This window comes from Longitalea luteola, assembly GCF_017356035.1.
Classification (GTDB): Bacteria; Bacteroidota; Bacteroidia; order Chitinophagales; family Chitinophagaceae; genus Niastella; species Niastella luteola.
The window spans coordinates 1-57671 of the sequence record NZ_JAFIQX010000002.1 but is presented as its reverse complement, the minus strand read 5'-3'; the positions used below and the strand labels follow the sequence as shown (position 1 = coordinate 57671).

The 57671-nt window shown below is 41.3% G+C and carries 58 protein-coding genes and 2 tRNA genes (1 of these 60 running past the window's edge); 33 read left to right on the top strand and 27 right to left on the bottom strand.

Annotated features, from left to right (window positions below; genetic code table 11):
• The 4 genes from JUB15_RS04360 to JUB15_RS04345 all read left to right on the top strand — a co-directional run.
• Nucleotides 1-864 carry the final stretch of a SusC/RagA family TonB-linked outer membrane protein gene (locus tag JUB15_RS04360; RefSeq protein ID WP_207511113.1) on the top strand. 2271 nt of this gene lie to the left of the window's left edge, so 864 of the gene's 3135 nt are visible here — the last part of the coding sequence; the start codon falls outside the window, past its left edge; its stop codon occupies nt 862-864.
• A 25-nt stretch (nt 865-889) separates the two neighbouring features.
• On the top strand, nt 890-2401 hold the full coding sequence (locus JUB15_RS04355) for a RagB/SusD family nutrient uptake outer membrane protein (RefSeq protein WP_207511112.1): 1512 nt from the start codon (nt 890-892) through the stop codon (nt 2399-2401).
• 150 nt (nt 2402-2551) lie between these two features.
• Nucleotides 2552-4018 (top strand): glycoside hydrolase family 30 protein, encoded by a 1467-nt coding sequence (locus tag JUB15_RS04350; protein WP_207511111.1) that lies wholly within the window; start codon nt 2552-2554, stop codon nt 4016-4018.
• 13 nt (nt 4019-4031) lie between these two features.
• Entirely contained in the window at nt 4032-5489 is a 1458-nt protein-coding gene (locus JUB15_RS04345) for a glycoside hydrolase family 30 protein (RefSeq protein ID WP_242696201.1), read from the top strand.
• 88 nt (nt 5490-5577) lie between these two features.
• Here JUB15_RS04345 and JUB15_RS04340 read toward each other — a convergent pair whose 3' ends face one another.
• Nucleotides 5578-6072 (bottom strand): DUF5025 domain-containing protein, encoded by a 495-nt coding sequence (locus tag JUB15_RS04340; protein ID WP_207511110.1) that lies wholly within the window; start codon nt 6070-6072, stop codon nt 5578-5580.
• A 566-nt stretch (nt 6073-6638) separates the two neighbouring features.
• On the opposite strand from JUB15_RS04340, the gene JUB15_RS04335 reads away from it, so the two are divergent.
• The 3 genes from JUB15_RS04335 (at nt 6639) to JUB15_RS04325 (ending at nt 11231) form a co-directional block, all read left to right on the top strand.
• Complete coding sequence (locus JUB15_RS04335; RefSeq protein ID WP_207511109.1) at nt 6639-9362, top strand: alpha-L-rhamnosidase; 2724 nt, start codon at nt 6639-6641, stop codon at nt 9360-9362.
• A 117-nt stretch (nt 9363-9479) separates the two neighbouring features.
• The gene (locus JUB15_RS04330; RefSeq protein ID WP_207511108.1) at nt 9480-9719 is read left to right on the top strand and encodes an ABC transporter permease; all 240 of its coding nucleotides are present in this window, start codon (nt 9480-9482) and stop codon (nt 9717-9719) included.
• Between the two features lie 261 nt (nt 9720-9980).
• The gene (locus tag JUB15_RS04325; RefSeq protein ID WP_207511107.1) at nt 9981-11231 is read left to right on the top strand and encodes an erythromycin esterase family protein; all 1251 of its coding nucleotides are present in this window, start codon (nt 9981-9983) and stop codon (nt 11229-11231) included.
• A 2-nt stretch (nt 11232-11233) separates the two neighbouring features.
• Here the strand turns inward: JUB15_RS04325 and JUB15_RS04320 are convergent, their stop codons facing one another.
• The gene (locus JUB15_RS04320; protein WP_207511106.1) at nt 11234-12109 is read right to left on the bottom strand and encodes an XRE family transcriptional regulator; all 876 of its coding nucleotides are present in this window, start codon (nt 12107-12109) and stop codon (nt 11234-11236) included.
• A 382-nt stretch (nt 12110-12491) separates the two neighbouring features.
• On the opposite strand from JUB15_RS04320, the gene JUB15_RS04315 reads away from it, so the two are divergent.
• Nucleotides 12492-12986 (top strand): hypothetical protein, encoded by a 495-nt coding sequence (locus JUB15_RS04315; protein ID WP_207511105.1) that lies wholly within the window; start codon nt 12492-12494, stop codon nt 12984-12986.
• Between the two features lie 63 nt (nt 12987-13049).
• Nucleotides 13050-13571 (top strand): host-nuclease inhibitor Gam family protein, encoded by a 522-nt coding sequence (locus JUB15_RS04310; protein WP_207511104.1) that lies wholly within the window; start codon nt 13050-13052, stop codon nt 13569-13571.
• A gap of 86 nt (nt 13572-13657) precedes the next feature.
• On the opposite strand, the gene JUB15_RS04305 is transcribed toward JUB15_RS04310, so the two are convergent.
• The gene (locus JUB15_RS04305; protein ID WP_242696199.1) at nt 13658-14278 is read right to left on the bottom strand and encodes a DUF2306 domain-containing protein; all 621 of its coding nucleotides are present in this window, start codon (nt 14276-14278) and stop codon (nt 13658-13660) included.
• 166 nt (nt 14279-14444) lie between these two features.
• Between JUB15_RS04305 and JUB15_RS04300 the strand changes: the two genes are divergently transcribed.
• On the top strand, nt 14445-14828 hold the full coding sequence (locus JUB15_RS04300; RefSeq protein ID WP_207511102.1) for a winged helix-turn-helix transcriptional regulator: 384 nt from the start codon (nt 14445-14447) through the stop codon (nt 14826-14828).
• A gap of 12 nt (nt 14829-14840) precedes the next feature.
• Here JUB15_RS04300 and JUB15_RS04295 read toward each other — a convergent pair whose 3' ends face one another.
• The gene (locus JUB15_RS04295) at nt 14841-15920 is read right to left on the bottom strand and encodes a class 1 isoprenoid biosynthesis enzyme (protein ID WP_207511101.1); all 1080 of its coding nucleotides are present in this window, start codon (nt 15918-15920) and stop codon (nt 14841-14843) included.
• Nucleotides 15921-15999: 79 nt separating this feature from the next.
• Nucleotides 16000-16839: an NAD(P)-dependent oxidoreductase gene (locus tag JUB15_RS04290; RefSeq protein ID WP_207511100.1), complete on the bottom strand. Its 840-nt coding sequence runs from the start codon at nt 16837-16839 to the stop codon at nt 16000-16002.
• 260 nt (nt 16840-17099) lie between these two features.
• Between JUB15_RS04290 and JUB15_RS04285 the strand changes: the two genes are divergently transcribed.
• The 3 genes from JUB15_RS04285 (at nt 17100) to JUB15_RS04275 (ending at nt 19480) form a co-directional block, all read left to right on the top strand.
• Complete coding sequence (locus JUB15_RS04285) at nt 17100-17381, top strand: hypothetical protein (RefSeq protein WP_207511099.1); 282 nt, start codon at nt 17100-17102, stop codon at nt 17379-17381.
• Nucleotides 17382-17492: 111 nt separating this feature from the next.
• Complete coding sequence (locus tag JUB15_RS04280) at nt 17493-18476, top strand: aldo/keto reductase (protein ID WP_207511098.1); 984 nt, start codon at nt 17493-17495, stop codon at nt 18474-18476.
• Between the two features lie 65 nt (nt 18477-18541).
• Entirely contained in the window at nt 18542-19480 is a 939-nt protein-coding gene (locus JUB15_RS04275; protein ID WP_207511097.1) for a sulfotransferase family protein, read from the top strand.
• On the opposite strand, the gene cysC is transcribed toward JUB15_RS04275, so the two are convergent.
• A complete protein-coding gene (gene cysC / locus JUB15_RS04270; protein WP_207511096.1) occupies nt 19438-19971 on the bottom strand; it encodes an adenylyl-sulfate kinase in 534 nt (177 codons plus the stop codon). The genes JUB15_RS04275 and cysC overlap by 43 nt on opposite strands.
• Nucleotides 19972-20019: 48 nt before the next feature.
• Between cysC and JUB15_RS04265 the strand changes: the two genes are divergently transcribed.
• Nucleotides 20020-20730, top strand: coding sequence for an aspartyl/asparaginyl beta-hydroxylase domain-containing protein (locus JUB15_RS04265; RefSeq protein WP_207511095.1), 711 nt, complete (start codon nt 20020-20022; stop codon nt 20728-20730).
• Between the two features lie 18 nt (nt 20731-20748).
• Here JUB15_RS04265 and JUB15_RS04260 read toward each other — a convergent pair whose 3' ends face one another.
• The gene (locus JUB15_RS04260; RefSeq protein ID WP_207511094.1) at nt 20749-21777 is read right to left on the bottom strand and encodes a hypothetical protein; all 1029 of its coding nucleotides are present in this window, start codon (nt 21775-21777) and stop codon (nt 20749-20751) included.
• A 4-nt stretch (nt 21778-21781) separates the two neighbouring features.
• On the bottom strand, nt 21782-23197 hold the full coding sequence (locus JUB15_RS04255; protein WP_207511093.1) for an MBOAT family O-acyltransferase: 1416 nt from the start codon (nt 23195-23197) through the stop codon (nt 21782-21784).
• Between the two features lie 226 nt (nt 23198-23423).
• Between JUB15_RS04255 and JUB15_RS04250 the strand changes: the two genes are divergently transcribed.
• Nucleotides 23424-23726: a hypothetical protein gene (locus JUB15_RS04250; RefSeq protein ID WP_207511092.1), complete on the top strand. Its 303-nt coding sequence runs from the start codon at nt 23424-23426 to the stop codon at nt 23724-23726.
• Between the two features lie 125 nt (nt 23727-23851).
• Here JUB15_RS04250 and JUB15_RS04245 read toward each other — a convergent pair whose 3' ends face one another.
• The 4 genes from JUB15_RS04245 to JUB15_RS04230 all read right to left on the bottom strand — a co-directional run bounded on the left by JUB15_RS04245 (nt 23852) and on the right by JUB15_RS04230 (nt 28882).
• Entirely contained in the window at nt 23852-25327 is a 1476-nt protein-coding gene (locus JUB15_RS04245) for a hypothetical protein (protein WP_207511091.1), read from the bottom strand.
• Nucleotides 25324-26031 (bottom strand): glycosyltransferase family 2 protein, encoded by a 708-nt coding sequence (locus JUB15_RS04240; RefSeq protein ID WP_207511090.1) that lies wholly within the window; start codon nt 26029-26031, stop codon nt 25324-25326. Before JUB15_RS04240 ends, JUB15_RS04245 begins: the two co-directional genes overlap by 4 nt.
• Nucleotides 26031-27176, bottom strand: coding sequence for a UDP-galactopyranose mutase (gene glf / locus JUB15_RS04235; RefSeq protein WP_207511089.1), 1146 nt, complete (start codon nt 27174-27176; stop codon nt 26031-26033). The genes JUB15_RS04240 and glf overlap by 1 nt, the downstream gene beginning before the upstream one ends.
• Before the next feature lie 284 nt (nt 27177-27460).
• Complete coding sequence (locus JUB15_RS04230; RefSeq protein WP_207511088.1) at nt 27461-28882, bottom strand: TlpA family protein disulfide reductase; 1422 nt, start codon at nt 28880-28882, stop codon at nt 27461-27463.
• A gap of 279 nt (nt 28883-29161) precedes the next feature.
• On the opposite strand from JUB15_RS04230, the gene JUB15_RS04225 reads away from it, so the two are divergent.
• A complete protein-coding gene (locus JUB15_RS04225; RefSeq protein WP_207511087.1) occupies nt 29162-29941 on the top strand; it encodes a phytanoyl-CoA dioxygenase family protein in 780 nt (259 codons plus the stop codon).
• A gap of 704 nt (nt 29942-30645) precedes the next feature.
• The gene (locus JUB15_RS04220) at nt 30646-32097 is read left to right on the top strand and encodes a hypothetical protein (protein ID WP_207511086.1); all 1452 of its coding nucleotides are present in this window, start codon (nt 30646-30648) and stop codon (nt 32095-32097) included.
• 63 nt (nt 32098-32160) lie between these two features.
• On the opposite strand, the gene JUB15_RS04215 is transcribed toward JUB15_RS04220, so the two are convergent.
• The gene (locus JUB15_RS04215) at nt 32161-32988 is read right to left on the bottom strand and encodes a DUF4249 family protein (protein WP_207511085.1); all 828 of its coding nucleotides are present in this window, start codon (nt 32986-32988) and stop codon (nt 32161-32163) included.
• Nucleotides 32985-34934, bottom strand: coding sequence for a TonB-dependent receptor plug domain-containing protein (locus JUB15_RS04210; RefSeq protein WP_207511084.1), 1950 nt, complete (start codon nt 34932-34934; stop codon nt 32985-32987). The genes JUB15_RS04215 and JUB15_RS04210 overlap by 4 nt, the downstream gene beginning before the upstream one ends.
• Before the next feature lie 579 nt (nt 34935-35513).
• Here JUB15_RS04210 and JUB15_RS04205 point away from each other — a divergent pair.
• The 3 genes from JUB15_RS04205 to JUB15_RS04195 all read left to right on the top strand — a co-directional run bounded on the left by JUB15_RS04205 (nt 35514) and on the right by JUB15_RS04195 (nt 38747).
• Nucleotides 35514-36239: a phage integrase SAM-like domain-containing protein gene (locus JUB15_RS04205; protein ID WP_207511083.1), complete on the top strand. Its 726-nt coding sequence runs from the start codon at nt 35514-35516 to the stop codon at nt 36237-36239.
• Between the two features lie 114 nt (nt 36240-36353).
• Nucleotides 36354-36977: a tyrosine-type recombinase/integrase gene (locus JUB15_RS04200; RefSeq protein ID WP_207511082.1), complete on the top strand. Its 624-nt coding sequence runs from the start codon at nt 36354-36356 to the stop codon at nt 36975-36977.
• Between the two features lie 276 nt (nt 36978-37253).
• A complete protein-coding gene (locus JUB15_RS04195) occupies nt 37254-38747 on the top strand; it encodes a reverse transcriptase domain-containing protein (RefSeq protein ID WP_207511081.1) in 1494 nt (497 codons plus the stop codon).
• A 13-nt stretch (nt 38748-38760) separates the two neighbouring features.
• Here JUB15_RS04195 and JUB15_RS04190 read toward each other — a convergent pair whose 3' ends face one another.
• Nucleotides 38761-39309 (bottom strand): ImmA/IrrE family metallo-endopeptidase, encoded by a 549-nt coding sequence (locus JUB15_RS04190; protein WP_207511080.1) that lies wholly within the window; start codon nt 39307-39309, stop codon nt 38761-38763.
• Complete coding sequence (locus tag JUB15_RS04185; protein WP_207511079.1) at nt 39306-39671, bottom strand: helix-turn-helix transcriptional regulator; 366 nt, start codon at nt 39669-39671, stop codon at nt 39306-39308. The genes JUB15_RS04190 and JUB15_RS04185 overlap by 4 nt, the downstream gene beginning before the upstream one ends.
• Nucleotides 39672-39865: 194 nt before the next feature.
• Here JUB15_RS04185 and JUB15_RS04180 point away from each other — a divergent pair, with 194 nt between their 5' ends.
• The 10 genes from JUB15_RS04180 (at nt 39866) to JUB15_RS04135 (ending at nt 47593) form a co-directional block, all read left to right on the top strand.
• Entirely contained in the window at nt 39866-40177 is a 312-nt protein-coding gene (locus JUB15_RS04180) for a hypothetical protein (protein ID WP_207511078.1), read from the top strand.
• Entirely contained in the window at nt 40177-41952 is a 1776-nt protein-coding gene (locus tag JUB15_RS04175) for a HesA/MoeB/ThiF family protein (RefSeq protein ID WP_207511077.1), read from the top strand. Before JUB15_RS04180 ends, JUB15_RS04175 begins: the two co-directional genes overlap by 1 nt.
• Nucleotides 41949-42419 (top strand): Mov34/MPN/PAD-1 family protein, encoded by a 471-nt coding sequence (locus JUB15_RS04170; protein ID WP_207511076.1) that lies wholly within the window; start codon nt 41949-41951, stop codon nt 42417-42419. The genes JUB15_RS04175 and JUB15_RS04170 overlap by 4 nt, the downstream gene beginning before the upstream one ends.
• 288 nt (nt 42420-42707) lie before the next feature.
• Nucleotides 42708-43568, top strand: coding sequence for a hypothetical protein (locus JUB15_RS04165; protein WP_207511075.1), 861 nt, complete (start codon nt 42708-42710; stop codon nt 43566-43568).
• Nucleotides 43569-43695: 127 nt separating this feature from the next.
• Nucleotides 43696-44019 (top strand): helix-turn-helix domain-containing protein, encoded by a 324-nt coding sequence (locus JUB15_RS04160; protein ID WP_207511074.1) that lies wholly within the window; start codon nt 43696-43698, stop codon nt 44017-44019.
• 66 nt (nt 44020-44085) lie between these two features.
• Nucleotides 44086-44481, top strand: coding sequence for a hypothetical protein (locus JUB15_RS04155; protein WP_207511073.1), 396 nt, complete (start codon nt 44086-44088; stop codon nt 44479-44481).
• Nucleotides 44478-45419, top strand: a complete 942-nt coding sequence (locus tag JUB15_RS04150; protein ID WP_207511072.1) for a DUF8464 domain-containing protein — start codon at nt 44478-44480, stop codon at nt 45417-45419. The genes JUB15_RS04155 and JUB15_RS04150 overlap by 4 nt, the downstream gene beginning before the upstream one ends.
• Before the next feature lie 191 nt (nt 45420-45610).
• A complete protein-coding gene (locus tag JUB15_RS04145) occupies nt 45611-45964 on the top strand; it encodes a plasmid mobilization protein (RefSeq protein ID WP_207511071.1) in 354 nt (117 codons plus the stop codon).
• Nucleotides 45961-46968: a relaxase/mobilization nuclease domain-containing protein gene (locus tag JUB15_RS04140; protein ID WP_207511070.1), complete on the top strand. Its 1008-nt coding sequence runs from the start codon at nt 45961-45963 to the stop codon at nt 46966-46968. Before JUB15_RS04145 ends, JUB15_RS04140 begins: the two co-directional genes overlap by 4 nt.
• Nucleotides 46969-46996: 28 nt before the next feature.
• The gene (locus JUB15_RS04135) at nt 46997-47593 is read left to right on the top strand and encodes a hypothetical protein (protein WP_207511069.1); all 597 of its coding nucleotides are present in this window, start codon (nt 46997-46999) and stop codon (nt 47591-47593) included.
• A gap of 99 nt (nt 47594-47692) precedes the next feature.
• Here JUB15_RS04135 and JUB15_RS04130 read toward each other — a convergent pair whose 3' ends face one another.
• The 4 genes from JUB15_RS04130 to JUB15_RS04115 form a co-directional block, all read right to left on the bottom strand.
• Nucleotides 47693-48052: a S24 family peptidase gene (locus JUB15_RS04130; RefSeq protein ID WP_207511068.1), complete on the bottom strand. Its 360-nt coding sequence runs from the start codon at nt 48050-48052 to the stop codon at nt 47693-47695.
• Between the two features lie 90 nt (nt 48053-48142).
• A complete protein-coding gene (locus JUB15_RS04125; protein WP_207511067.1) occupies nt 48143-48343 on the bottom strand; it encodes a hypothetical protein in 201 nt (66 codons plus the stop codon).
• A gap of 17 nt (nt 48344-48360) precedes the next feature.
• On the bottom strand, nt 48361-49032 hold the full coding sequence (locus JUB15_RS04120) for a LexA family transcriptional regulator (protein ID WP_207511066.1): 672 nt from the start codon (nt 49030-49032) through the stop codon (nt 48361-48363).
• 1 nt (nt 49033) lies between these two features.
• Entirely contained in the window at nt 49034-49894 is an 861-nt protein-coding gene (locus tag JUB15_RS04115) for a hypothetical protein (RefSeq protein WP_207511065.1), read from the bottom strand.
• A gap of 98 nt (nt 49895-49992) precedes the next feature.
• Between JUB15_RS04115 and JUB15_RS04110 the strand changes: the two genes are divergently transcribed.
• Together JUB15_RS04110 and JUB15_RS04105 are read left to right on the top strand one after the other, a co-directional pair.
• Nucleotides 49993-50220, top strand: a complete 228-nt coding sequence (locus tag JUB15_RS04110; RefSeq protein ID WP_207511064.1) for a helix-turn-helix domain-containing protein — start codon at nt 49993-49995, stop codon at nt 50218-50220.
• Nucleotides 50221-50331: 111 nt separating this feature from the next.
• Entirely contained in the window at nt 50332-50562 is a 231-nt protein-coding gene (locus tag JUB15_RS04105) for a helix-turn-helix domain-containing protein (protein ID WP_207511063.1), read from the top strand.
• 75 nt (nt 50563-50637) lie between these two features.
• On the opposite strand, the gene JUB15_RS04100 is transcribed toward JUB15_RS04105, so the two are convergent.
• Nucleotides 50638-51774, bottom strand: coding sequence for a hypothetical protein (locus tag JUB15_RS04100; protein WP_207511062.1), 1137 nt, complete (start codon nt 51772-51774; stop codon nt 50638-50640).
• Between the two features lie 164 nt (nt 51775-51938).
• Between JUB15_RS04100 and JUB15_RS04095 the strand changes: the two genes are divergently transcribed.
• The gene (locus tag JUB15_RS04095; protein WP_207511061.1) at nt 51939-53549 is read left to right on the top strand and encodes a hypothetical protein; all 1611 of its coding nucleotides are present in this window, start codon (nt 51939-51941) and stop codon (nt 53547-53549) included.
• 494 nt (nt 53550-54043) lie between these two features.
• Here JUB15_RS04095 and JUB15_RS04090 read toward each other — a convergent pair.
• The 6 genes from JUB15_RS04090 to JUB15_RS04065 form a co-directional block, all read right to left on the bottom strand.
• A tRNA-Asn gene (locus tag JUB15_RS04090) sits at nt 54044-54117 on the bottom strand.
• Nucleotides 54118-54381: 264 nt separating this feature from the next.
• Entirely contained in the window at nt 54382-54738 is a 357-nt protein-coding gene (locus JUB15_RS04085; RefSeq protein WP_207511060.1) for a Rieske (2Fe-2S) protein, read from the bottom strand.
• A 37-nt stretch (nt 54739-54775) separates the two neighbouring features.
• Nucleotides 54776-55963 carry a GTPase HflX gene (gene hflX / locus JUB15_RS04080; protein WP_207511059.1) on the bottom strand — a complete coding sequence of 396 codons (1188 nt, stop codon included), beginning with the start codon at nt 55961-55963 and terminating at the stop codon, nt 54776-54778.
• A 219-nt stretch (nt 55964-56182) separates the two neighbouring features.
• The gene (locus tag JUB15_RS04075) at nt 56183-56932 is read right to left on the bottom strand and encodes an outer membrane beta-barrel protein (protein WP_207511058.1); all 750 of its coding nucleotides are present in this window, start codon (nt 56930-56932) and stop codon (nt 56183-56185) included.
• 239 nt (nt 56933-57171) lie between these two features.
• Nucleotides 57172-57429, bottom strand: coding sequence for a GIY-YIG nuclease family protein (locus tag JUB15_RS04070; RefSeq protein ID WP_207511057.1), 258 nt, complete (start codon nt 57427-57429; stop codon nt 57172-57174).
• A gap of 15 nt (nt 57430-57444) precedes the next feature.
• Nucleotides 57445-57518, bottom strand: a tRNA-Ile gene (locus JUB15_RS04065).
• Nucleotides 57519-57671 lie beyond the last annotated feature (153 nt).

Genomic DNA, 57671 nt, shown 5'->3' with positions numbered 1-57671 from the left:
ATGGAGAACAGGGGGATTGAAGTTGAATTGGGCTACAACAAGAGTTTTGGCGATTTTAACCTGGGTGTAAACGCTAATTTCTCTTACCTGAAAAATAAAGTGACCTATGTATCCCGGGATGCCGATTTCATTACCGGTGATGCCAGCTTCCAGACGATGGGTCCTATAACCCGTATTCAGAAAGGCCAGCCATACAACGTCTTTTTTGGTTTTCAAACCGATGGTATTTTCCAGAACCAGGCCGAGATCAATGCCTATAAAAACAAGAATGGCGATCTTATACAACCGAATGCAAAACCTGGTGATTTTAAATGGGTAGATATTAATGGTGATGGCATGATCACGAATGATAATCTCGACAAAACCTACCTGGGTAGTCCCTTACCAAAATTCACTTATGGTTTTACGGTTAATGCCAGCTACAAAGATTTCGACCTGATGGTATTTATCCAGGGCGCTGGTGGCAACAGGATCTTCCAGGGTTTACGCCGGCTGGATATTGGCACTGCCAATTACCAAACGAAAGTATTGGGCCGTTGGACAGGCGAAGGCACTTCGAACGACTATCCCCGCCTGTCAACTACTGATGCCAACTTGAACTTTACAAGAATGTCAGACTTCTATCTTGAAAAAGGCGATTATGCCAGATTTAAACTGGTGCAATTGGGTTATACCCTGCCAGAAAGCCTGACGGGCAAGGCTAAGATCAACAGATTGCGTGTATACCTTACCGCAGAAAATTTGTTCACCATTACAGGATATACGGGTTATGACCCTGAAATTGGCGGCGCCGTATTTGGGATCGACAGAGGTGTTTATCCTCAGGCCCGCTCATTCATTGGCGGTGTGCAGCTGACATTCTAATTATTCACCCAACTAATTACCGGTTATGCGAACCATAAAAACAAACTACTTACTTATAGCAGTTATTATTATCGCCCTGGCCTCCTGCAAAAAAAGCTTTGTTAACATAGAACCCCGTGGGCAATTTCTAACTGAATATTATTATACGAATCAGGAACAGGCTTATTCGGCACTGGTTGGTGTATATGATCCGCTGCGCAAAAATTCAGGTGGATTTGAGAATATGCTTGCCCTGATGAATTCAGGATCCGATGATCATGTTGCCGGTGGCGGTGGCGCCACCGATGGCACCCAGATCCAGGCTTTCTCAAACTATACCATGACGGCCAATATTATGGCTGCCAGTTACTGGAACGACCCTTACCTGGGTATTGCAAGGGCTAATATGCTGTTGCAAAAAATGCCCAATGTAAATATGGAAGACCATTTAAAAGAAAGATATGCGGCGGAAGCAAAAGCACTGCGCGCATTTTATTATTTCAACCTGGTGCGGATGTTTAAGAATGTGCCGCTGATTTTGGAACCAATAAAAACCAGCAACATTTATGATGTAGAGCAGGCGAAACCCGAGGACGTATATGCGCAGATCGAAAAAGACCTTAACGAAGCCATTGCCGTGCTGCCGGTAACAATTGCAGCGGCTACTGAAGCGGGCCGTTTCACCAAAGGCGCTGCCAAAGCATTGTTGGGAAAAGTATACCTGTATGAAAAAAAGAACCAGCTGGCTGCCCAGCAACTGGCCGAAGTGAATGGGCCTACGCCCGGTGCTGCCAGTCCGCTTGGTTATAAGCTCCTGGATAAATTCAGTGATCTGTGGGCTCCATCCAATAAATTCAATAGTGAGTCGATCCTCGAAGAAACGCATAGCGCCGGCGGTAACTCCGACTGGAGTTTTTGGGGCAGCGGCCGGGATGAAGGTAACACCGTGAATGTAATGGTTGGTCCCAGAAGTTATGAAAGAATAGATGCCTCAGCGCCCGACCTTCCCTCGGGCTGGAGCTTTATGGTGTTCACACAGAGTTTCTTCGACTTCATAAAAGATGATCCCCGCAAGGATGCCACTTTATTAGATCTGAATGTATTGCAGGCTGCCGGCAAGGTAAAATACATTGCCGGCCACCTGAACACTGGCTATTTCCTGAATAAATTCCTGCCCCGTAAAGTGGATGTTTCAAAAGGAACTGGTGCTGCTGATCTGAACTATCGCCAGAATACGTACCTCATTCGACTGGCTGATACCTATTTAATGGAAGCCGAAGCGTTGGGTGGTACCGGCGCCAGGGCGCAGGCACTGCTGGATGCAGTAAGAGCCCGTGTAGGATTAACATCCGTGCCTGTGTCATTGGATGCCATCAAAAAAGAGCGTCGTGCTGAACTGGCTGGTGAAGGCCATCGCTGGTTCGACCTCGTAAGATGGGGCGATGCACCTGCTGTATTGGGCGGCAGAGGTTTTAAGGCAGGTACGCATGAAATATTTCCCATTCCGTTCCGGGAAACACAGGGTACGAACATCAAACAAAATCCAAATTATAATTAATGCACGCTGTTCGATGGCATATAGCTGAATAAAAAGAGATTTCGAGATTTTGGGATTTTGAGATCAGACAGTTCAAATCTGGGCAAATCTCAAAATCTCAAAATCAGGAATCAGAAATTCTCATTCCTGCCTCTTGCTTAAAACTTATCCATGATATCATTAATAAAGAATTACACACACGTTATGTTCAACCCTGTTGGTTTATTGCTGATCTGGATGATGCTGAACAGCAGCTGTAAAAGAAATGAGGTTACAGAAAACCCGCCGCCACCTCCTCCACCGCCCGCTTTTACCGATGTACTTTTTTATTTAACCCAGGGCGATAAAAATGTGCTGTTCAATAAACAAAATGTAAGCCTGTTATTTTCCGGTAGCGGAAATGCAGGCACAACGATTGAAGTAGATACTACCCAAAGGTTTCAAACAATTGATGGTTTCGGCTATACGTTGACCGGAGGTAGCGCTTCATTGCTGAATGCACTCCCGGCTGCTACCCTCGATCCTTTATTGAAGGAGCTTTTTTTGTGGGACAGTACCCACATTGGCGTAAGTTATTTACGTATCAGCATCGGCGCCTCTGACCTGAGCGCCACCACCTTCACCTACGACGATATGCCGGCCGGTGAAACCGATCCTGCGCTAACCCATTTCAGCATAGAAAAAGAAAAGCAGGATCTGTTACCAATTCTGAAAAAAATTGTTGCCTTAAATCCTGCCATAAAAATACTTGGCTCGCCGTGGTCGGCGCCCGTATGGATGAAGACCAACGGCAGCTTTAAAGGCGGCAGCCTGAAACCTGAATTTTACAGCGCCTATGCCAACTATTTTGTAAAATACATTCAGGCAATGAAAGCAGAAGGTATTACCATAGATGCCATCACCCCGCAGAACGAACCACTGCATGGCGGTAATAATCCGAGTATGGTAATGCAGGCTGCTGAGCAGGCTACGTTCATAAAAGATCATTTGGGACCGGCCTTTGCCAAAGCCGGTATCACTACCAAGATCATCGCATACGATCATAATGCCGACCGGCCCGATTATCCGCTGGCCATTCTAAATGATGCCCAGGCGAAACCTTTCGTTGACGGGTCGGCCTTTCACCTGTATGGTGGAAATATTACTGCGCTTACTGAAGTACATAATGCGCATCCCGACAAACATGTTTACTTCACCGAACAATGGGTTGGTGGACCCGGCAACTTTCCTGCAGACCTGCAATGGCATGTGGAAAACCTGATCATAGGCGCTACACGCAACTGGAGCCGCAATGTACTGGAATGGAACCTCGCTGCCGACCCCGATTACAAGCCGCATACGCCAGGTGGTTGTACCAGCTGCCTCGGCGCCCTCACCATCGGTTCCACGGTAACCAGGAATGTATCGTATTACATTATTGCCCATGCTTCCAAATTTGTTCGTCCCGGCTCAGTACGTATTGCATCTAACCATGCAGGTGATATAGTTACAGTGGCATTTAAAAATCCCGAGGGTAAAAAAGTGTTGATCGCATTGAACAAAGGAACCGCCACAACACCTTTCAATATTAAGTTCAACGGCAAAATGGTAAGCACCAGCCTGAATGGCGGAGCCGTTGGCACATACGTATGGAATTAGTAAAAAAGATATCATGAAGAAATTTCCTGTCCCGTTTTTAATTATCCTTACCCAGCTTGTGCAGGCACAGGACGTGAAAAAAGCCATGCCTGTACAGCCGAAGCCTGCCTACAAAACAATTACCGTATATAACACGGCGGAAAAGACTGATTACCGGCTGTCTAAAACACAATCCCTGAACCTTTCACCGTTTGGCCAGCCCCTGGAAACACAACCCTGTGTGTTTATTGATGTCACCAAAACGTTTCAAACCATAACCGGTATAGGCGGCGCTATTACCGACGCCAGCGCTGAAACCTTTGCCAGATTACCTGCTGCCGCTCAGGAGGAATTGATGAATGCTTATTATGACCCGGAGAAAGGCATTGGATATTCGCTGCTGCGCACCAATATGAACAGCTGTGATTTTTCAAGCGACAGCTATACCTATGTAGATGAAAAAGATGCAGACCTTAAAACATTCAACATAGCGCATGATGAAAAATACCGCCTGCCGATGATTAAACGGGCTATGGCTAAGGCCGGTAAACTGCCTTTGTATATCAGTCCCTGGAGCCCGCCGGCCTGGATGAAAGACAACAACAACATGTTGCAGGGTGGAAAATTGAAAGAAGAATATAAACAGTCCTGGGCCGATTATTTTGTGAAGTATATAAAGACTTACGAGAGCAAAGGCATTCCCGTGTGGGGACTTACCGTGCAGAACGAGCCCATGGCAAAACAACGCTGGGAGTCGTGCATTTACACCGCAGAAGAAGAAAGGGATTTTATCAAGAAATATTTAGGTCCTACCCTCCGGAAGCAGGGCCTGGGCAATAAAAACCTCATCGCGTGGGACCATAACCGCGACTTGTTGTATCAGCGCGCGACAACAATATTAAACGATCGTGAAGCGGCTAAATACGTATGGGGCATCGGCTATCATTGGTACGAAACCTGGACCGGCAGCGCCATGCAGTTCGAGAACCTGAAAAGGGTGCATGAAACTTTTCCAGACAGGAACCTGATCTTTACCGAAGGTTGTGTAGAAAAATTTGATATGAACCGGATCCACGACTGGGGCATTGGTGAGCGCTATGGTTTCTCTATGGTAAATGATTTTAATAGCGGAACCGTAGCCTGGACGGACTGGAATATACTCTTAGATGAAAATGGTGGACCGAACCACGTTGGTAACTTTTGTTTTGCACCAGTGCATGCTGACACCAGGACGGGCAAATTGATCTATACAAATGCCTATTATTATCTGGGGCATTTCTCAAAATTTGTAAAAGCAGGCGCACGGCGGGTAGGCACTGCCAGCAGCCGCGATAAACTGGCAACAACGGCATTTATAAATCCTGATGGTAAATTGGTCGTAGTGGTTTTAAATATGTCGAACGACCAATTGGCGTACAGGATCTGGCTGCAGGGAAATGCAGCAGAGATCACCAGTTTACCACATTCCATTGCTACACTGGTGCTTGAATAGCTGCTCTATCGTTGAGGTTATATAAAGAAAAGCGGCCGCCTGAGTAAGGTGGCCGCTTTCATTTCGATGTATAAGTTAGCCGATCAAATTAAAAGGTTTGGTAACTAGTATTGAACTGACCATCTTTAACCACTACACTGTCAGTAGTAGAACCCCACTGATATAATACACCGCTGAATTTCCCGGAGATCTTTTTACTTGTTTTGTCAAACGATGTAATTGAAACGGTTCCGTGAGATTTTGAAGCCCAGCTTGTGTAATTCATAGAACCTTTGGCTGCATAATAATCCACATCCGCATCGTCAAAATCAAGTACAGAATTTACAGTTACGGTATCAGGGATAGCTAAATCCAGGTAGGTAGTATCGTTTGCAGCGAGTTGCCAGCCTGAAATGATGATCTCATCGGAATATCCAATGGCAGCTACAAATTTTGGCTGAAAGGCTGTTCCGCCAACAGTGGCAGAAAGCTGACTGGCTGCGCCGTTATCATCTTTGTCTTTTTTACAGCTGGTTACGCCAATAGATAAAGCAAGGGCAAAAGCGGTTGATAATACCAGTAACTTACGGTTTCTGTTTTTCATACTTTGTTTTAAGGTGATAAAAGTTTTGGCCATAAGAAACGGGGGTGGATGCTAATTTATTGCTTTCGGTTTCACTGCTCGCCGGCATTGCAAAGATTGCCCCATGGGCTCCGGTGTATATATATTGGGCATATTGCATATTTAACGAATATAACGTACACACTTATAGTCAAAAACTGCGCGGTTATTGGGAAAAAGCACACACTTATTAGTTAGTTGCACCCCGGCAAAAAAATCCACCGATTTTGACATGTTGATACAGCATCGCTGCTATCGGCTAAAAAAAAGAAAAATAATTTCGCCCGCCGTTGCAGGTATTTTCATGTATGGCCGTTCTCAGGACGCGGCAGGATAGTGATCGGTAGAAGCTTTGTATATTCGGTCTCAACGATTTATTGCTGTGAAAATGACTCTTCCACAACTTATTCCCATTTACCTGGCCCACCAGGCAAAAGAAATTCATAATACCTTCATAAGGAATAGTGGTCCTTAGGTTTGATCCCGTTTAAAAGAATAATAATTCGTTCAGTCCCTGAAAGTTTTGATCACTTAACGTTAGCACATATATGAAAAACGTCTTTTTGTTGTTTGCTGTATTCTCAACAGGCATTGCTGCAGCCCTGGCACAGGTTCAGGTGCAAAACCTGGTTATCGAGAACCTTAGCAACCCGATAGGGTTAGATGTAACCAATCCGCGTTTTAGCTGGCAGCTCAGTTCGCCGAAACGGAATGTGCTGCAGACAGCCTATGAAATAAGAGTGGCGAGTGATATAAAGGCCATTTCCAAAGGCAACGTCTGGAATTCCGGAAAGGTTATGTCAGACCAGTCGGTGCTGGTGCCTTATAAAGGAGCAGCGTTAATATCAGGTAAAAGATACTATTGGCAGGTACGGGTATGGGATAATGCAGGCAGGCCTTCCGCCTGGAGCGCGCCCGCCTTCTGGCAAATGGGTTTATTGAAAGCGGCAGATTGGAAAGCCAGCTGGATCATACCCGGTTTTGAAGAAGACAGTCTGCGGCCTGCGCCGTTATTCAGGAAAGAATTCAGCAATAATAAAAAGGTAAGTGCAGCAACAGCGTATGTCACCGCTCATGGGTTATATGAAGCACAGATCAACGGAAAAAGGGTCGGCGATGCATACCTTACCCCCGGTTGGACGAGTTACAATAAACGCTTGCAATACCAGGCGTATGATGTAACCGATCAGTTGAAAGCTGGCGACAATGCCATTGGCATAACGGTGGGCAACGGCTGGTTCCGCAGTGAGCTTGCCTGGGGAAAAGAAAAAAGGAACAGGTATGGAAAGGAGATCGCCCTCCTCTTTCAATTGGATATAACCTACACCGACGGAACTACGCAAAGCATTGTTTCAGATGAAAGCTGGAAGTCTTCAACCGGTGTTATCCGGTATTCGGAAGTGTATCATGGCGAAACCATAGACGCCCGGCAGGAGAAAAAGGGCTGGACTGCTGCCGGTTATAATGATGCCGGCTGGAGCCCTGTAAAGCGCGCCGATTTTTCAAAAGATGTTCTACTGGCCACCTATAATGAACCGGTTAAAAAACATGAAACCTTTAAGCCGGTAAGAATTTTCAAAACACCTGCCGGCGAGCAGGTGATCGATTTTGGACAGAACCTCGTTGGCTGGGTGAAGCTGAAAGTAAGCGGTAAAGCAGGCGATAAGATCACGGTTTCGCATGCAGAAGTATTGGATAAAGCAGGGAATTTTTACACCGAAAACCTCCGCGTAGCAAAAGCGCAGGATGTATATATTTTAGCCGGCAATGCAGAAGAAACCTTTGAACCGTCTTTTACCTGGCATGGCTTCCGCTATATAAAATTGGAAGGTTATCCCGGTGAACTCGCACCGGAAAACTTCACCGCTGTAGCCCTGTATTCCGACATGAAACCAGCCGGCAGTTTTACATCTTCCAACAGTTTGATAAACCAGCTGCAAAAGAATATTGAATGGGGCTTGAAAGGCAATTTTCTCGATGTGCCAACAGATTGCCCTCAGCGCGATGAGCGCCTGGGCTGGACAGGCGATGCGCAGGTATTCTTTCGTACCGCCACCTTTTTACAGGATGTAAATAACTTCTTCAGCAAATGGTTGAAAGACCTGTCGGCCGATCAGTTTGAAAGCGGCAGCGTACCGCATGTAATACCCAATGTTATGGGCAATGGCGGCGGCAGCGCCGGCTGGGGCGATGTGGCTACAATCATTCCCTGGGGCATGTACATAACGTATGGCGACAAAAGAGTGCTGGAAGAACAATTCAACAGCATGAAAGCATGGGTTGATTACATGTCGAGCCAAAGCACCAATGATCTTTGGAATAAAGGAAACCACTATGGCGACTGGCTGTTCTACAGCGTCAACAATGACCGTGACGGAAGATCCGCCATAACTGACAAATACTTCATCGCGCAATGTTTCTACGCACATTCAACGCAGTTGCTTATAAACGCGGCCAACATACTTGGTAAAACAGATGAGGCCACTAAATACACGGCACTGTTAAACAGAATAAAAGATGCTTTTTTGAAAGAGTACACCACGCTGAACGGTGCAACCACCAGCAATACACAAACCTCCTATGTACTGGCCCTGCAATTTGATATGCTGCCGGAGTCGATGCGCCAACAGGCAGCAGACCGGCTCGTGAAAAATATCAAACAGTATAAAGATCATCTCAGCACCGGATTTTTAGGCACACCTTACCTCTGCCATGTGCTTAGCCGCTTTGGTTATACAGATGTAGCATATACCCTTTTACTGCAGGAAACTTATCCGTCGTGGTTATATCCCGTGAAAATGGGGGCTACTACCATTTGGGAACGTTGGGATGGCATCAGGCCGGATAGTACTTTTCAAACCGCGACCATGAACTCCTTCAATCACTATGCATACGGCGCCATTGGCGACTGGATGTACCGCGTAATGGTCGGACTGGACACAGATGAAGAAGCCGTTGGCTATAAAAAGATCCGGGTGAAACCTCACATTGGCGGCGGCTTTACGTACGCAGCAGCCAGTTATAACACCCGCTATGGGAAACTCGCTTCTGCCTGGAAAATAGAGAATGAGAAGTTGTTGTTCGATGTAACGATTCCTGCCAATACAACCGCTACCATTTATATTCCGGTAAAAGGATCGGATGAGGTGTTGGAGAACAATGGCCCATTGAGCAAAGACATCCAGGTGGTTGGCAAGGAGAAAGATTATTTTGTTGTGAAAGCAGGTTCCGGAACTTACAGGTTCAGTACTGAGTGGAAGGCTAAAAGTTAAAAGCACAATTGAAAATGAACACCTGTTGTAACATAATCGCACACTTGAAAGACGGTTTAAAAATATAAGTTACTGGTAAAAGAACATAAGGAAGCTGGCACTTTTTAGGGAGTAAGAATGCTTACATCTAAAAACCGGATACAGAAGCCATTACCGCGCAGACATGCGTCTTCACTTATCAGCAGCTTTACAGTGATAGCCATTTTTATTGCCTGTATGGGTTTTCCCGGGCTTAGCGCTTATATGGCTGAATTAAGAAAGCAGGAGATCGGTATCAGGAAAGTGCTTGGCGCAAGTGTAACGCGGGTCACAACTTTATTGACAAAAGATTTTATAAAACTGGTGTTAATAGCGTAGTGATTGCATCACCGCTGGCCTGGCTGTTTATGAATTTTTTTTTAGAACAGTTTAGTTACAGAACCCGGGCAAGCTGGTGGATCCTGCCTTTATCGGGATCAATAGCCATTCTGATTGCTGTTTTTACTATAAGTTTCCTGGCTTTAAAAACAGCAGTTGCCAATCCGGTAAACGCTTTGCGCAGCGAGTAATACGACTTCTTCTAACCTGTTTCTGTAATGGCCATGGCTTAAAAATTGCTGCATTGATTGAAAGAGTCAAATGCATAAATTATCCAGTGCCGGCGATCTCGACGCGTTGATCAAAGCTGCAGGCGACAAAAAAGTGGTAATGCTTGGCGAAGCATCCCATGGTACACACGAATACTACACCTGGCGCACCGCCATTTCAAAAAGACTTATCCGGGAGCACGGATTTAATTTTATTGCAGTGGAAGGCGATTGGCCTGATTGCTATAAGATAAACCGGTACATAAAAGGCTATAAAGATGCCGGTAATGATATTCATGATGTGCTGCGCGTATTTGACAGATGGCCTACCTGGATGTGGGCAAACTGGGAAATAGCTGCCCTGGCCGAATGGCTGCGTGAACATAACCAGCACCTGGGCCTGGAAAAGAAAGTAGGTTTCTATGGACTGGATGTTTACAGTCTGTGGGATTCCATGGAGGCCATGGTTAAATACCTTGATAAAGAAGACCGGGAGGCGGCTACGTCGGTTAAGGCCGCCATACGATGTTTTGAACCGTTTCGCGAACGCGAGCAGGCCTATGCTTATTCGTTGAAGGAACATAACTGTCGCGATACAGTGCTGGCCCTGCTGAAAGAAATACGTATGAAAGCCCAATTCCTCGATGGTGAGCGCGAAGCCGGTTTCAACGCCGAGCAAAATGCATTGATCGCGGTGAACGCAGAAAAATATTATAGCAGCCTAATAGGTTTTGATAATGACAGCTGGAATATACGCGATACCCACATGATGGAAACACTGGAACGGCTGATGACATTTCATGGCCCGGGCGCGAAGGGGATTGTATGGGAGCATAACACTCATATTGGCGATGCAAGAGCTACCGACATGAAACAGGAAGGCATGGTGAATATTGGCGAATTAGGCAGGAAAAGGTATGGTGATGATAATGTGCTCCTCGTAGGGTTCGGTTCTTATGAAGGCACTGTGCTGGCCGGCGAAGCATGGGGCGCTCCCATGGAAGAAATGGAGGTGCCGCCGGCAAGAAAAGGCAGTGTGGAAGAGGCGCTGCACCTGCGTGGTAACAGCGATCGATATATGTTGTTTCATGAAGAGACCGATCGGTTATATGATATGCAAATAGGCCATCGGGCTATTGGCGTTGTTTATGATCCCGCAAGAGAAAGGTTTGGCAATTATGTGCCAACTATTATGAACCAGCGGTACGATGCCTTTGTATATATCGATACAACGCAGGCTTTGCATGCCCTGCATTTGCCGGAAGGTCATCAAATGCCCGATACTTATCCTTTTGGCTTTTAAACTTATTGCTGACCCATCCGCTGTTTCAGCATAGCCAGTTCGGCTTCAATATTCACCAGGCGTTTGTAAATTTCGCCAGGTCCGGGCAATTGCCTTGTCCAGCGTTCTACTACATACCAGATCTCCGCAATTTCATCTACATCCAATACAATGGTGGGAAATTCACCCGCATGATTGTTATCGCTTTTAACAATGATCTTTCCTTCATGATACCGGTTTATCAACCGCTTGATCAGAATTCCCTGGCTGCGGGTAACCAGTACATACACCCGGTCGTCGCGAACATCAGAAATATCGGCCCAGCGGGAAATTACCCGGTCGGCATCCTGCAGGGTAGGAAACATGGAATGTCCTTCCACTTCAAATATGCGATAAGTACCGTTGGTATAACCGGGTAACCGGTATGCTGATAATGACTGAATGAATTGCGGATCGCCATAACCCAGCATATACCCTGCCCTGGCCTTTACCGGTACATAAATAATGTTCTCTTCACCCTGGCTGTCCATGGTGATGATCTTGGGCGCCTGGAAGCGGCGATAAGGAAAAAGTGTGCTGCCAACTACAGAAACCGGAAGCTCATCATTGCTTACATACTCCGGCTCGGTTTCCGTGAGTTTGTGACTTTCTTTATTCTCATCTTCTTCCTTTAATTCCACCAAACCGCCTTTTGACAGGTCAACGCTAACCAGCTCATCGATCGAAATGTCGAAAAATGAGGCAATTTTTTCTAATGTGCCCAAATCTGGCTCTGAATGAGTTGTCTCGTAATTAGAAAAGGTATTACGTTTCAAACCCAATGCTGTAGCCACTTCTGCCTGAGTCAGCCCTTTTTTCTTTCTCAAGAAGGAAAGATTGTTTGCAAAAAAAGTCGACATAAAGTAAAATTTTTGCCTCAAAAATTGGATATGTCAAGAAATGAGGCATATATTTGCTGTATCGAAAAGCGATACAAATATGCAGAGGGCTAAAAGTATGCAAAAAAATAACGAAACCGTACTATACATGCGCGATGTGGCTGCACTGGTCGCAACATGAAATATGAACAGCCTGCTCCTGGCTTCTTCTCCCGGGCTCTTTTCTAAATACTGCTTCTTGTGCTGATTGAATTTTTCCTGAGGTATTTATTGTTCGACCCTTTAAACTATCGAAATGAATTTTATTAATAACATAATTCTATACCGGTTCAGGCAAATGGCCTGCCAGTGTATACAACAAGCTTATTAATCGATTTACTTAATGTATTAAACCGCCTTACTTATGACACAAATGTTATTACAACGAAAAGCGATCAGAACCTATAAAAACGGACATGCCATGAACGTACATACAAGAAGAGAGCTATCGATCGTAAGCCATGTTATTACCCGTGCCCAGCATGAAATACAGGAACAGGCCGGTATTGATGTGATATTAATTCCGCGCTATTCAAATAAAATGGTGGAAGACGAGGTGAAACAACTGTTCGAAGCAATGTGTGATTGCTGGAATGTACAACTATCATGGGTAAGTGATAAAAGCCGCGCAAACGACAGGCCTACCATGCGCAAATTATTATGGATGGCAGGCAAGAAAAGGTTTCCGCATATCTCTTACAGCCTGCTGGCAAACCTTACAGGCGCTACAGATCACGCTGGTGTTATCAAAGGGATCCGCAGCGGCTATAACTGGCTGAACGTTCAGGATGAAAAGATCCTGAAGTATTATGAACCTGTAAAAAATTATTTTGAAGAATTTCAGGAAGAGCAGGCATAAGCTGCTCCTGCCCATGCCCTTTTTGAAAAAGGAATCAATTTAATAACCATAAAAATTATAAACATGTTCCGCGAAAAAAAGAAAGTGATCATCAATGTAAACTATGATCAGGCCCAGGAGGCTTCTGCCCGTTATGCTGAAATATCTGCCCGCCTGGGCATTATTGAAGCGCAAATGAATGAGCGTATCAACAGCATCAGAGATCAGTTCCAGGATGAGATCATACAGCTCACCCGGGAAAAAGAAAGACAGATGGATGTGCTGGAGATCTATGCAAAAGAGCAAAAGGATAACTGGGGCCGCCGTAAAAGCCTTGATCTGTTACATAGTGTGATCGGTTTTCGCACCGGAACGCCCAAGGTTACCAAGGACAGAAAATTCAGCTGGGACGATGTGCTGGATATGGTTAAAGAAAAATTCCCTTCATTGGTACGCGTAAAATGTGAGCTCGATAAAGAAGCCATTATTGCCATGCGCGAAGAAGAACAGTTTCGCGATCTGGTAAAGACCTGTTTCATCGATGTGGTACAGGATGAAACCTTCTTTGTAGAACCTAAGCTGCAGACATTGTTACGTGTTGCTTAAGCATATAAAAGTAATTGCGGGGCTGGTTAAAAGTTCTTGTTTCATAGCTAGTAAGTAGAGCCGTTCTGTTTCTACAGGACGGCATTTTAACTTTTTCTGCTGGCAGATAGAATAACTTCATACACGAATAACGGAACTGCCCAGCCAAACCAGAACAAAGAAGGTGAAATGTCTTCAAAGCTGCCCAGTTTTTGAATAAATGGCATTTTCAGCAGCAGGCCCGAAATAAGAAATGCAACCGTTACGATATAACTCCGCGTCATCCATTCTTTGTGCAGTTTGAATTTCAGTTTTAAAGCGCTTCTGTAAGCAATGAAAGTAGAAATGATCCATACGCTTACCCATACCTGCACAGAGAATGCATAAGGGCCGTTTACGGCATAAGCAGTCGTATAGGCGAGTACCAGGGCCGAAAGCGAGCTGGTTAAAACCGCCAGCAGGTATAAAATGCCAAGGATACGGTGCAGTTTCCAGCTGTTTTGTTGAAACCGCTTCCAGAATTGCAGCGGGCCAAGCACGAGGGCGCCGCCGCCGGCAGTAATATGAGCGATCAGTATCCACTTGAACGGGAAATATTTGCCCAAAGCTTCCGGCGTAAGTTCCAAAAAATGATCGGCGCCATGCATGAAAATATAGGTCAATACAAAAATGCTCAGCCAAAATAATACGGGTAGGATATCTGCCGTTCCCCAATTTTTAAAATTCATATTTTTCATCTTGTGTAGAATAGATAAGGCAAAGTTTCGGCAAACAGCAAAAAGAAAGAATAACCGATTAATTATTCGTATACCGAAAAATTATTCCGTATGGAGCCTGGGCCATTGATGCGGCAAAATTGTCTGTGAAAAGACTTACTTTTAGTACTAAAAAAGTATGTACGAGAGAAAGATAAAAGAAGACCTGGACTGTGGCATTGTAGTAGCGATGAAAGTATTTGGCGCCAAATGGAAGCCCTGTATCATCGACGCCATCAGCCGGGGAATAAAGCGGCCAAGTGAATTGCATCGTGAAATAACTTCTACCAGCCCACGCGTAATTGATATGCAGTTAAGCGAGCTGGTTGAGTACGGAATTGTGAGCAAAAAAGTTTATTCCGGTTTTCCTTTATGCGTAGAATATTCACTTACAGAAACAGGTGAAAGCATTGTTCCTATTCTAATGCAGTTGAACCAGTGGGGTTTGAAAAACAAAGGCCTGGTGAAGAAGATAAATGACGATGAGCCGGTCGAAACATCCAGGTGCCTGATACATGCATAAGCCGGTATACCGTTATCGCGATGCCGGAGTCGTATTACTACCATAATAATTTACGAACTGACGGATCTGTTTAAGCCATTTCTTTTTTTGTTGCCAGCTGTCCATATCGCAAACCAGCGTTTTTCTGCTCAATTGCTGAAGTTCAGCGTAGGTGGAGATGGCTGCCGTAACATTTTTTAGCTGTTCCAGCGATATCCATCCCATAGCATGCAGGGAATGTACAGTGATAGCAAAGCTTTGTTTATTCCTGGCGCCATAAGGCAATTGCCATAATTTTTGATTGATCAATGCAATTTCCGACAGGAAGAGTGCCTGTAATTCTTCAAAATTCAGGTACCGGTTGGGAAGTGTGTAAACGCCGTGCTGTACATCTTTCCAAACATCGAATGCGTCGTTGGTCAATTGCATAAGGCCGGCGACAGGATAAAGTATTTCCAATAATTGTTGGTCGGGGTAAAAATCGAGCACCGCGCAAAATAACAATATAGCATAGTAGCTTTTGTTATACGTGATCTCTTGCAGTTCTTCCTTAGTCAGGTTATCTTTTAGCTGTTTCAGCGAGGCTATTTGCCAGTGTGAAACCTGCTGCAGTTGGTGAACAAACAATTGCCGGTTGGGAGTGAGTTCTAGTAATGCCAGGTATAATTTAGTAACCAGCAGATCTGTTTCGTTCTGTGCAACATAGGTCTCGGGCCGGGCTACCAGGGCAGCGATCTGTTCGTGCTGCAGTATTTTGTCATCGAAGAGGTCGTCGAATAAAGGACCGAATACACTTAACAGCATGATCCGTTTATATTCGCTGGCCTGTAATTGTCTTTCGCTAAGCTGGTACAGGTTTTCGCAAACGAGGTTCAGGGCCAGTTGCCAGTATTTGGTAATTCGCTTAATGTGCGCAGCAGAAAATAATTTGTCATGAGCCGGTACGATGTCAGCCAACAGGGCAGGCAATTGGTCCTTCAGCAATTTTTCCTGCGATTGAACCCGGCGGTACAGCGACACCATGCGGGTAAGGATGCGAAAGTAAGAGACGGAAGGGGGAATATGGTTTTGTAAACTGGAATGGTGAGAAACGCCCCGTCCGGTTGCCGTCATGAATATTACCTGTTTTATGAAAATTAAAGGTCGCCTATTTGAGCGACCTTTACAAGTATGTTCCGGGTAATCCTGCGTTTTATTTTCCAATGATCGTCCAGTCGTGATTACCAAATCCTTTATTGATCCACTCGTCCATCAATGCGGCAATGGCCGGCATGAGTACCAGGTGGTCGCCGGTTTGCTGAGTGGCATCGATGAACAGTTGGGTGTCTTTACGGGCCATATTCAATTCCCAGGAAGGTTGCGAATGATCGGGGCCGGTCATACGTTGTATGCGGGCCGTAACCAGAGCGCCTGGGTTCCACGAGTTGAACAGGGTCAGCAGATTTTCCACAGTCACATTAAGCGCTTTTGATAATGTGAGCGTATCTTTTAAGCCGGCAGTTAAGCAGACGAGGAAAGCGTTGCCGGCCAGCTTCATGGCGGCGGCTTTCCCGACTTCGGCACCGAAATAAATAAGTTTACCGGTCATTTGCGACAATGAAGGCGCAAGGTCTTTGAGTAGGTCTTCGTCGCCGGATAATAACATAAAACCGGTTCCGTCCAGCGCATTGGCAGGGCCCATAAATACAGGCGCATGCTGAAAGGTAAAGCCTTTGTTTGTCCAGGCTTTGGTTCTTTTAATAGCGCCTTCTTTAGAAGTGGTGGTATGATCAATGATAACAGCCCCGGGTGTAAGAGCGGGTTCTGCAGCCTTTAGCACTTCGTCAACCGCGGCATCATCCTTTAAGGTAAGATGAATTTGCGTAGCGCCGCGTACGGCATCCTGCACCTGTGCAAATGCCCTGGCGCCTGCTTTTTCCAGCTCCTGTGCTTTTGATGCGGTTCGGTTCCAAACCTGCACAACTTCGCCCCGCCTGATCATCGCCCGCACAAAATTCGACCCTAATAACCCCATTCCTAAAAATGCTTTCATGATAATGTTTTTGCAAAGATTGGGGATTTTAGCAAAACAAACAGCGGGCTGTTTAGCCTGGCTTTGCAGCAGCCTGTTTTATATCGCTGGCACAGTGGTGAAACGCGGCTTGAACTTACGGCGAAAATGAAATCGAAAAAGTATGATATTGACATAAAAAACGTAGGGGTCATACTTAAAAATGTCTGGAAATGACAATTCTTGGGTAATTGTATGACTATTTTGAAGAAGTAGAGCGCTTTGCCGCTTAATTTGTACCAATGGCGAAGGATAAGCGCTATAATACGGTAAAAAAGCTGATATCAGCTGGGTTTATAACAAACTTTTCAGAGATCCTGGAAACCGTACCTAAAACGGTAGTAGCCCAGGATCTGGGCATGCATCATCAAACATTTGCTAAACTCATAAAATCTCCGGAAAAGTTCACCTTCCACGATGCTTTTCGAATTGCTTCATTAATTGAAGTAGAAGAGAACATCATTATGAAATTGATCTATGAACAGTACGTCATAGGCTATAACAAAGCCAGGCGCAAAAAGTAATGATACTCACAAGAACAAATCAGGCCTCCAATTGGGGGCCTTTTTTGTGTGGTTCATTAAGAATTATATCTTTAGCACCATTATCAAATTATAACTGACATTTTTTACAAGATGAATTACAGAGATTTTAAGGGAACCAAAGTGGCTGAGGTTGGGCTGGGCACCTGGCAGCTGGGAAGCGCCGACTGGGGCCAGGTAGACAGGGCGCTGGCGTTTGAGATTTTGCAGGCGTATGTAGATGCAGGTGGAAATTTTATAGATACTGCTGATGTTTATGGCATGGGCATTAGCGAGCGGTTTATTGGAGAATTCTTAAAGTCGACAAACAAGCAGTTAATTATAGCCACTAAACTCGGCCGGCGCCATGATAGCCCGAACGGCTGGCCGCAAAACTTTACTTATGACGCTATTAAACGCCATGTGGAAGATTCGCTTACCCATTTAGGCGTTGACCAGCTGTTCCTCGAGCAATTACATTGCATTCCTACCGAAGAATTGCGGAAAGGTAAAGTGTTTGATCACTTACGGAAATTGCAAAGCGAAGGACTGATAAAACACTTTGGCGTAAGCGTTGAAACGGCTGAAGAAGCAATTATTTGCCTGGAACATAAAGATGTGGCTTCATTACAAATTATATTTAATCTTTTCCGCCAGCACCTGGCCGATGCTTTTTTTGCAAAGGCCCAGCAGCAGCAGGTAGCCCTGATTGCGCGGGTGCCTTTGGCAAGCGGACTGCTTAGCGGTAAGTTTAATGCGCAAACCACCTTTGCCGCCACGGATCACCGGAATTACAATGCCGATGGGGCGGCATTTAACGTAGGGGAAACCTTCTCCGGCGTATCCTTTCAAAACGGCGTTGCCCTGGCTGCTGACATCAAAGCGCTGTTGCCTGAAGGGAATTTTGCCACCCAGGCTATCCGCTGGGTCCTGGATCATCCTGCTATAACTACCGTAATACCTGGCGCAACCAAAGTGAGCCAGGTGCAGGGAAATGTGGCCGCATCATCACTGGCGCCATTAAGTGAGGGCACCCATAAAGCGCTTCGCAAACTGTACGACGAAAAAATAAAGCCACAAATACGAGGTGTATATTAAAGTTAAGAAGCGTGTCACACTTTCAAAGTGCGGCACGCTTAAATCCATAATAAACAAGGTCGAATATGGAAGGTAGTATAGCAGCTGTGCTGGCAAACTGGGTACCCTATAAACTGAGCGGCGATGAAGCGCAGCCGCATTGTGAATGGCTATACACAGGCGACGCAGCATTTACGGATCCATTTTTTGATGATACGATCGTCAAATGCAAGCAGTTAAATTATCGTAGGTATAAAAGCGTGAGCAGTATAGATCTATTGCCTGAATGGTCGAAACAAATAGCGAGTCTTCCGCCCTCGGCATTTATCTTCCATGTATCAAGATGCGGTTCCACGCTGGCTACCCAACTACTGTCACTCGACCCTGCCAGCATTGTGCTTTCTGAAGTTCCTTTTTTTGATCATTTGCTGCGGTCGAAGCAACATCTTTCTCCGCAATTGCTAAAAGCTGCCATCGCCTTCTATGCAACGGTAAAAAACAATAGAGAACGCCTGTTTATTAAAACAGACAGCTGGCATATCTTTTTTTACAAACAGATCAGGGAACTGTATCCGCAAACACCTTTCATCATGCTTTACCGCAGGCCCGACGAAGTGATACGATCGCAACAGAAACAAAGAGGAATGCATGCTGTACCCGGGCTGATTGAACCTGCCCTGCTGGGTTTTGAAAAAAATGAAGTACAGCAATTGAGCCTGGATGAATATATTGGGAAGTTGCTGGAAAAATACTTGCAGGCCTTTATTGACATTCTTGGAAAAGACAAACTTGCCTTTCCGGTCAATTATAATGAAGGTCCCATGGCAATGGTACAGAAGATAGCTGCTGTATCGAACACTGTTATTGGCAGCGCTGTAATGGAAAAAATCAAAGACCGGGCCGTGTACCATGCAAAATATCCTGAACGGGTTTTTGCAGAAGAGGCTGTGCATGATCCTGTACCTGACTATTGCCGGGCGGCTTATGAAAAATATGAGGTCCTGGAAAAAATAAGGAATTCGTAAAATTTCTGTACAGACCGGCTGGCAGGCTCGGAGCTTGTGTCGATGACCAGGTCAGCCTTAGCCGGAATTTCATAAACATCGTTCACGCCTGTAAGGTTGAAGAGCTTGTCCGGGTGATCGTCCTGCAGCAAGGCCCGCTTGTACAAGCCTTTTGTATCTCTTTTGATAAGAACGGGCATGTCGCATTTGATCCATACCGTTTTTGCTGCGTATTTTTTTGTGAGTTCATTCCGCGTTTCTTCATAGGGATTAATGGCGGCGATCAGGATAATATCTGCTTTGTCTTTAAAAGACCAGGCCAGCTTTCCAAGCCGCCTGATGTTTTCCATTCTGTCTTCTTTCGAAAAGCCCAGGTCTTTGCAAAGTGTTTTCCTGTAGGCATCCCCGTCAATGATCTCGATCCGCAAGGAATGTTTTTCCAGCAGCGATTGTACGCCTTCCACCAGTGTAGTTTTTCCTGCTCCGGAAAGTCCGGTTAATTGTACGATCATGGCTTTGGTAATTGAATGAATTCAGGAAATCTTTGTAGATTTATCAACATGAGTATCATTAAACATGCATTGTTGAATATTCCTGTTGCTGTCAAAAGTATTCAAAAAGAAATTGAAAAGCTGCAATCAGGTTATTGGAAACCGCATTTGAACAAAAATGATTATGAAGGCGGATGGGATGTTCTATCATTCCGATCACCCGGTGGTGGACTGAATACGTTTGCTGAATCGTTGAATAATGAAGCGTTTGCTGATACTCCGTTATTAGCGCACTGCCCTGCCGTTCGTTCTTTGCTCGACAGCCTGCAATGTGAAAAATTTTCAGCCCGCTTATTAAACCTGCAGGCAGGTGCCGTGATCAGGGAACATAGAGATAAGGAATTGCATTTTGAAAAGGGAGAAGCCAGGCTGCATTTTCCCATAATTACAAATCCGCATGTTGAATTTTACCTTGACAACGAAAGGCTGCAAATGCAGGAAGGCGAATGCTGGTATATTAATGCCAATCTGCCGCACCGGCTTGCCAATAAGGGAAACAGTGACAGGATACACCTCGTTGTTGATTGTAAAGTGAATGTTTGGCTGAGCCAGGTGTTCAGTGAGGCGATTGCAAGGGTAGAGTTGGATGACAAGGAAGCATTTTTACGCAACAAACAAACGATCCTTCAAACGATCAGCGAATTGAGGAGGCACCCGGGTAGCACGGCAGCTGAACTGGCGAATGAACTGGAAAGGCAACTGAAGGAAGCAGAAAAATGAACCATTTTACCCTTAAGTTTATTGAACTTTTTCACTCAGCTTGTTGCGGGTTATTTCCGAAAATACGGAGGTACCTTTTTTGTTTAAATGATACGGGTCGCCGAACATGGAATTGGGCAAGCCCAGCGGCGTTTCTAAAATGATCAGATCAGGATATTTTTTCTGCAGGTTTTTAAAATACGCATTCGCCGTAGATTCAAGTTTGGAATTACAATAAGAAGAAAAGGAAGCCTGATTCATGGGCGCGATGGCTAAGATCACCGTTAGCTTTTTTTCAGCTGCAAGTTTCATTAGCAAGTCTAAATAATGTTGGCTTATCTGTTTTGGATTAAAGTGGTAATCCGGGTTTACACCGTCTGTATTATTTGAGTCGGCATCCCCAAAATTCATATAACCCCGATAGTCGCTTAACTGTTTAAGAATCTTTTCTTTTTTGGGATTGATGTCGGCTTGCGAAGTACATAATTTGTTCCATCCGTCAATAAATGTTGCGCGGTAAGAGAACGGGAAATGCAGGTATTTCAGTTTTCTGTCAAACTGGTGCCATGTAAGGTTAAGAGGTCCTCTTAGAGCAGTACCATGAAACACATACTTATACTTTCTTTCAACCTGCTCCAGCTCATTCAGTTCGCTATAGCTTACAAACTGAAAAGGAATGGTGCGCAGGGGAAAATAAGGCGAGTTTTCGGCAATATAATTTAAACCGTACACCATTACCACAGTGTCTGCATTATTGTGCTGCAGGTACCGTTTCACCGTGATATAGCCTTCAAAAAAATCGCTTCCGGGGATAGACAAATTAACCCATTTATCGCCGAGCATGACAGGATTGAGAGCTGCATTGCCCTTGGAATCTCCGATTATAATATTGGAGAATCGGGTTTTCTTATTGATCTGCTCGTATTGGTGGGTACAATAATAGTAATCGAGCGCAGGGGCGCCCAAGAAAAATGCCGGCTTTGTTAACAGACAAAGGAAAATAATTAAGCCTGATAACAACGTTGCCAGTAAAAGATATTTTATTACTTTAATTATAAACGGCTTCATGAAGTTAAAACTGAAAATAGATAAAGTTTGTCTTTTTACCGAAGAAGAATATAATGGAAAGAGCAACTGCCATATAAACGATGCTTTTATATCTTTTCGGCATTCTTAAATTCCGCTCGTCTCTCCGTAACCACCAGTCGCCTGCCATTAATGGAATGATATAGAAAAATACATTGGGATGAAATGCCAGCGGTTGTTTGAAATTGGTAGCGATTCCTTTTAAATATCCCAGCGCCTGTTTCATGTCATGGGCGCGGAAGAAGACCCAGGCAAAACTTACGAAAGCAAAGGTTGTTCCCATTTGCCAGCATTCTTTTAAAGTTGGATATTTCCGGAATTGGGCAACTACATCAGACGCATGTTTTCTGTTTCGGCCCAATAATAACAGGGGTAAAAAGCCGCAGGCGTGAATAAATCCCCACGTAATGAAGTTCCAGCTGGCTCCGTGCCAAAAGCCACTGACCAGGAAAATGATAAAGGTATTTCTAACTGCTTTTACAATCCCTTGTTTTGAACCGCCCAGTGGAATGTATAAATAATCTCTAAACCAGGAAGACAGCGATATATGCCAGCGGCGCCAGAATTCTGCAATGTCACGGGAAAAATACGGAAACCTGAAATTGCTTAATAATTCAAATCCGAATAACCTGGCTGTGCCCAGAGCAATATCAGAATATCCGCTGAAGTCGCCATAGATCTGAAAGGCGAATGCAATAACGCCAATGATCAGTGAAACGCTGTTATGGTCTTGATAATTACTGAAAATGTTATCTGCAATTACGGCAAGGCTGTCTGCAACGACCACTTTTTTAAACAGGCCCCAAAGGATCAACCGGCAACCTGCAACGGCTTGCGGATAATTAAAAAATCTTTTTTTCTGTATTTGCGGAAGCAGGTGACTGGCTCTTTCAATGGGTCCCGCCACTAACAAAGGGAAAAAGGATACAAATACTGCATAATCCACGAAATTTTTCACAGGTGGCTGTTTGCCCCTGTAAATGTCGAAGACATACGACATCCCATGAAAGGTATAAAAGGAAATACCGATGGGAATAGCTACCTGTAATAGCACCGGGTTCATATGCAGGCCCAGCAATTCGAAACCCTGTTGAAACTGGAGCGCAAAAAAATTATAGTATTTGAATACCGCCAGTATGCCGAGGTTATTGATGATGCCCAACCATAAAAATAGTTTGGCTTTTTTTCTACTGGGAGCTGCTACGGCAAAACCATACAGGTAATCGATAAATGTGCTGACGCCCAGCAGGATCATGAATTTCCAGCTCCACCAGCCATAAAAGAAGTAGCTGGCCAGTAAAACCAATACATTCTGCCATCGTACGGATATATTAAAAACGAACCAATACAGGATAAAGACCGCTGGCAGGAATAACAGGAATTCGAACGAGTTGAATAGCACTAAAAACGTACGGTTTTGATGACAGAGATGGCGCAAAAGTAGCAAAAGAGGGCATAAGACACCAATTATTGGGGGTTATTTACTGCGCGGCGGGTTTGACGCAATTAATAGTTCAAATTGATCTAAAAAAAGTTTATAACAGCTAGTAGTATGTCAAAAGATGATATAAAAAATGCAAACAATGACATGGCAAACGTAATTGTTTGACAGCAAATTGATCATTTTTATGGCTTTCCTATTTCTTTGTATCATGGCGAAGGATAAACGCTATGAAACAATAAGGAAACTAATAATTACCAGCCAGTTAACCGGTTTTATGCAAATGTTTGATATCGTGCCCAAAACTAAAATGGCACAGGACCTGGGCATGCACCATCAAACTTTTAAAAAGCTTCTTAAAGATCCGGAAAGATTTACTTATAAACAAACTTTCGCGGTTGCATCACTGGTTGATGTAGAAGCAAAATATATTGTGGACATCATTTATGCTCAATGCATAGAAAACAAAAATAAAAAGAGGAAGAAATGAGTTATACGGTTAGAATGGCATTTCAAGTATAATTATACTATTTAAAGAAAGTTACCGATACACACAAAGACAGATCAGGCTTGCATTGGCAGGCCTTTTTTGTTGAATACAGTAGCACTGCTACGTTATTCCCCGCCGCCTGGTTTCAGCTTCCACAATGTCATTTTGCTTTCGTTTTCCATTGGTACGGGAACATAATTGGCTGTTAGGAACGATTTCCAGTACTGGAAATGCTGTTGGTTCTTGAATGTAACCCAATCTGAGAAATCCAACACATACCGGGTGCGGTGGCGCTTAAGGTCTGTTGTTATCGAGGTTATCTGGCTGTTATCCGCATCCCATTTGTCAAACCACCCCCAAAAGAAATGGTAGATCCATTTTGAAGGAGAAAGGATGCGGTACTCGTTATACAAAGCGACATAATTCGCGTTGCAAAAGACATATAGGTCATAGTCCTTTAACTGCTGCTTTTTCAGATATTGCAGTTCCGCCACGGCCATATTTCCGCTGCCTTTTTTAGACGGCAGGTTAATAGCATATTGCAGAATATGAATGAAAAGGTTTATGGAGAGAATGGCTCCATAAACAAATTGTTGCCTTCTCTGTGCAAACGACGGGTTGCCGGTATAGGCGAATACAATAAAAAGTAGATAAGGAACAGTAGCTGCAAGCGGCAAAAAATAATAAACAATTGCCAGTCCGATTGAGAGTTTACCTGACAAAAACTCTGAGCAGAACGATAGCAGTACACTCGACAGGGAACAAATAAGCAACCATTTCTTTTTGTTGCCCCAAATTAGCGAGGCCAGCCCCATAATACAGGAGCCGTAGAAGATCACATCATAATCACAATCATGCATGTACTTTCTGATAGCCTTGATATGAAGCCAAAGCGGCTGCTTTTCTGTATACCAGTTAAAATTAAAAAGAAAGGCATCTTCCCAAAAGTATTTCAGGGACTGGTTGAGCAGAAAATATAAGATAATGGGAACAGTTACTGTTAAGAACCCTGTTATTAATCCGGTTCCGCGTTTCAGTAAAGCGGGAAGCAATGGATGGCTATTGTTGAACGTAGCGTATAGAAGGAAGGGCAGTAATGGCAATACCTGGTCTTGTTGAAAAAAGAAGATCAGTCCTGTTGCGAGCCCGAGCAAATAAAACTTATACTTATGTTCCCTAATTACAAGGCAAAAGGCAATGAGTAGAAAAATGGCGGTATATTCCCTGGTCATTCCTATGCCAAATGAAACGGTATTGTTCCGGATCATCAGGTTAAAAAGAACAGGAGGCAGCCAGGCGAGGGCGAGTTTATGGGCTTTACATGTTTTGTAGAAAAAGAGAGTAGCAGATAGTATCAATAAGGTGTCAATGATCCAAAGTCCCCATGAGCCAAGGAGCAGTCCCAGGTAATTAATAAAGAAGATCAAAGGCGGTTTATGATCGAAAAAGTCTCTGTACGGTACGCCGCCTTTATACAGGACGAGTCCGGTGTATTTAAAGATCTCTTTGTCATCAAAGAAGATCTCGAATAAAGGGCAATGGATAAAACTTAGAACAAGGCAGGGTATTACAACAAGCAAAAGAGAATAATCTTTTTTCATAATGTAAACCTGAATTTAATCACCTGTAACATGGAGTTAATGCATCCTTTGAAAAAATAGGTGTTCATTCTGCTTTTTTTCAAGCTCACATTCTTCCTGAAATGAACAACGTTCGTAAATATCCGCTTTTTTGTAAAAATGAAAAAGGAGGTAATTAATACGTTCGGAGCAAAACTGTTCGGAGGGATCCTCTGCAGTGCCTGCTGCAATTTGTCGGCCCGCATTAATCTGTAAGGGCTGTTTACATCTTTTACACCGTTTCCGAACAATAGATGCACAATAAGTCCGCTGGCGTTACTAATAATTTTGCGGAATAAGGTCGCATGTTTTACTTCTCTTTCCGCGAGCAGGAGATCATAGTTATGGCGTTGTTGCCATAACCCCTTAAAAGCGTTGGTCTCAAACTGGTGATCCGCGTCTATTTGAAAGATCCACGGCGATTGCATGCCTATTTCATATCCTTTCAATATGGCCGGGCCATGTCCCTTGTTGTTTTGGGGATATATGGTAATTGTGGGCAATTCAACCTGTAGGGCTTTCAGCAAATCGACCGTATTGTCAACGGAACCATCGTCAATAATGATAAACCGGTAAGCGACCTCGTTGACTACAAAAGCCTGATGCCAGTCTTTTATGAGATCAACAATGTTTTGCGCCTCATTATATGCCGGTATAACGACACTTAACTCACAGTTACTCAACATTACGCAAGCGGGTTTTTCGGCAGTATACCGATTTCAAATATTTCCAATGCCCGGGCAATGGTTTGATGCATGTCATAGTATTTATAGTCGCCTAACCGCCCGCTGATAAAAACGTTTGGCAACTGGCTGGCTTCCTCTTTATAGCGGTCAAATATTTTTATATTATCAGCTGATGATATAGGATAAAAAGGATCAGAGCCATTATCTTTCAGCGAATATTCTTTAAAGATAACCGTTTTCTCCCTGGTGTAGTCTCTTTCGGGATGCAGGTGTTTGGGCTCGTGGATCCTCGTATATGGTATTTCAATTTCAGGGAAGTTAATGACCGAGTTGCCCTGGTAATCTTCCACCTCAATTACCTCTTGTTCAAAACGCAAAGTGCGCCACGATAGCTTGCCGTACTTGTAATTAAAGAACCGGTCAATAGGTCCGCTGTATACCAGGCAGGCGTCTTTCTTTAGTTGATCTCTTACGTCAAAAAAATCTGTGTTAAGCAGTACATGGATTTTTTTGTTTGAAAGCATGCGTTCAAACATCGCGGTGTAGCCATCTTTCGGAATACCTTGCCAGTTATCGAAGAAATAGTTTTCATCATAATTCTTTCTGAAAGGCAGCCGGTTAAAAATAGATGCCGGTAATTGACAGGGATCTATTTGCCATTGTTTTAAAGTATAGCCTTTAATAAAGGCTTCGTATAGCTCTTTACCCAATAACGAAATTGCTTTCTCTTCAAAGTTGCCTGGTTGATGCGTTTGCAAGCTGGTCCGTTCAGCCATGAACTTGTCTACTTGATAAGGCTTAAGATTAACATTGAAGAAACTGTTTATCGTTTCCAGGTTGATCGGAAGCTGGTATATTTTGTCCTTATAACAAGCCAGTACCTGGTGCCGGTAAGCATTGAAAGTAGTGAACTGGTTAACATACTTCCATACCCGCTCATTGGAGGTGTGAAAGATATGCGTACCATATTTATGGTATTCAATCTGGGTCTCGGCATCAGTTTCGGAATAGCAATTGCCGCCTATGTGATTTCTTTTTTCAATTACCAGCACAGGTTTATTCAGGCAGTTAGCTATACGTTCGGCTATTACCGCGCCCAGCAGTCCACTTCCTACCACGACAAATGAGTAGTCGCATATTTCCATGCTTTAGGCTTTAACTTTCTGCGCAAATGTACAGGAAATGGAAGGTTATTCTAAATAGGTGTAATGTTAGCCCTGCCAAATCCGGTTACGGGATAGCCTAAAGCCTGGAACGGAAAATAAGATCGCTGGCAGGGCTGTCATAGTGAAAGGCGAAGCGCTTTACGGCTGGGACCCGTGTTGAACAAGTTTGTATTAGTCATTTATAATCAAACAGTTGCCTGCAAATAATGGGTAAAATGGTGAAACGAGGTTTGCCACATTTTCAACGTGTGGCAAACCTGCTGTTATTGCAGCCATTCGTTTATAACAGACGTATCAAATTGAGCCAGGGTCACGGGCAGAAGCTGATTATTATTGATGTTTCCGGCTTTATCGATCAGGAACGTCCGGGGGAGGATATCCGCCTGGTAGTCTTTACATATTTTGAGGTTGATCCACCCCTTGGCTATTAAATTAACACCCCCGATCTCCAGTTCATTCACCTTTTTTCGCCATTTATTGGCGTCTTCTTCAAAACAAATGTTCAGGAAGACGATGTTTTTGTCTTTATACTTTTCATTGATGACCGGACCATACTTCGTAAAATCGCCTATGCAGGCTCCGCAGTTTACCGACCAGAAATCAAGATAGACCCATTTGCCTTTAAAGTCGGAAAGAGAAACTTTGTTGCCGTTCATATCTTCCAGGGTGAAATCGGGAGCCTGGCTGCCGTTTTTGAGTTTGGCAAAATCCAGGTCCATTATTTTTATTCTTTCCTTAATGGCGGCATCATGGCAAAGCGATTTGTAGTCGTCAGATAACCGGAGGGCGTCTTCATAAGAACCGCTGCGATATGTATCCTTAATGTAGTTCATCACCAGCCAGTCTCTGATCACCGGAATTTGAACATCATTAATGATCGTTTGGTATTTTGCCTGATGATTGATGGGATTATCCACACGGACGCTGTCTGATTGTACAGTTGTTGGAAGGTGTGGTGCTCTATTCTTAAAATTTAGCAGAAAACTGCGGTAATGGTCTGATGTATAAAACAGCGGTTCGTTCAGGTTAAGGTATTCCTGCTCTGATGGGAACTGGGAAGCGAATTTATCAAACAGCTGTTTCCCGATTATTTTTTCATTCGGCTTTAAAGTGCAGACCGGGTTAAACAAAAGCCAATACGTAAGATGCCTGTAATATATTTCGAGAATTGTTTCTTTAGTACCTGGAGAAGGTTGTTGAATACGTTGAAGGAAGTCTTTCAGCTGCTCGTTATAAATGACATTTAGTAAACTGTCTGATCTTTTTTCTGCAGCGGCAGTAATTTCCTCGAGCCGGCCATCGAAGAGAGCGGAATTGTCTATTATCGCTGTTATCTCCTTTTTCCGTTGTGGATTAGTGGCCGTCAGGTTATAGGTCAACAACAATTCGTCAAGTGTCAGATCTACCGTGTCTCCGGGTAACAGAGGAAAACGCAGGGTCTGATTTGCATAGGTTACAGTGACATAGTTCCCTGTTCCTACGGTAATTTCCTGTTTAAAGTAGCCGGAATCGCTTACGAGCGCAGAGTAGGTCTTGTTTTCCAGCAAACCGTCTACAGAAACAATTATGAAATCATTTACAGGGTGAAGAACTGTTCCTTTAATGACTGTGTTGGTTTGGGCGATTCCGGAAAAGATAAGCAACTGCAAGCCGGCAAGCAGCAGAAGGCATTTCGTCTTAGGCATTTCAATCAATTTTTATAGGGATACTGAATTTACATTTCCGGCAAATAACGCAAAAAAAATGTATATTTCACAGTAACAACTGTTTTTACAACACTTAAAAGTAAAATCAACCGGGCACAACCGTGGACCCGGTGAGAAAAGCGTTGACACTACGGCTTTTTTGTGTAATTTAGCAGTCATGAGGATGTCTCCAACACTTTAATATTTCTTCCTTTACATTTCCCGGTGATAACTGTCACACGCGTTGCTATTGCTATTATCCATCCTTATATTTATTTTATGGAAGAAGTATTGAATTCAATTCAAATAAAAAAGTTTATTGAAGAAGGTTTTGTCCGTGTCGATAATGCATTTCCTGCTGAGTTAGCCGCCGAAGTTCGAAGTGTTTTGTGGAAAGACATGGATGCTGATCCCGGCGATCCTTCTACCTGGACAAAACCCGTCATCCGGTTAGGCATGTATTCGCAGCCACCGTTTATACAATCAGCCAATACACCAATATTGTATGCAGCTTTCGATCAATTGGTAGGAAAAGACAAATGGATCCCCTGCAGAAGCATGGGTACTTTTCCGGTTCGTTTCCCATCGGCAGAAGATCCTGGTGATACCGGTTGGCATGTTGACGCCGGTTTTGGCGATGATCCAACGAATTTTTTGGAGTGGCGTGTAAACTGGCGCTCGAAGAACAGGGGATTGTTAATGTTGTTTCTCTATTCCGATATTGGAGAAAAAGATGCGCCTACAAGAATTAAGGTGGGTTCTCACCTGGATATTGCCCGTTTGCTTAAGCCGCACAGCGAGCGGGGCCTGTCTGTTATGGAGATGGCTGCCCAATTTCCTTCCTTGCCAGCAAGGGAAGAAATAACGGCTACAGGCAAGGCTGGTACTGTATACCTGTGCCATCCATTTTTAATACATGCTGCCCAACCACACGGGGGTAAAGAGCCGCGATTTCTGGCGCAACCACCATTACTGCTTAAAAAAGCGCTGATGCAGGAAAGCGAAACAGTCAATTTTTCGCCTGTTGAAGTGGCAATACAGATTGGGATAGGCGGGTAAAAAATAGAAAAAGAGGTGCTTGAAGCGCTACTCTTTTAGATCCCTGTTGTCCAAATGGGTATTTTGGATAAAGAGAAGTTGTCACAAAGGCCGCCATTGGCGACCTTTTTACTATTTTTTTGCTTCCCTAATCGGACGATTATCCAATCAAATCACAGAAGATCTGATCGCATTTTCTGAAATACCAGAATGACACGTTAGTATAAATTCTTCCATCTCTACAGATGAAAGGTTAAGTCAGGTTTCTCCTTTAAATAATTGTTTCCAGTAAACCTAAGACTAATTGAAGAGGTTAGCACATAATTCACTCTCCTGGCTTTATAGAACAAAAACCGCCTTTGAAAATGAAGGCTGCTCAATGCTAATAAAAAAGTCGCATTCTTCGGGCCACACTTGCGAGAGGTTGTATGTTATATCGTTTTGAAAGGAGGGTGAAATTTAAAAACTCAAATTTCCGTAAATAATTATCGTGAATATAGAACAGGATAAGTATTCATAAATTTTCAGATCATAGGTAAGAATAAATTATACAATATTACGTTGATGGGTTGTATTTAGCCCCAGATTGAACACAAAACTGCCTATAACAGTTTAAATTAATGAATTATAAATATAATTTTGAGTTGTACAACTAACTTAATCCTTCAACCTTAATTCTTATTATCCCCTTTTTAGATACCATTTTTGTAAATTTTACTTTTATTATGAAAAAAACAACCGTATTGCTATTGATCGCAGCACCGATCGTATTCAGTGCATGTAAGAAATCCAACGACTCTGATCCGGAAAGCAATCCATCCATTTATGAATTGCCTTATGATAAAGAAGGTGTAACCGCCAATAAAGCCTTTATGGAGACTGAAGGGCGGGATTTTGTCAAAAAAATTGATGATTTGAGTTCCAATACTGCTATAGAAGCATTAAAAAACTTCAATAGGTTGGAAGCTCCTGAAATAGACATAACGGTAAGTGCCTTCAGAAAAATAACAGCCAGATCGCAGGAAATAGAAGCCCTAAACAATGTGCTATCCACACTAACTACAGAAAGGAAATCATATATTCTAAGCAAGGCATTTGGAATTTACAAATATAATCTATCTACAAAAAAGTGGGATCGGACTGCTGCCAACGATAAAATTGAATTTCATTTTCCTGCTACAGAGAATGGAAATACGAACAATACTGTCCTGACTATTACTTATAAGAATTCTGGAAAATCCTACGTAGAGACTAGTACGAGCTACGACTATGTATACAATTCTCAAACGGGCAACTACGATGTCGTTGAAATAAATACAGAAGAGACCTATGAATTGCCCTCCGAGCTAATGGCCAGAATGACGATTAACAGTTCGGAAGTGATGAACCTGTCCTCAAACTATTCTTACCATGAGGATAAGCTCCCTCAATTGATTAATGTAAACCTTTCACTCGGATCATATACAGCGAAGTTGGAAACGAAGAATGACAATAAGCTGGCCAGTTTTAAATTTAGCTTCGGCAAAGGGGCTGAAACTTTAATGACTTTTGAAACCAACTCTAACTTCAGTTCGCTGTCGTATGACAATCTGGTGAATTCGAAGGATGACGAAACGTTAGATCTGTTCGTTTCTGCCAACACAACATTTACAGTAGGCAACGTAACGCTGGGCGGACAACTTGATTATAAAACGATGCATAATGAACTGAAAACAGTTCGCGACAAAGAGCCTGCTTCTCCAGATTGGGAGACTTATTTCGGAGGCATAGAATATCCTAATTATAATGACTACAGCAGCTATGAAGAATACCAGAAAGCGGTGAACGAGTATAATGCAAAAAGGGAAGCTGCATACAACCTCTATGACGCCGCCTATCAAAAGTATGAGAAAGATCGTGAAGTGTATGATAAAGAGTATTATACCTTGTTGGCAAACCTTTTAAACAAGCATGGTGCTGCAGTAGTCGTAAACACAAAAACAAAGAAGAAAATAGCAGCAGTTACCTTTCAGCTAAAAGATGATGTACACCAATACGGCAATACTACTGTACACTATTATAGTGTGGAACCTTTGCTTGTGTTCGGAGATGAGTCAAAAATCAGCTTTGAAGTATTTGGAGAAACAGGTTTTGATAATCTGATCGACGATGTCGAAGCTTTGCTGGAAAAATTTTAGAAAAACGCCAGATGCTTTTGAAAATGATAACGACATGCCATCACGCTTCGCGTGATGGCATTTTTATTCTATAATCAGCTTGTCAACCGAAGAATTGGCACCATACCAGATACCGACACCATTTCCTTCAATATTACCAGTAAAATCAGAAGAGTAGTTCAGAAAAGAAAGCTGAAGACCTTGTTGTGAAACAGCAGACCATAAAGTGTAACTTGTTGCGGAAACGTTGGATACCTTTATTGCTATTGTATCACCTTTTGCATAATACCTGGAAGAGTTCATGGAATCCAGTATCGATCGGGTCCTCATCATTGATACAGTAAATTGTTTGTTCGCCTGATCAATAGCCTTGATTCCTCTGGGAGTGGTTGCATAGAAGTCATGTTGAGTATCCAGCTTCGTAAACAGGAGGTAATTAGCTTCTTGATTTGCATTGTCAACATTTACGGCAGGCTGAGCCTTTTCCGGATCAAGCCATTCATAAGCGCCTTTAAATGCAGGCTTATAAAGTGGGATCTCTGTTTCGGAAAGAAGAACATCATTGTTGTATTTAACTTCCAATTTGTACTTCTGACCTGCCTTTCCTTTCAGGGAATTACCAACATAAAATAAATAAGGAAAAACTTTATCGTTGCGCGTCAATGTCAGAATTTCCTCTTCTCCTCCGTCAGAGACCTTTACGGTTGCCCAACGCACAATAAGAGCTTCGAGTTGCTCCTCATCAATAACAAAGTTAGTGGGTATGTTGTGCATCACTTTCACCACAGGAACTGCTCCATTCTCGATAACACCTTCAACTACAAACTTAGGGTCAAATTCTTTTTGGGCAGCTTCCTTAATGCATGCAGGAAATACCGTACCTATGATGATGGTTAATAGTAATTTTTTCATAGTAGTTCTAATGAATAAGTAAGAGCAGGTATGAGGGGCAAACTTGCGCCATCTTTTTGGATCATTTTAAAGGCATTGTTATTTTGAAAATAATTCCGGTCATAACTTTGGTATATATAAATTGGATTAGAGCGATCGTAAACATTGATAATTGAAAGGCCCAGGGTTTGCCTGCATTTACTGGTTTTTTTCAACAGCCAGTTCACGCCTGCATCCAACCTGTGATAGGCATCCATCCGGGCACTGTTTTTGGCGCCATACTCCGCCAATACGGAATTGCCAAAATAATACATCCCTACTGTGGGTGTATATGCGCTCCCGCTATTGTACATGAAACTAACTGAGAAAGATATTTTCGGAGTCAATTTATAGGAATTCACAATACTTAAATTATGCGGCCGGTCGTAAATATATTTATACCATTGCCCGTTATTGATTGCATCAAATTTCCTGAAGCTTCTTGAATAGGAGTAGTTTACCGTGAAGTAATTGCGGGTGGTGATTAATCTTACAAAAAAATCGGCTCCGTAGGTAACCCCATCACCATTTTCTATTCCACTGGCAATATCATTGCTTTCATTTAAAGAGATGATGTTCCCATTAAATTCTTTTAAGTCAGACAGCCATCTGTAATAAACATCTATGCTATATTCGATCCTGGCCCCTGCGTGACGGTATCCGCCGGAGGCCTCCCGGATCTTTGAAACAGAAAGATTCCGGTTGGCATGAATTACATAATCAACAGGCAGGTTAATATTTGTAAGGCCAACCTGGTGTATCGGCTGATAAGCCATCGAAAAACTACAGAAAAAAGAATTTCTTGCATCCATCAGATAGGATACTGAAAGTGCCGGATTTATAAAAAATGGGCGTTCAACAGATGAAACTGTAGAAAGATTCAACGAGCCTTCCAGTTGAATTTTTTCCGACAATGGAGATCTGGCGTTCAAAAAATACTTAAATAAATGCTGATTACTTTTATACCGGACATTGCCACCAGATTGAACAGGCTGTCCCTCATTCTGAAGGGTAGTGCCTAAATCATCCATCATATAAAGGAAGCCTGTTTCCACCGAGCGGCGCGATTTTCGATAAGCGAGGGTGGAATTTATGCTTAAGGTTCTTTGATGATTGAATAGCGCGAACTCCTCGCCATACAGATCAAATGCAACGCGGGTATTGTACCTTGAGTATCCAATATTATTTTCCCATTGCAGGTTTTGCCGGAGATCTACAGTATGCGTTATGCCCATAACCAGATTTCCCCAATCCATACTATTTTTTGCCCTCTGCTCATACAGATCAAACATAGCCTTATCTCTACCCAGGTATAAGAAGGCTTTTATCTCATTCTTGTTGAAAACCCTTTTGGCGTTCATGTTAAAGTCGAACAGGTCATAATTCATACCTTCTAAATCCTTTCCCGTTTTTCTTAATACAGGCCATAGTGTTTTATTCATAAAGGTATTCCTCCAGAATATTTCCATCATCTGAATAGAGTCCCGTTCAATTCTGGCGCCTACGCCCAGATGAGCCAGGGAGGCTTCTGCTTTAATAAGGGTAGTATCTCTGACCTGCCAGTTACTATTTATATCAATGTAGCCGGATAATTTCCCAAAATACTTTCCGGGAACAACGCCCGTGTACATCTTCAGGTGTTCAACAACATTATTATTAAATAAAGGGAATAATCCGAAAAGATGGCTTGGGTTATGAACGAGGACCCCATTGTAAAAATAGCCATTGCTTCCTGACGGAAGCCCTCTGTACTGCACACCCGAATTGGCATCGCCCCCATTGCCAAAACCAGGAAGGAAGCGTATTGATTTTAAAGGATCTGCTATCCCCATTACCTTTGGTACCAATTCTATCTGCTTTGCGCTTAATGTAAGCGTGTTCACTCCATTAATTAACTGCTTTTGTCTGGATACTGTTACGGTATCCATATTTTTAATCGTGTCCGCTACAGACTGACCATATAGGAGGTTGTAGAAGAGCAATGAAAGGGTAAAGGTTAATCCGGTTTTCAAGAATTCAGTTGATGACGTTAATGACAAATTGTTGTGAAATTACAATTACGCTTCGATAATTGGTAGCCATGCTGAATGTTTTATAGAGCGTGTATTTTTAAATGGTTTATCAGTGAAGAAGGCCATCTTTACCACCGCTTCTTCCATGGCAGGCAAAAGATGAAGTTCTTACCCTTCACGAATGCAAACATAAATGCAGTTAAAAAAAACACCTGGAGTCGTTAGTTGAAAATAACTACCTCCGGCAAGAGGGCGAAGGTAAAGGCACCTGGTATGCTACGAAAGTCTGAAGAAAGTTCTGTTGAGTAAATAATGACAAAAGAGGTTCCATTTATTGGAACCTCTTTGTCATGTTTGCTCCCCCTGCTGGACTTGAACCAGCGACCCTCTGATTAACAGCGCGATCAGCCGCTAATCTGGCTTAATCGGGGTTGACTGAAACTTACTTAACTGTTTATTTTTCAATCACTTAATTCTTTGTTGGAAATTTGATGTATGCCTTTCAAAATGGGGTTTAACCCTGTTTTACTGGCAAATTACTGGCAAATTTTGGGCGAAGGATTTTGTGAAACTGAAAAATTAATAGGTATGTCAGCATCAGTAAAAGTCATTTTAGACACTCGGAGACTAAAAAAGAAGAAAGGAACTTATCCTGTTAAGCTATTGGTGACCTTGAACAGCGAGCCGAAGCGTTACCAAACCGTTTATGATCTTACCCAGGAGGAATTTAATACCGTAACAGACCGGAAGGCGCGAAATATTTCCGAAAAATTAAAGGAAATCCGTACCAACCTAAAGCTGATCGAGCGGAATGCGGAGGATAAGGCCCGTTTATTACAGCCGTTCACCTACGATGAGTTTGAGAGGGACTTTATCCTAAATAATCCTCTTTTTCACCAGCGAAAGTCTCTGAAGGCAAACCTGGTCCCGGTGACCTACGAATTTAATTTGGCTGAGTACGAAAACCGGTTTCCCATTTTCAAGTTGCCAACGCCAGAGCATGGAACAATACTGGCCACCTTTCTATATTATATTAATAAGCTGCTTTCCGAACACCGTATCCGAACGGCGGCCAATTATCAGACAACCTATACAACTATTTCCCGTTTTCGCGGTAATGTTCGATTTACTGAAATTGACGTGGCGTTCCTAAAGCAGTTGGAAGCCTGGATGATGGATCAGGAATATTCCAAAACAACAGTTGGTATTTATACCCGGTGACTGCGCACCATGTTTAATGAAGCCATATTCCAGGGTATTATTAATAGAGATAAATGTTACCCTTTCGGCAGGCGAAAGTATCAGCCACCCACATCCCGGAACATAAAAAAGGCTTTGACCCTGGAAGACGTTGGCAAGATCTATTATTATGAACCGGTTTGCCTGGAAGAACGGAAGGCAAAGGATTTCTGGCTCTTCTCCTACTTCGCCAATGGTATCAATCCCACTGACATAGCCCATTTAAAATATAAGAATATTGAAGGAGAATATCTTGTATTTGAACGGGCTAAAACGGAAAACTCAACCCGATCCTCTCCCCGGCCAATAACTGTTTACATAACAGAAGATATGCAGCAGGTTATTGATTTCTGGAGCACCAAGGATAAGCGCCCTGGTAATTATATATTCCCTGTCCTGCAACACGACATAACCCCATTGCGCCAGGTTGAATTGATAGAATTGTTTGTTCAGGCTCTCAATGACTGGATGCGTAAGATCAAAAAAAAGCTTGGAATTGAAAAAGCAGTAACCACCTACGTAGCCCGTCATACATTCTCAACCATTATGAAACGGTCAGGGGTAAGTACTGAGTTTATTCAGGAATCATTAGGGCATACAAGTATCAAGACGACTGAAAACTACCTGGACAGTTTTGAGAAGACGGTGAAGAAGGAGTATTCACAGAAGCTGGTGGCGTTTAAGAATGCAGCAAGAGATGACCAAGTTCATGGGCAATAAGGTTAAAAAAATCGATTTTCAATTGAGATAATGTTTGTCTTGAATCTTTATTATTAAATTAAATGAGTTACATTTTAATTTTTTTAATGGTTTTTTTATATTTGACTTATGTCCTTTGGGGACGAACGGACTTGCTGACCTTGGGTAATAAAAAAGCCTGAGATTGGTAGCATAATTTGCTACAAATTGTGCTCAATTTGAAATTTACTTTTACATAGTAATTCCGTGGGAAATCCCTACGCAAGTAGGGATTTTTTGTATTCAACTTTTTTATGTATGAAAAAAGCCATTCTTGATGCGATAATTGAGGAAGCAGAAAAAAGTGCAGAAAAATATCATTTGTATCATAACTATTTGAATATAGATCATAACAGAAAGTCTTCAAGGCTCACTAACGTGCCACCTAAGGAGATTAAAGTTCCCAATGAATGGAAGCATAATAAAAAGCATAACCCCTTTTATGTATTAAAACATGCTGAAAAAATTGCATCATCAATTTCAGATAAAATAAAATCAAAAACTTACTTTCCTGAAGCACCGTATGAAAAAAGTATTCCGAAAAAAAGTGGAGGGAATAGAACTATTTCAGTGTACCAGCTTCCTGATTCTGCTGTTTCAGATAAGTTTTATCATGACTTATTGAAAAAGAATAAACATCGGTTTAGTTCGTTTGCTTATGCTTATAGGAATGATCGAAATGTTCATTTTGCTATTCAGGATATCTCAAATGAATTGAGTAAGACATCTCGAATATTTATAGCTGAGTTTGATTTTAGTAATTTTTTTGGATCAATAGATCACAGTTATATTAGTCGTCAGTTAAAGGAAAATTGTTTTTTGATAAGTGCAACCGAAGAATATATTATAAATTCTTTTCTCAAGAAAAGTGATGTTGGCATTCCATTGGGAACCTCAATCTCTCTTTTCCTTGCTAACGTAGCTTGTTGGCAACTCGATAGGAAATTGGAAGACGAAGGTCTTAGATTTGCTAGGTATGCGGATGATACAATAATTTGGACAAAGGACTATTCAAAAATATGTAAGGCATTCGAAATAATTAACGAATTTTCGAAGTCTGCCGGTATCCAAATAAACTATGAGAAGTCTGACGGAATAAGTCTTCTTCAAAAGAAGGGGATGCGTTCGGAGTTTGCTTTTCCGAAGAGCTATGTGGAGTTTTTAGGGTATCGAATTTCAGTAGAGAATATTGGAATTAGAAAGAGTTCCGTTTTGAACATTAAAAAGCAAATTTCCTACTTATTATACAAAAACTTGCTGCATCCAATTAAAAGCAATCCAATAAAGGCAGCTCGTTTTCCTACACCGGCCAAAGATGCTGACTTATTGACCACAATATCTGAGATAAGAAGGTTTTTATATGGTAATCTTTCAGAACAAACGTTAAAAAAATATCTTAATGGTACTTATGTAAAACTTAATTTCAAAGGTATAATGAGTTTCTATCCTTTGGTAAATGATGAAAGCCAAATGAAAGAATTAGATAAGTGGCTTGTATCTACGATCCTTAATACGTTAAGGAAGAGACAAAAAATCCTTCAGTCCTTGCATTATCCGACAAGTTTTTTCCCATTTAATGTGACTGCTACCAATATTATAAACGAGTTTAAGAATAAAACTGTTAATGGTAAAAAAGGTCTTTTTCAAATTCCAAGTTTTCTTAGAATTTATTTAGCGTTACAGCTTGGGGTTAAAAATTTAGGTATTGATCGAGTAATGAATCCAGATTCAAAGTATTATGATAACTGGTAATTGTTCATGCAAATTATTCGAGTAAACCCAAATTAGTTAAGCGGTAAGTCATCGCTATAGTACTTACCTTAAATTTTTTCGCAAGTTCCTGAATAATTTCTTCGTCATGGTTGTACAGGTTGAGATCTAGAGAATTAATCTCTTTTGTCAAAAGTTTTACAGGCATTAAGAGCGCTGCTGCAAAAGCATTAGCTTCCCTTTCAATTTTCAAATCACCAGAAGATGAATTTCCGTCTCTAAAAAGCACTTTTGTGCCATTCAATTCTTTACCTCTAAATAATACATCTCTATCTACAAATAAATCATTTGAGGTTTTATGTAGGTAATAATGGCCAGTTTCATGTGCTATGGTAAACCTTGTGCGTTCCCTCGATTCACTTGGATTGATTCCTATTATCGCTTTTTCGTTGTCTAAAAGTAAAACACCAGACACACCTGGTCCAAGATCGTATGCCATGATTGTTAATCCTAATTCCTTCGCAATTTTTTGAACAGGTACAGGCGCAGAAGTAATATTTAAACTATCTAGGAGATCATTAACCAGATTTTCAATCCGTTTCATATGCTTGTTTTGACTGGATTAGTATGAGATTTAACGAACTCCATAAGTTTTTGTTGCAAATCTTGGTTGCCAGCACTTTTCTTTTCTATTTTCTGTTGAATGCTTTTATTTACTTCTGTGTCCATAATTTTATTGAGGTCTGGCAGCAAATCAGTAATGGGTAGTTTTAAAAGGCGGGAAATTTCATACACAACATGAATTGGAGCGCGTTGTCGTCCTTTTTCAATATTTACCAATGAGGCTCGACTTATTTGTAAAAGACTTGCAAAGGTAGTTTGCTTATAATTCGCTTTTTCTCTTTCTTCCTTGATTCTTAAACCCAGGGCGTTGTAAATCAGCCTTATCTGATCATTATGAAGCATAGGTAAAGGTTAGTATTAAATGCAAATATACATAAAAATGTATAATATTACAAACATTTCTAAAAGTGTTTGCCATATTCTACATAATATTATTCGCCCATTATCTGACATATTCAAAAAATTAACATAGTTTTGATATGCATTCACCTTCCTAGAAATGTTCAGGGGAAGTAAAACTGAATGATTTTCACACTATGGCCACTACTTTTAAGCCAAATCAGCCACAACACGGTGATCAAAAAATCACCATTCATGTAATGATTGAAGGTGGCAAAACCTTCTCAGACGAGTTCATAATTAAACAAAAGCTTCAGGTGATTATTAATAAAGTTGCTGAAGCATTTGGTTTATCAGATCTTGACAAACGACAGTTAACTCGGGGTGATGGTACAATTTTAAATGATTACAAGTTGACAATCGAAGAAGCTGGACTACGTAATGAAGAGACAGTCCGTTTCCTTCTAAAAGCCGCTCCTAAACCAAATGAACCAAAAAAATTTGCGTGATGCGGGACAGTCAACATTGGTACGAGGCCATGCCCGCATTGTGCCGAGCAGAATTGGAAACTTTGCAGCATGGCCTTTCGTATTTTAAATTTATAAATCAGAAACCTCTCGAGCAAAATGGTAAGCAGATTATTATTTTGGGTGAGCTGAGTTATGGTGTAAATGCAATACAACTCGTACAAGTCGGTTTTCCTCATTCCTTTCCATATAGCCCACCTGAAGTTTATCCGTTACAACAAGGTGTACAGATTGTTGGTAATAATATGCAACAAGCTTTAGTGCCGAAAAATTTCAACCGGGGTAACCAATATAGCGATGGTAGAATGTGTCTTTTTCGAGATGAAGAAGAATGGATTCCTTTTTATAATTCCATCGGCATGGTGATGGAACAAGCCGTTAGATGGCTGGAGACGGCAACTTCTGAAAAAGGATTCACAACAAATTTAATTGTGGATGAAAATAACCCCGTGATTCAACATGCAGGGCAACTTTTATATTATTTCCCTGCCGAATTTGAGGACGCAAATGGTGGACAGTTAACGTGTAAACTTATAAAAGAAAATTATTATTCGCTTATTCAACTGCAATTAAATGGACTTGGAGGTACAAAGGTAATCAATACTTTCCCTGACGATACAGAGCTTTCATTAACAACAAAAGAACTCATTCATGGAAGGTGGTATCGAGTTGTTGACATGTTGCCCAAAGACTTATTGCCATCCCTGGCCCAACCTGAAGGATTAAAGAACTTTTTAGCATTGCGCCTTAACGTCAATATCAACGATATTCTTCCTGAGCCACAAGTTTTTCCAAAAAGGATACTTATTGGTTTTCGCATTGGACAGACACCAGAACTGCATTGTTTCCAAATTTTCTATTGGAAGGAAGGACTAATCACTAAATTTCAGAGTTCTTACTTATTACCCAAGAATCTTACGCAGGAACTGTTTGTCAGGATAGATGCTCTTTTTAATCTGGAATCACTTGCTCAAAAACGAATATTGGTTATTGGGTCTGGAGCTATTGGTTCTGAGGTAATCAAGGAATTGGCAGCCTCAAATATTGGTTATTATGTAGTGATTGATGATGAAAGGTTTGACGTTGGCAATTCAGTTCGGCATGCTGGAGATTTGATGCAGGTGGGCGAACTAAAAGTTGATATTGCTAAGAAAATAATCCAAGGGCGAAACCCTCAAGCAAATGTTCAAAGAGTTCCAGTTAACATCTTACGAGTTCCTGCTGATCTGTTATCTGGTTTAATTGACGAATCAGATGTTGTGCTCGATCTGACAGCTAACCGCTTAGTAGAAGAATACCTTCATCAAAAGGTATGCAATGAAAGAGGAAAAATTCTTGTGCAATCGGCTGTTTCTAAAGGTGGCCTTACTGGAATTGTTTTAGTATTTTATCCTGGAAAGTCATCTTGTCTTGAATGCCTTAAATCTCAAAATCTTAATCAGCTACCGGTATCTTTACTTGAAACGGAAACGTTGAAAGAGGCCCCGGCGGATTATGGGGCTTGCTCTAAGCCCGCTTTGCCAGCCAGCGGACTTGATACTCGAGAAGTTGCTCTGCAAACAGCGAGAGTGGTAGTTCAAATTTTATTACAAGACGAAGATATTTTTTATCCGAAAATGCAGGGATTTCAATATTATTGGCATGGTCCTGCTGGGGCCAACTCTAAAACAGATAATAAAAAGCACAAACCATTTGAGTGGGAAATTCAAAAATACCAGGCTTCCGTAAAATGTGCTATTTGTAAATTGAAGAAATGATTCAAGGAATTTATATTCAACCGTCTGCAAAGCAAAACTTAATTAATGAAATATCGCTATTTAAGACGGTAGAGACGGGTGGTGTTTTATGTGGACACTATCAAGACAAACATCTTATTATTGAAGCCGCATCCGGTCCAGGGCCTAGGGCAATGCATACAGAGGTAGAATTTGTAATGGACAAAGATTTTATGCATACATACATTGACAATGAGTACAATAAGTCAATTGGATTAAACATTTTTGTAGGTGAATGGCATACGCACCCGCAGAAATATCCATTACCAAGTGAACAAGATTTAATGTCAATTGGAGAGCAGACTATGGAATGGCAATATGGCGAGTTAGTATTTTTAATTGTTGGATTTTTGGATTTTTCGTCGAATAATTTGGAAGAACAGATGATTGCCATTTCTTTCGATAAAAAGAAACGTTTGTTTTATTATTTACCAATTACGTTTCTTTAAAGAAGATCAAAAGTTATTTGGATTGGCAAGTAATTACATCGCTTTATTCACATATTAATTCCATCCCGCGCTGGTTACGGGTGGAATCGAAAAAAGTAAAACTTTGTCGGTTCGACAAACTCCGTAATGCCGTCTTAAAAATTTCCATATCAAATGAAGTTAAATTGAATCAAACTAGATAAACCACCATATTAATTATTCTGATATAACGCAAATCTTCCTTCTATTCTTTATCTTTAGATTAGCTCTTTTAATCAACATTTTTTAACCTAAAGAAAATCGTGCGTTATGTTATTGAAGCAAAGGTTATTTTCGAATATGATTCTCCGAAACATGATTTCGGATTGGGTTGGACTTTCGGGAAACAATAAAGCGCCTGGAACATTTCCTATATTCTTCCAATACAAAATAGGGCCCTACAAGCCGGATTACTTCCTATATTTTCAGAAGGAACCTTTTAGTGTAAGGTACAAGAATGATATATTTAATAAACTTTATGAATATTCTGGTTCTGATATTTCCGATTATATAAACTTTCACTATAACCACTATCAAGATAAGCAGGCTTTTCTCAAATTTCTAAGGTATGAGGTGCATGACCGACTTAATATAAAACTTACAGGTATCTGGAAGCAAAAGTTACAATTTGTACTGTACTGGTTGCAAGAGAAAGAACAAGAGCTTACGGCTATGCAACATTCCCAATTACAGCACGAAATTGAGCAGGGTATGCGGGCTATTGCAAATGATCCTGAGGTCGTGAATCCTGGCAAAGCTGATGAACTTGTTAATGACCTTTCCGAAAAATTGAATCTACTTGTAGAGAAGCTGAGTGAAGGGTATGCAACCGGCAATATTCGAGTTGCTGAACAAAAACACCTTCATTCGCTAATTCAACTCCTCTACATTTTGCAGAATTTGCAAAAAAATAGCCGTAATGGAAAAGCCAACCAGCGTTTATTTAGCACGTTTTCTGCTATAGACATGGCTGCAATTTTAAGGCTTCATTTTGCAGACTGGAAAGAAAAACAGCAAAATACAATACAAAAAGACATCGCTGCGGTAACAAAGGATATTAATGTCGATTCTGAAAAGTTTAAGCGTTTGGATAAAGCACTACAGGACTTTTTCTTTGATCAAAATCCATAAATATCTCTCTTTAACTATTCATAACTCTTTCTAACTCACAGGGTCCTACACTTATTAAATCCATGATCCATCCATCATTGACTTTCCTCATTTCTTAACCCAAATTACGTCCATAAAACAAATTTTTATGGACACTTTATTTATTCCTAATGAAAATGATTTTCGGCGGTGGATCAAGGAGGCGGTGAAGGAATGCCTGGAAAATTCGCCCATAAAAACTGCCAACCAATCACATAAAACTGAAGAAGAACCGCTTCTTACCCGGAAAGAAGTTGCGTATATCTTCCGCGTTTCTCTAGTCACCCTGCATGAATGGATGAAACAGGGCCTGCCCTTCCATAAACAAGGTGGACGGGTTCATTTCCTGCGCTCAGAGGTGATGGACTACCTAAAACAAAAACGCCGACAGCCTTTTATTGATCCAGAAACAGACAGGATAGTCGAAAAGTAATTTTTCTTTTCACCCACTAATCTATTGGGCATTAATCACCATTAACGTATTAAAAAAATCAATCTTATGGCTGAATTTAAAAGGCAAACTTTCCAGCTTAGCACTGGAAAACAAATCAAATTGCATGGCAGCAGCTTCTTTATTAACAAATCCCTGGAAATTGGAGAAGGCTTTGTTCCAAACATTTTCTCTTTGTTTGAGGAACAGGCGGACGGCAAGATTTCTACATCTGTTTCAAACCCTCACAAATTAACACCCGACGAATTACAGGAATTGGCAGATTACAATATCCGATTATGGCTTGATTTAAAAGACAGTCTTCGTAGTTATGGATTGACGAACCCAAAGGTTTTTAGTCGGGAGTCAATACGTCAGACTGAAAATAGCATAACCGAACAGGGTTCGAAACCCAAACGTGAAAAATATAATTCATCTAAAGAAATTGAAAAACGTGATGTATGAGGCAGTTTTCGTGTGAAGATGCGAAGCAGATCGATATGGTGGCATACCTGGCTTCATTAAATTACCATCCCCAAAAAGTACACAATCAAGATTATTGGTATTTGTCACCATTGCGGGAGGAAAAGACGCCTTCTTTCAAGATAAACCAGCAAAAAAATGTATGGTACGATCATGGTTTGGGTAAGGGTGGCGACCTGATTGATTTTGGAGTAATTTATCACAATTGTTCTATTAGAGAACTCTTACAACGCCTATCGACTTTTATTGGTCGCCCGGTTATTTCGTTTCATTCGCCTGCTGATTCCAGCAGTTCTTTTCCTTCAGCACCCTCCGGTGCTGGTGAAGAAAAAGACCCTAACACAAGCAAAATTGTGTTGCTTGACACCTGCTCGTTGAATTCAAAAGCGCTTCTTAACTATTTGGAAAAAAGATGTATTTCATTAGATGTTGCAAGGGAATATTGCATGGAAGTTGACTTTTTACTATATGAAAAGAAGCATACTGTTATCGGTTTTCAAAATAAATCAGGTGGATTTGAACTTAGAAATGAGAAGTATAAATGTAGCAGTTCACCCAAAGACATAACTTTTATTGACAACGGAAAACAGCAAGTCGTCGTATTTGAAGGGTTCTTTAATTACCTAGCATTTCAAACATTAAGTCAAAAGGAAATCCAGCCACAAGCGAATTTTCTCATCCTTAATTCACTTTCTTTTTTTGAAAAATCCAGAAATCTGATGGAAGCGCACCGGGAAGTTTACCTGCTATTAGACCGGGATTCTGCTGGTTTAAATTATACTGCCAAGGCATTAACCTGGCACATAAAAAAATACATTGACCGCAGCCAGATATATGAGAACCATAAAGATTTAAATGATTGGCTGATAGATGAACTGCGCAGCTTAAATCAGAATATTCGTCGAGGTAGGAGAATTTGAGGTAATTAAATCGATGGCATAGATGGAAGAAAATTAAAAAATTAAAGCTCCCAAATAACGATGTTGACTGCTCGAATTTAAAGGCGAGCGGTGTATTTGTCGAACAAATATTGGCAGAGGCCAAATACACGCTCGCCTTTTGCTCCCGTTGGTCGGCAAAAGGAATACAGAAAACCAATAAATGAAGATGTATGAATACAGTGAGAACGAAAAAAAAGAAAGCAGGTAGACGCCCAAAAGTTATTAAGAAAGATGTCAGAGCAGCTGTACGGTTTACAAAATCCGAATACTTTATAGTAAAAGAAAAAGCAGCACTTGCAGGAACAAGTATATCAAATTATCTCCGTAATGTGGCTATAAATGCGGATTTAAAAAACCGTCTTACTGAGGAGGAACGGCAATTTGTCCGACAGCTCGCTGGCATGTCTGCAAATATAAACCAGGTAGCAAAGTGTTTCCATAGAGAAGGAACATTGAGCGGCATTGCGCTTTTTGAAAGGTACAGAATTCAGTTAGATGTAATTTTAAAAAAGTTGAAAGTATGATAAGTAAACATGTGCCATCCGGTTCATTTTATCATACCTGCCGATATGCTTGTGACCGGATTGAAGCGGAGGTTTTATTTACAGAAGGGGTAAGAGGACATGATTACAAATTAATGGCTGATGACTTTTTAATCCAGCAACAAATGCGCCCTACAAAAGAAAAAGCATGTTTTCACGGCATCCTTAGTTTTTATCCAGGTGAAAAACCATCTGATGAAATGATGGTGGAAATTGCAGAGAAATACCTGGACAGACTGGGCATTAAAAATACTCAGTATTCAATTATTAAACACATCGATAAGGCTCATCTTCACCTGCATGTTATTGCCAACATGGTCAACAACGATGGCAAATCAATCAGCGATAGTTATCTGGGACTACGCGGAAAGAAGGTTTCTCAGAAACTCACAGAAGAGTACAAATTAATTCCAGCTTTGAAAAAGAACCTGGATTTAACCCACCTGGAAAACCTTAACGAAACGGAGGCCAACAGGTATAAAATCTATATAGCTATTGCTGAAAACTTATCACATTGCCGCAATCTGCAGGATTTAGAAATGCTGTTATCTAAACAGGGAATCGAGGTTCAGTACAAGTATAAAGGTCAAACAAATGAAAAGCAAGGAATTAGTTTTAAGATTGGAAAATATTGTTACAAAGGCAGCCAGGTTGACCGGAAATTTTCTTATGCCGGGCTTCAGAAAGCTATGGCCCAGCAACAAATAGAAGAATTGAATAATAAAAATAGTCAGGTCGAAGAGAATAAAATGACCACAGATCCCAAACAAGTTTTCCAGAAAATCATAAAAAAAAAGAAAAGGGTACCTGGTCAAAACTATCAGAATCTCTCTCCGGAGGGTTCAAGCGGTACAACCAAGGTGTTAGAAAATGTAGTTGATGACTTGTTGAAACCGGAAGAGCACAATGAAGGATTAGCCTATGAGTTTACATATAAAGGGTATGTAAACAGGAAGAAAAAGCAAAGTCAAAAGCACAAAAGGTAACAGGTTTATTAATCATTAAAATCAAATTATGAGCGATCAGGGAGATAATGTGGTAACTCCTTTTATGGAGGTAATGACAAATAAGGTTCAAAATCAGGAGGAAAAGATTGTTAGCATTGAACAAAAATTAAATAGCATCCCCAATAATTCAGCAGAAATATTGGAGATAAAAAAGGAAGTATTGGACGCAAAAATCATTTTAAAACAGATATCCTTTCCTACTACCGAGATGCGGGAACTTTCTTCGAATCTACGCGAAGGGGTAACTCTTTTAAAACAGCCGGTAGAAAATAAAGTAACGCATCACCATTACCTTTCTAATTACATATACATACTTTTCGGCACAATTCTTTGTTTGTGTCTGGCCGGTATAGGGTGGTACAACACTTGGGATAAATTGAACGTGTTCAAAGAAAACGATATCAAATACAGGTTTCTTAGGGTGCAGAATAACAATTACCTCCGACAATTACTTAAATACACTGATAGTCTTTATCTGTATCAGCCGGACATAGAAAGAAGTGTAATTCATATGGAAGATTCTGTCAGGGAACGATACAGAATAATTCAACAGTTGGAAGAAAACAATATTGAGAACCAAAAATTGCAGCAAAAGCTAAAGTAATATGTAATAAAAGCCCCGGTGTAGACACATCGGGGCTTCTGGTTAAAGGTTCTGATTTAGTAGCATCGTTAAAATCGCCGTTATTTGTATCAAGCCCGTTCATCTAAATATGACTTCAATTACTTCAGTAATTCGCCTTTCGACAAATTTGATTTTTAAAATACATTCCACTTGGCCAACTGCGATAAATTCACGGGGATACTTATCCTCCTTTTTATCAGCTTCTAATATAATGTGGTCATGAGAATTGTAAAATATACGGCGAATGAGAATTTCTTTACTTTTTAAAAGGATTACATAAGGCCTACCCCAAACTATTGCCGATAGAGGTTGCCTCTGAATAAAAAGGACATCTCCACATTTTAACTCTGGTTCCATGGCATCATTAGCTACTCGAATTATTTCCACGGCCTTTTCTTCAGGAAATTCAGGTTGAGATTTATATTGCTGTTTTCCCATATGTCTAAGTTTATTACTACTTCAATCCACGGCTTTAATTTTCGAAAATAATTCCACCAGTAGGTTCTGTCGTGGTCCTTAGTACATAGATTAATTATTTTCCAAAATTTCATGGTCGGGTAATCCGGTTGCTTCGCGAATAACTTTCATAGCAGCAGCTTTAGTGAGGTTATCGCTGTTTTTTTGGATGTATCTGGAAATAGTGAATTCTGTACAATCCAACACATCCATTAACCGGCGGCGAATGGTAGAATTGTTTATTGCTTTGAGTGCTTTTTGACTAAGTTTCATAAATGGATAGGTTATGTTTAATATTTAATTATTGCCGCGCTTACTTTAAAAATAGATTCAATCTGATCTAGGCTTATTTCAATTGGCGGATATTTTAACTGGTCAGGATTATCTGTTCCTAAGCTTAAACTGTTCTGGCCATCTGCCTGGTAAACACGCCGGACAATTCCATGCCAGTTAGTATCAATAATATAATAATACAAGCCCCAATGGAGCATTCTATAATCTTTGAGCCGGGAAATAACTATCCGGCAGCCGTTAACAAATGTAGGTTCCATGCTTTGGCCGACAACTTCAACCACTCCTTCTGCCGCACCAAGGAACGGAGCAGTGATTCTATCAACAATTAATTGGGGTTCATTATCGGTGATAATAATTGTACCGGCTGCAACTTTACCATCCATTTGAGGAATCGCAGGTTTTCCGCCATTTAAGGGAAGGCCGAGGGTTGCATGTTTCTTGTCTTCCAGGTCAAGCCTTTCAATTTCCAGCTTGTTTTCCGTCTTGTCGATGTACGACTTTAGCTTGAAATATTCTTGAAGATTACTGGGCCGCGTGCCTTTTTCCCATTTATATAATGTTTCTTTTGCAATGCCAGTTGCGGCAGCAACCGCAGGCATTTTAATATTCGTTCTTAATCTGAATTCCCGTAGCCGGCTACCGATAGTTAGTATATCACCTTGTATCATATCAAGCCTTTATTGGGTATATAAGTCGGTGGGCTGATTTTATAAGGCATAAAACATTACGGTATGTATATAATGCCTGTAGTTCGCTCATATTATCGGGATAAGTGCCTGCATAACAGATTCCAGCTTCCAACCAATCGTTTAATTCCCGGCTAACATAAACGATAGGAAACTTTTCAAAGAATTCGGTTATCACCTGCATCGGGTTCTCAATCTGATCCTGGTTAAGAAGCCGGGGTTTATCAGTTTCGGAAATTTGCGTTTCAACATTTGCGTTTTCTCTATTCTTATTATAAATAACAAATAGAGCTTCAACTAATATCATCAATTGATCCTGGAAGGAAAGCAATTGTTTACGTTGTTCTCCTTCTTCATAAATGGAGCAATCAGCCGATAAAGCTACACGCAGCCAGTCACGCAATTGATTCCGGAGAAAAGGCAGCGATTCGTTTTTGAAAACTTCTTTTATTACGTAAAAAGGGTCACTATCTACATATTCAATAAGTTGCTTAGGCTTAATTAGATCGCTCTCATTTTCCCTTGTTTCAGCGACTTGTATTACATTTTCTGACCTGAAATTCTTCTTGATTTGATGATCTGGCCCTTTACAAATTACGTAGGCGGCTTCAATAACGAATTCTACTTTTTCATAGAAGTAAATATGATTGTTTCGTTCAAGAGGCTCATTTATGCGCTGGCTGCAAAGAACCTCTGTTAGCCATTCCCATAAAATTTGCCTGACATCATTTAAATGGTAACATTGAAAAAAGTCGTCCAGAACCGGCCTAGGATCTTGCCCTTGTTCTTCTGTGAGTCGGAGCGGCTGGTTGCGCCATTGAGGATGGTGGTTATAGGTTTTCATATTAAACAAGTTTAATTGGTTCCTAAAATCAAATACTCGCCTATAGGTGATTGGATGCAGGAAAACAAATTTGCACCTTTACTTTCCTATAGGTGATTATGAAAAGCAAAATTGATCAATACGTTATCAATAAGGTAAAAGAGAGACGACTTGAGAAAAACATATCTCAAGCTGATCTTGCATATGAATTAGGAATGTCGGTTGGCTTTATAGGTAAAGTTGAAAGTTCAAAGTATCCCTCTCATTATAATCTCAAGCATTTAAATCACCTTGCCAAAATCTTAGAATGCAGCCCTCAGGACTTTTTACCTAAAAAGCCTTTATAGTCACCACTTTCCTAATATGACATAAAGTTAAGGGATATTCATTTACTCACCTATAGGTGATTGTGTATTTTTTTACAATAATTCACATTTGTAATCACCAATAGGTGATTAATGAGATCTGCCATAGACACTTACGTTATCGAAAAAGTAAAAGAAAAAAGGGAGGCTGCCGAGCTTTCCCAAGAAGAATTATCCATTAGGGCTGGTTTTAAATCGAATGGATTTGTGGGCCAGGTTGAAAGTCCTAATTATTCTAAACGGTACAATATTCAGCATTTAAACAAATTCGCTGCTGTTTTCAATTGCTCTCCCAGAGATTTTTTGCCAGAAAAGCCACTTTGAAAAAGTATTTCAATAAGTTTAATTTTGAATGAATGCTATATAACACATCGTCCCTTTCCCGATGAAATGTCCCAATCAATATTCGTTTGGAGTGGTGCGATATTTTAGTTGCAAATATTCTACATAAAGTTCTCGGTCAACTCCCAACGTTTCAAAAACATCAAAGGTGCCTGCAATTGTATAGGGGTGCAGATAATGTCTTTCTTGTTTATAGTAATGTTGTTCAAATGGAAACAAGTCGAGGGCGATAGGATTTTTTGCGAATGGATTATGCCATACTGATATTTGTGTACTAGTAAATGAAGTGGGTTGTATGTTTTTGCAAAAGATGACTGCGGACACTGAAGTATTGACCGGTTCCGGCCCGTTATTGAAAAATGCATTAGAAGGATAATTCAGATTGATCTTTTTGCTATGGGTATCTCCTAGCAGGGCAATTGCAAACTCTTCCAGTTCCGAGCTTAAATCATCCACAGCCAGGCAAATCACGTAAGGAGATTGGTTAATTTGATAAGAACTTGGTTTTTTATTATTAAGTGCTGCAAGAATTGTTTTTTTATTATCGACAACCTCATTAGTAAAGCCACTAATAGCTCCTAATGTCCTATCGGATAATTGCTTTTTAGGATGAAAATGGAAGGTGAATGCCCAATCCTTATAAACAAATTCAAGTTCCTTAATTACTATGCTAGACTCATTACCAACAAAATCTTGAAGCACATTACGAATAATTTTTTTGGAGATCGTTGATATGCCTGTCTGTTCAAATCGTACCATTACGTGATAGGGAAAATCTGCCATGTCCTCAATAATCTGGATAATATAGCTCCTACGTCTTTGTTCATCATGATTTTCCAAGGCGTTGGCTACAAGCGTGCATTCAAGAAATATAGGCCGGGAAGGATCAACGTTTAATGTATAATCTGTGGTTCTTCGGGTGCCAGCTGCTATTCTTTCAATCGGTAGACCTGCACGTTTACAAGATGTAAAAAATACAAGTTCAAACATTCCTGCGGAAAATTGGCGCGTGTCTTTTTTTGTGCGAATTCTTCCCAGGAATTCGTTGTCTACAGGCATTACGCTTGCCCATTGATTGATATGTTCCCGTAGCATTCCGATCAAAGGCCACGAACATCTATCCCAGAATTCATAATTTGATTCTTCGTATTGAATGATACGCCAGTCAGTTCTTAATTTGGAAGAGAAAACCATAATGATGTTTGAATGGTAGCCAATAATAAACTATGATCCGTTTATATACAAATTATACGGCTTTTCGGCATATATGCCCTAAGGAAAGTTAACCATTCTAAAACTAATGAATTTAGTATTTTTACAATAATTTTTTCTGCATAATGCCGGTTAAAATTTGAATCATGACTAATGAAATTGTTGAAAGCATAAAGCCGCACTTTGAAGCGGCCTCATTTTTTTCGGTTCCTGATGGAGAAATTTCTGGCTATTTCCTTATTGACGAGCAAGGTCAAAGTGTTGATTGTAACGTTTATAATCCCAAATATGGAAAACAGTATGGGGCAACATTCTTCAATGGTGTTGAATATGAAGACCCAATTACTGGTAAAAAGATTCGCTCTCAATACCTCCTTGAAGTGCTTTGTGAACTTGAAAATGGTGACTGTTATAATAAAGACGGAATCAAGGTTTTTAAAAAGAAAGTCAGCATTCCAAAAATTAAGACCGCTTCAGCAGAGAAAGATTTTCACCATATATATGAAAGGGAAAAAAACAAATTGAACATAAAAGATGAAGCCTTCTTTATGAAGTTTCTGCTTGAATTTATTGTTGACAAAGAAAAGGAGTATAAGGCAATCGCTAATTACAATGAAAGGAATGCACAAACACTTGAAGTGTTTTATTCATTTAAAAAATGGCTGATTTTAAAGAAGAATGCAAAGGAGGCGAATTTGAGATTGAAAGAAGTTTTGAAATGTAAGGATTTAAAGGAGTTAATCGAAAGATACGGGAATGATAAAGAACTTTTAGACAACTACTACAAAGGATTGGAATTCGCTCCAAATAAAGAAAGATTTATTCAAAATCAAATTGATATTCAAGAAAACACTTTGAAAAGATATGGAAGCCGTTTTAGGTACTCAAATGATGCAGAGATTGAAATCGGCCATTACAAAAGGATAGGTTTCGAATGGGTTAATAATGGCTATAATGCCACAGTCGAAGATTTTGAGCGGTTGAGTTATAGGAACACCCTTCAATTAAGCTCGCCCTTAGTTTACCGAGATCAGGTCTCGTTTATGCTGTTAAATGAAATTGCAAGAGGTGCATCATTAGCGTTTCATGTTGCATTTTTAAACGATCAGCTAAAGTTGTTTAAAGTCGGACAATTGCCTAAGACAACAGACGCATTTTCTATCACCTTTAGTGCTGATAATTCGATTAAATTCAGAGATGACAAAGTGTTTTTCCCTTTTTCTTGTCAAGCGGTAGCTGATTTGTTATGTAGGCTGAGAGAAAAATTGGTAGATAGAAATGTATGTTCAACCGATTTGCAAAGCTTTCCTCAACTGATATTTGAAGAAACAGATTTAAAGTACCATCCTGAATTGGCTGCCTGGGTCTTTAATATTATTGAGAGCTGGGTAATGGATGTGGAAGTTGATTTCCATCTGAATAAAAGGAAAAGATTATTTGATACTTTTTTAGAAGAATGTAAGAGCAAAGCGTTGTCTGCTAAATCTTCAAGCGCAAAAAGCAAAATCCAAGCACCGGTTATTGCATTGTTTTGTTTAATTATTAATGAAGCCGGAATAATTTGTAAAGAACCAACCGAGAATATAACTAGCTTCTGTACAAAAGTTTGTAATAGATACAATTTCTCTTACTCAGACAGGGTTAGACAAACTTATTCATCGGGTAAAACCAAGGGAAATATTCAAAAACTTAAAGATCAAATTTTGCCTAGAATTGACGAGGAAACCCGACAAAAAATTAATTATTATTTGAAATAGTCTAAGCGCTTAAAAAATGTATGGATAATTGTACATACTAAAAAGCGTACATTCATTGGCTGTGCCTGAGCTTTGCAGTCATAAAGGGAACACTAATGAAGTATCAACGATATTACAGAAAAAAATACAAGCCTTTTATTTCCGTCTTGGAAAAGCACTTAAATAGTATTTTGGTTGCGTTATTATTCGTTATAACGTTTGTTGGATTTATCATTTATTTGTGTCTTTTTCGATCCAAGCTTTCTGATACTATAACTGCTGGATTAATTGGTCTTCTGAGCAGTTTTGGAGGTTTTTTTCTTAGTTCGCTAAAGACTTCAAAAAAATAGACAACACCCCGTTTCTCGTGGGTTATGAGGATTCATTTCAAATCCGGAATTCTTATCTTTATTGAGTAATTAAGCTCTTTTAAACACTTCGCCTACTTGCTGGCAAATTACTGGCAAAAATGCAAAAAGGCCGCCGAGGCGACCTTTTAAGTGATTGATTTTCCGCTCCCCCTGCTGGACTTGAACCAGCGACCCTCTGATTAACAGTCAGATGCTCTAACCAACTGAGCTAAGGAGGAATCTGTTTTCCCACTCCGAATCTTCTTAAAATCAGGTGATTATTTACCACCTCTCCGAAATGGGCAGCAAAAATAAGGAATTTCCCATTTTAAAATCCAAGGAAAAAAGAAAAAATAACAATGATTCTTATATTTTTTTACGTTCTCCTGTGTCGATTCCGCGGGTAACTAGTATTTCAGTCAACGGCAGGCACCAGACCCGGAATTTTCACCATAATCCATTACAGATTCCGCTCAATTCTCGCTTGTCACCGACAAGCGCCTTTATAACCCTCCAAATAACCCCCCATCAGGGATAGCCACAAAAAGCGCTTCTTCACGTACCTCAACCGGGTAAGTTTTCAAATAATATCCCCCCCCATTGGTGTTGCGGCCGTTTTTTAAACTGAATTTGTACCGGTGCACCGGGCAAACAACATTACCCACCGCATCGACATACCCTTCAGACATGATCCCACTCGCATGCGGACATTTATAAGCAAAGGCAAACCACTCGTTGCCAAACCGGGTAATGCAGATCTTCTTACCCTTCACCTCCACCACGGCAATGCCCTGCTGGTTAAAAGCCAGTTCAGATGGATGATCAGCAATTTGGTGGTACTGGAATTTTTTTTCAGTCATGGAGCTGTGTTCGCAGATCGGTCAAAAGGGAGCCGTATTAATAAAAACCTGTTTTGTAGGGATAGCGTATAGCGTATAATTCCTTTACTCTATTTAATATAGTCCTTCGAAGCTCGTCGATGTTCGTTCTTTCAGTAGCCGAAATAAACACACAATTGCCCTGTAACTGGTTTTCCCAGCGCTCTTTAAGGTCTTGCAGGATCTCGGTCCTGACCTCTTCTTCTAACCAGGGGTCGAAGGTGTTCTTTTCGTACTGATCCATTTTATTGAAAATAGTGATCGTTGGCTTATCCACCACGTCCAGTTCCTGCAGGGTTTTGTTCACCACGCCGATCTGGTCTTCATATTGCGGGTGTGACGTATCAACTACATGCAACAGGATGTCAGCTTCACGAACCTCGTCAAGTGTGCTTTTGAAGCTTTCTACCAGGTGGTGTGGCAATTTGCGGATAAATCCAACCGTGTCGCTCAATAAGAACGGTGTGGTTTCAAAAACTACTTTACGGGTAGTGGTATCGAGCGTCGCAAAAAGTTTGTTCTCAGCAAACACTTCACTTTTAGCCAGCAGGTTCATAATGGTGCTTTTGCCCACATTCGTGTACCCTACCAGCGCTACGCGAATGAATTCACCGCGGTCTTTACGCTGGGTGGCTGCCTGCTTATCTATTTCGCTTAACCGCTTTCTTAGTAGCGCTACCTTTTCGCGAACGATACGTCGGTCGGTTTCAATTTCCGTTTCACCGGGTCCCCTGGTTCCGATACCACCTCCCAAACGTTCCAGGTGTTTCCACATCCCTCGAAGGCGGGGCATCAGGTATTGGTATTGCGCCAGTTCAACCTGTGTTTTGGCCTGTGCGGTTTTCGCGCGGCGGGCAAAAATGTCGAGGATGAGGTCACTCCGGTCAATGGTCTTTACATCCAGCACCTTTTCAATGTTGGTGATCTGTGAACCGCTGAGCTCATCGTCGAAAATAACGATGTTGATGTCGCGACCGTCAATGTAATTTTTTATTTCTTCCAGTTTTCCCTTGCCCACAAAAGTGCGGCTATCAGGATGTGGCAGCTTTTGTACAAATCGTTTCACGGCCTTGGCGCCGGCAGTTTCTGCGAGGAACGCCAACTCGTCCAGGTATTCGGTCACCTGTTCTTCGGTCTGAAGTTTGTGTACCAGTCCTACCAGTACTGCCTTCTCTTCTTTTTGAATAATATTCTTCTTGTCTAACAAATTCCGTCAATTTTTCGATGCAAAAGTAAGCTGAAAAACCGGAAAAGCCGGTGGCTTCCCACATCATGGGGTCCGGTCGAACTGCTGAATTGTCTCCGTGCTATGAATGTATTCAATTTTTTGGCCAAGCAAAAAGTCCGGAAGAAGTCCTCGCTTATGCGAAATCTCCTTCCGGACTTTTACTTATTTATATAAGAATGTGCTTATCTGGACGATGTATTACAAGCCGCTGATCGATATACCGATCTGGAATGGTCTTACATCTACTAAACCTGCATTTGGGGAAGCGCCGTCTTTAATAAACTGGTTGATCTGGTACATCCCATAAATGCCAAACACCCCTTTACTGATGCGGCCGGTAACGGCCAGGCGGGTAGTGTTAAAAAAGCGTTTTGATTTAATTTTTTCGGTATATGACAGGGTGCCGCCATTGCTGCTGATCAGGTTCTTGCCTTTTGCCATAGCGCTCAGCATGGTGCCCACTTTTGCGCCAATAGCCGCCTTCCAGCTTTTATTGGTGTTCTCGGGGTTAGCTGCAAACCGGAGCTCGATGGGTAATTCTGCGAAGGTGGTAGCGATCTTATATTTTTTGAAATAGGTTGAATCGCTCCTGAAGGTCAGCTGGCCGGTTTCTCTACCGGAAATGTCTACGGTCATTTTATCGAGGTAGAAATTATCCGTTCCCAAACCAACACCAACACCTACGCTAAAGCGGGGATCGGTCTTGAAGGGGAAGTCGAACATGAAATACATATTAAAACTGCGGGGGATACCCTTGGTAGCAATAGTATCTGGTATAGACGCCCATCCGTTATACCCTATTTGCAGCATGAAGTGATCGTTAGGCCGGTTGGAGAGATTGATCTTGCTCCAATCCTTTTTCTTTGGTTTTGCTGTTATGGTAGAATCCTGTGCAAATAAGGGAAGTACAGATGCCAATGCGAGGGAAAGCGTAATCAATTTTTTCATACTGTTCTCAAATGATTGTCAAAAGTATCTTTCACAGGGTTAATGAAAGGTTAAGGTTACAAAAAAGCCCATAGCACTGCCATGGGCAAAATGAGGTAATGGTTGACTTTTGCGGATCACTCCATGGGTTGCTATCGGGCAACGATACGTCAAACATAGAAATTTACACTATAGAGGCCCTGTTTTGATCGACCAATATTGTACTGGCCACATGTGTAAGGGTTACTCTAACCGTGGAGCTAAGGCTTTTTTAATTTTCCAGCGATCAATTGCTGAATACGTTCCCTGTTCTTCCAGTTCTTTATTGTCTTTCTATGTAAAGCTGCTGATTTAGTTGTGAATGTTTCGGTGAAACATAATTTCCAATCTTTTACTTTACCAGTAAAGCCTTTGTGACTGGCCAGGTGTTTTGAAAGCCTTTTTTCAGGATTTTCCGAAGAACCAATATAAAAAAGATCTAATTGTGCAGAGTACAGGATGTAAACATAGTATTCCATCCTATATGTGTTATGTGGATCCTGTTGGGATCGAACCAACGACCCCCTGATTATGAGTCAGGTGCTCTAACCGTCTGAGCTAAGGATCCAATCCGACGTTAGTCGGGTAATTATATTAATAAAGAACTTCAATTTAATCAATCTGATTGGTCAGGATCGAACCAACGACCCTCCCGACTTTTAGTCGGGATGCTCTAACCGTCTGAGCTAAGGATCCAATCCGACGTTAGTCGGGTAATTAT

Coding starts and splice junctions, on each gene's coding strand:
- JUB15_RS04355 (WP_207511112.1), top strand. CDS start 890: ATGCGAACCATAAAAACAAACTACTTACTTATAGCAGTTATTATTATC.
- JUB15_RS04350 (WP_207511111.1), top strand. CDS start 2,552: ATGATATCATTAATAAAGAATTACACACACGTTATGTTCAACCCTGTT.
- JUB15_RS04345 (WP_242696201.1), top strand. CDS start 4,032: ATGAAGAAATTTCCTGTCCCGTTTTTAATTATCCTTACCCAGCTTGTG.
- JUB15_RS04340 (WP_207511110.1), bottom strand. CDS start 6,072: ATGAAAAACAGAAACCGTAAGTTACTGGTATTATCAACCGCTTTTGCC.
- JUB15_RS04335 (WP_207511109.1), top strand. CDS start 6,639: ATGAAAAACGTCTTTTTGTTGTTTGCTGTATTCTCAACAGGCATTGCT.
- JUB15_RS04330 (WP_207511108.1), top strand. CDS start 9,480: ATGCTTACATCTAAAAACCGGATACAGAAGCCATTACCGCGCAGACAT.
- JUB15_RS04325 (WP_207511107.1), top strand. CDS start 9,981: ATGCATAAATTATCCAGTGCCGGCGATCTCGACGCGTTGATCAAAGCT.
- JUB15_RS04320 (WP_207511106.1), bottom strand. CDS start 12,109: ATGTCGACTTTTTTTGCAAACAATCTTTCCTTCTTGAGAAAGAAAAAA.
- JUB15_RS04315 (WP_207511105.1), top strand. CDS start 12,492: ATGACACAAATGTTATTACAACGAAAAGCGATCAGAACCTATAAAAAC.
- JUB15_RS04310 (WP_207511104.1), top strand. CDS start 13,050: ATGTTCCGCGAAAAAAAGAAAGTGATCATCAATGTAAACTATGATCAG.
- JUB15_RS04305 (WP_242696199.1), bottom strand. CDS start 14,278: ATGAATTTTAAAAATTGGGGAACGGCAGATATCCTACCCGTATTATTT.
- JUB15_RS04300 (WP_207511102.1), top strand. CDS start 14,445: ATGTACGAGAGAAAGATAAAAGAAGACCTGGACTGTGGCATTGTAGTA.
- JUB15_RS04295 (WP_207511101.1), bottom strand. CDS start 15,920: ATGACGGCAACCGGACGGGGCGTTTCTCACCATTCCAGTTTACAAAAC.
- JUB15_RS04290 (WP_207511100.1), bottom strand. CDS start 16,839: ATGAAAGCATTTTTAGGAATGGGGTTATTAGGGTCGAATTTTGTGCGG.
- JUB15_RS04285 (WP_207511099.1), top strand. CDS start 17,100: ATGGCGAAGGATAAGCGCTATAATACGGTAAAAAAGCTGATATCAGCT.
- JUB15_RS04280 (WP_207511098.1), top strand. CDS start 17,493: ATGAATTACAGAGATTTTAAGGGAACCAAAGTGGCTGAGGTTGGGCTG.
- JUB15_RS04275 (WP_207511097.1), top strand. CDS start 18,542: ATGGAAGGTAGTATAGCAGCTGTGCTGGCAAACTGGGTACCCTATAAA.
- cysC (WP_207511096.1), bottom strand. CDS start 19,971: ATGATCGTACAATTAACCGGACTTTCCGGAGCAGGAAAAACTACACTG.
- JUB15_RS04265 (WP_207511095.1), top strand. CDS start 20,020: ATGAGTATCATTAAACATGCATTGTTGAATATTCCTGTTGCTGTCAAA.
- JUB15_RS04260 (WP_207511094.1), bottom strand. CDS start 21,777: ATGAAGCCGTTTATAATTAAAGTAATAAAATATCTTTTACTGGCAACG.
- JUB15_RS04250 (WP_207511092.1), top strand. CDS start 23,424: ATGGCTTTCCTATTTCTTTGTATCATGGCGAAGGATAAACGCTATGAA.
- JUB15_RS04245 (WP_207511091.1), bottom strand. CDS start 25,327: ATGAAAAAAGATTATTCTCTTTTGCTTGTTGTAATACCCTGCCTTGTT.
- JUB15_RS04240 (WP_207511090.1), bottom strand. CDS start 26,031: ATGTTGAGTAACTGTGAGTTAAGTGTCGTTATACCGGCATATAATGAG.
- glf (WP_207511089.1), bottom strand. CDS start 27,176: ATGGAAATATGCGACTACTCATTTGTCGTGGTAGGAAGTGGACTGCTG.
- JUB15_RS04230 (WP_207511088.1), bottom strand. CDS start 28,882: ATGCCTAAGACGAAATGCCTTCTGCTGCTTGCCGGCTTGCAGTTGCTT.
- JUB15_RS04225 (WP_207511087.1), top strand. CDS start 29,162: ATGGAAGAAGTATTGAATTCAATTCAAATAAAAAAGTTTATTGAAGAA.
- JUB15_RS04220 (WP_207511086.1), top strand. CDS start 30,646: ATGAAAAAAACAACCGTATTGCTATTGATCGCAGCACCGATCGTATTC.
- JUB15_RS04215 (WP_207511085.1), bottom strand. CDS start 32,988: ATGAAAAAATTACTATTAACCATCATCATAGGTACGGTATTTCCTGCA.
- JUB15_RS04210 (WP_207511084.1), bottom strand. CDS start 34,934: ATGGATACCGTAACAGTATCCAGACAAAAGCAGTTAATTAATGGAGTG.
- JUB15_RS04205 (WP_207511083.1), top strand. CDS start 35,514: ATGCCTTTCAAAATGGGGTTTAACCCTGTTTTACTGGCAAATTACTGG.
- JUB15_RS04195 (WP_207511081.1), top strand. CDS start 37,254: ATGAAAAAAGCCATTCTTGATGCGATAATTGAGGAAGCAGAAAAAAGT.
- JUB15_RS04190 (WP_207511080.1), bottom strand. CDS start 39,309: ATGAAACGGATTGAAAATCTGGTTAATGATCTCCTAGATAGTTTAAAT.
- JUB15_RS04185 (WP_207511079.1), bottom strand. CDS start 39,671: ATGCTTCATAATGATCAGATAAGGCTGATTTACAACGCCCTGGGTTTA.
- JUB15_RS04180 (WP_207511078.1), top strand. CDS start 39,866: ATGGCCACTACTTTTAAGCCAAATCAGCCACAACACGGTGATCAAAAA.
- JUB15_RS04175 (WP_207511077.1), top strand. CDS start 40,177: ATGCGGGACAGTCAACATTGGTACGAGGCCATGCCCGCATTGTGCCGA.
- JUB15_RS04170 (WP_207511076.1), top strand. CDS start 41,949: ATGATTCAAGGAATTTATATTCAACCGTCTGCAAAGCAAAACTTAATT.
- JUB15_RS04165 (WP_207511075.1), top strand. CDS start 42,708: ATGTTATTGAAGCAAAGGTTATTTTCGAATATGATTCTCCGAAACATG.
- JUB15_RS04160 (WP_207511074.1), top strand. CDS start 43,696: ATGGACACTTTATTTATTCCTAATGAAAATGATTTTCGGCGGTGGATC.
- JUB15_RS04155 (WP_207511073.1), top strand. CDS start 44,086: ATGGCTGAATTTAAAAGGCAAACTTTCCAGCTTAGCACTGGAAAACAA.
- JUB15_RS04150 (WP_207511072.1), top strand. CDS start 44,478: ATGAGGCAGTTTTCGTGTGAAGATGCGAAGCAGATCGATATGGTGGCA.
- JUB15_RS04145 (WP_207511071.1), top strand. CDS start 45,611: ATGAATACAGTGAGAACGAAAAAAAAGAAAGCAGGTAGACGCCCAAAA.
- JUB15_RS04140 (WP_207511070.1), top strand. CDS start 45,961: ATGATAAGTAAACATGTGCCATCCGGTTCATTTTATCATACCTGCCGA.
- JUB15_RS04135 (WP_207511069.1), top strand. CDS start 46,997: ATGAGCGATCAGGGAGATAATGTGGTAACTCCTTTTATGGAGGTAATG.
- JUB15_RS04130 (WP_207511068.1), bottom strand. CDS start 48,052: ATGGGAAAACAGCAATATAAATCTCAACCTGAATTTCCTGAAGAAAAG.
- JUB15_RS04125 (WP_207511067.1), bottom strand. CDS start 48,343: ATGAAACTTAGTCAAAAAGCACTCAAAGCAATAAACAATTCTACCATT.
- JUB15_RS04120 (WP_207511066.1), bottom strand. CDS start 49,032: ATGATACAAGGTGATATACTAACTATCGGTAGCCGGCTACGGGAATTC.
- JUB15_RS04115 (WP_207511065.1), bottom strand. CDS start 49,894: ATGAAAACCTATAACCACCATCCTCAATGGCGCAACCAGCCGCTCCGA.
- JUB15_RS04110 (WP_207511064.1), top strand. CDS start 49,993: ATGAAAAGCAAAATTGATCAATACGTTATCAATAAGGTAAAAGAGAGA.
- JUB15_RS04105 (WP_207511063.1), top strand. CDS start 50,332: ATGAGATCTGCCATAGACACTTACGTTATCGAAAAAGTAAAAGAAAAA.
- JUB15_RS04100 (WP_207511062.1), bottom strand. CDS start 51,774: ATGGTTTTCTCTTCCAAATTAAGAACTGACTGGCGTATCATTCAATAC.
- JUB15_RS04095 (WP_207511061.1), top strand. CDS start 51,939: ATGACTAATGAAATTGTTGAAAGCATAAAGCCGCACTTTGAAGCGGCC.
- JUB15_RS04085 (WP_207511060.1), bottom strand. CDS start 54,738: ATGACTGAAAAAAAATTCCAGTACCACCAAATTGCTGATCATCCATCT.
- JUB15_RS04075 (WP_207511058.1), bottom strand. CDS start 56,932: ATGAAAAAATTGATTACGCTTTCCCTCGCATTGGCATCTGTACTTCCC.
- JUB15_RS04070 (WP_207511057.1), bottom strand. CDS start 57,429: ATGGAATACTATGTTTACATCCTGTACTCTGCACAATTAGATCTTTTT.